The sequence below is a fragment of the Ovoidimarina sediminis genome, assembly GCF_032586175.1.
GTDB lineage: Bacteria > Pseudomonadota > Alphaproteobacteria > Rhodobacterales > Rhodobacteraceae > Ovoidimarina > Ovoidimarina sediminis.
The window spans coordinates 1-51,452 of the sequence record NZ_JAWHTE010000030.1; the positions used below are offsets into that span (position 1 = coordinate 1).

50 protein-coding genes, 1 tRNA gene and 1 pseudogene are annotated in these 51,452 nt (G+C 55.0%); 11 read left to right on the top strand and 41 right to left on the bottom strand.

Annotation, left to right across the window (positions count from 1 at the left end):
* Positions 1-92: 92 nt before the first annotated feature.
* The 4 genes from RXV90_RS22410 to RXV90_RS22425 are packed head-to-tail and all read right to left on the bottom strand — an operon-like array spanning position 93 to position 3,086.
* Positions 93-491, bottom strand: a complete 399-nt coding sequence (locus RXV90_RS22410) for a DUF6538 domain-containing protein (RefSeq protein WP_316652029.1) — start codon at positions 489-491, stop codon at positions 93-95.
* Entirely contained in the window at positions 492-1,955 is a 1,464-nt protein-coding gene (locus RXV90_RS22415) for a glycosyltransferase family 39 protein (protein WP_316652031.1), read from the bottom strand. It lies immediately after the preceding gene.
* Between the two features lie 21 nt (positions 1,956-1,976).
* A complete protein-coding gene (locus tag RXV90_RS22420) occupies positions 1,977-2,792 on the bottom strand; it encodes a YdcF family protein (protein ID WP_316652032.1) in 816 nt (271 codons plus the stop codon).
* Positions 2,793-2,822: 30 nt separating this feature from the next.
* A complete protein-coding gene (locus RXV90_RS22425) occupies positions 2,823-3,086 on the bottom strand; it encodes a helix-turn-helix domain-containing protein (RefSeq protein ID WP_316652034.1) in 264 nt (87 codons plus the stop codon).
* Positions 3,087-3,115: 29 nt separating this feature from the next.
* Between RXV90_RS22425 and RXV90_RS22430 the strand changes: the two genes are divergently transcribed.
* Positions 3,116-4,021: a tyrosine-type recombinase/integrase gene (locus RXV90_RS22430; RefSeq protein ID WP_316652036.1), complete on the top strand. Its 906-nt coding sequence runs from the start codon at positions 3,116-3,118 to the stop codon at positions 4,019-4,021.
* 63 nt (positions 4,022-4,084) lie between these two features.
* A protein-coding gene (locus RXV90_RS22435; protein WP_316652038.1) for an IS5 family transposase occupies positions 4,085-4,842 on the top strand; the annotation gives its coding sequence in 2 pieces (ribosomal slippage) (positions 4,085-4,421 and positions 4,421-4,842; 759 coding nt in all).
* A 109-nt stretch (positions 4,843-4,951) separates the two neighbouring features.
* Here the strand turns inward: RXV90_RS22435 and RXV90_RS22440 are convergent.
* From RXV90_RS22440 to RXV90_RS22465, 6 genes are all read right to left on the bottom strand, one after another.
* Positions 4,952-5,995 (bottom strand): EpsG family protein, encoded by a 1,044-nt coding sequence (locus tag RXV90_RS22440; RefSeq protein ID WP_316652039.1) that lies wholly within the window; start codon positions 5,993-5,995, stop codon positions 4,952-4,954.
* Positions 5,996-6,002: 7 nt separating this feature from the next.
* Positions 6,003-7,994 carry an asparagine synthase (glutamine-hydrolyzing) gene (gene asnB / locus RXV90_RS22445; RefSeq protein WP_316652042.1) on the bottom strand — a complete coding sequence of 664 codons (1,992 nt, stop codon included), beginning with the start codon at positions 7,992-7,994 and terminating at the stop codon, positions 6,003-6,005.
* A gap of 73 nt (positions 7,995-8,067) precedes the next feature.
* Entirely contained in the window at positions 8,068-9,111 is a 1,044-nt protein-coding gene (locus RXV90_RS22450; RefSeq protein WP_316652044.1) for a glycosyltransferase family 4 protein, read from the bottom strand.
* Positions 9,112-9,523: 412 nt separating this feature from the next.
* On the bottom strand, positions 9,524-10,348 hold the full coding sequence (locus tag RXV90_RS22455) for a glycosyltransferase family 2 protein (RefSeq protein WP_316652046.1): 825 nt from the start codon (positions 10,346-10,348) through the stop codon (positions 9,524-9,526).
* Between the two features lie 13 nt (positions 10,349-10,361).
* Complete coding sequence (locus RXV90_RS22460; RefSeq protein WP_316652049.1) at positions 10,362-11,315, bottom strand: glycosyltransferase family 2 protein; 954 nt, start codon at positions 11,313-11,315, stop codon at positions 10,362-10,364.
* On the bottom strand, positions 11,312-11,935 hold the full coding sequence (locus RXV90_RS22465) for a class I SAM-dependent methyltransferase (protein WP_316652051.1): 624 nt from the start codon (positions 11,933-11,935) through the stop codon (positions 11,312-11,314). Before RXV90_RS22465 ends, RXV90_RS22460 begins: the two co-directional genes overlap by 4 nt.
* Positions 11,936-12,346: 411 nt before the next feature.
* On the opposite strand from RXV90_RS22465, the gene RXV90_RS22470 reads away from it, so the two are divergent.
* A protein-coding gene (locus RXV90_RS22470) for an IS630 family transposase (RefSeq protein WP_316652053.1) occupies positions 12,347-13,304 on the top strand; the annotation gives its coding sequence in 2 pieces (ribosomal slippage) (positions 12,347-12,688 and positions 12,690-13,304; 957 coding nt in all).
* A 229-nt stretch (positions 13,305-13,533) separates the two neighbouring features.
* On the opposite strand, the gene RXV90_RS22475 is transcribed toward RXV90_RS22470, so the two are convergent.
* From RXV90_RS22475 to RXV90_RS22580, 23 genes and pseudogenes are all read right to left on the bottom strand, one after another.
* A complete protein-coding gene (locus RXV90_RS22475) occupies positions 13,534-14,610 on the bottom strand; it encodes a glycosyltransferase family protein (protein WP_316652056.1) in 1,077 nt (358 codons plus the stop codon).
* A gap of 174 nt (positions 14,611-14,784) precedes the next feature.
* Positions 14,785-15,861 (bottom strand): glycosyltransferase, encoded by a 1,077-nt coding sequence (locus RXV90_RS22480; protein WP_316652059.1) that lies wholly within the window; start codon positions 15,859-15,861, stop codon positions 14,785-14,787.
* Complete coding sequence (locus RXV90_RS22485) at positions 15,858-16,991, bottom strand: glycosyltransferase (protein WP_316652063.1); 1,134 nt, start codon at positions 16,989-16,991, stop codon at positions 15,858-15,860. The genes RXV90_RS22480 and RXV90_RS22485 overlap by 4 nt, the downstream gene beginning before the upstream one ends.
* Before the next feature lie 48 nt (positions 16,992-17,039).
* A complete protein-coding gene (locus RXV90_RS22490; RefSeq protein ID WP_316652065.1) occupies positions 17,040-17,822 on the bottom strand; it encodes a glycosyltransferase family 25 protein in 783 nt (260 codons plus the stop codon).
* A gap of 18 nt (positions 17,823-17,840) precedes the next feature.
* The gene (locus RXV90_RS22495) at positions 17,841-18,731 is read right to left on the bottom strand and encodes a hypothetical protein (RefSeq protein ID WP_316652067.1); all 891 of its coding nucleotides are present in this window, start codon (positions 18,729-18,731) and stop codon (positions 17,841-17,843) included.
* Between the two features lie 168 nt (positions 18,732-18,899).
* Complete coding sequence (locus RXV90_RS22500) at positions 18,900-19,826, bottom strand: glycosyltransferase family 2 protein (protein WP_316652069.1); 927 nt, start codon at positions 19,824-19,826, stop codon at positions 18,900-18,902.
* A gap of 113 nt (positions 19,827-19,939) precedes the next feature.
* Complete coding sequence (locus RXV90_RS22505; RefSeq protein ID WP_316652071.1) at positions 19,940-20,809, bottom strand: glycosyltransferase family 2 protein; 870 nt, start codon at positions 20,807-20,809, stop codon at positions 19,940-19,942.
* 947 nt (positions 20,810-21,756) lie between these two features.
* Positions 21,757-22,398 (bottom strand): class I SAM-dependent methyltransferase, encoded by a 642-nt coding sequence (locus RXV90_RS22510; RefSeq protein ID WP_316652074.1) that lies wholly within the window; start codon positions 22,396-22,398, stop codon positions 21,757-21,759.
* Positions 22,399-22,928: 530 nt separating this feature from the next.
* Positions 22,929-24,788: an ABC transporter ATP-binding protein gene (locus RXV90_RS22515; RefSeq protein WP_316652077.1), complete on the bottom strand. Its 1,860-nt coding sequence runs from the start codon at positions 24,786-24,788 to the stop codon at positions 22,929-22,931.
* Between the two features lie 443 nt (positions 24,789-25,231).
* A complete protein-coding gene (locus RXV90_RS22520) occupies positions 25,232-26,221 on the bottom strand; it encodes a glycosyltransferase (RefSeq protein WP_316652079.1) in 990 nt (329 codons plus the stop codon).
* 299 nt (positions 26,222-26,520) lie between these two features.
* A pseudogene (locus RXV90_RS25890) lies at positions 26,521-26,847 on the bottom strand (class I SAM-dependent methyltransferase); the annotation flags it as partial.
* Positions 26,848-26,868: 21 nt separating this feature from the next.
* The gene (locus RXV90_RS22525) at positions 26,869-27,237 is read right to left on the bottom strand and encodes a hypothetical protein (RefSeq protein WP_316652081.1); all 369 of its coding nucleotides are present in this window, start codon (positions 27,235-27,237) and stop codon (positions 26,869-26,871) included.
* 1,573 nt (positions 27,238-28,810) lie between these two features.
* Positions 28,811-29,059: a PqqD family protein gene (locus RXV90_RS22530; protein ID WP_316652082.1), complete on the bottom strand. Its 249-nt coding sequence runs from the start codon at positions 29,057-29,059 to the stop codon at positions 28,811-28,813.
* Between the two features lie 19 nt (positions 29,060-29,078).
* Entirely contained in the window at positions 29,079-29,918 is an 840-nt protein-coding gene (locus RXV90_RS22535; protein WP_316652084.1) for a hypothetical protein, read from the bottom strand.
* A gap of 130 nt (positions 29,919-30,048) precedes the next feature.
* Positions 30,049-30,204, bottom strand: a complete 156-nt coding sequence (locus RXV90_RS22540) for a hypothetical protein (protein ID WP_316652087.1) — start codon at positions 30,202-30,204, stop codon at positions 30,049-30,051.
* A 27-nt stretch (positions 30,205-30,231) separates the two neighbouring features.
* Entirely contained in the window at positions 30,232-32,094 is a 1,863-nt protein-coding gene (locus RXV90_RS22545; RefSeq protein WP_316652089.1) for an asparagine synthetase B family protein, read from the bottom strand.
* A complete protein-coding gene (locus RXV90_RS22550; protein ID WP_316652090.1) occupies positions 32,091-33,785 on the bottom strand; it encodes an ABC transporter ATP-binding protein in 1,695 nt (564 codons plus the stop codon). The genes RXV90_RS22545 and RXV90_RS22550 overlap by 4 nt, the downstream gene beginning before the upstream one ends.
* Positions 33,782-34,993 (bottom strand): nucleotidyltransferase family protein, encoded by a 1,212-nt coding sequence (locus RXV90_RS22555; RefSeq protein WP_316652092.1) that lies wholly within the window; start codon positions 34,991-34,993, stop codon positions 33,782-33,784. Before RXV90_RS22555 ends, RXV90_RS22550 begins: the two co-directional genes overlap by 4 nt.
* Before the next feature lie 16 nt (positions 34,994-35,009).
* Positions 35,010-35,348, bottom strand: coding sequence for a hypothetical protein (locus RXV90_RS22560; RefSeq protein WP_316652094.1), 339 nt, complete (start codon positions 35,346-35,348; stop codon positions 35,010-35,012).
* Between the two features lie 129 nt (positions 35,349-35,477).
* Positions 35,478-36,449 (bottom strand): UDP-glucuronic acid decarboxylase family protein, encoded by a 972-nt coding sequence (locus RXV90_RS22565; RefSeq protein ID WP_316652096.1) that lies wholly within the window; start codon positions 36,447-36,449, stop codon positions 35,478-35,480.
* 264 nt (positions 36,450-36,713) lie between these two features.
* Positions 36,714-37,076 carry a MarR family EPS-associated transcriptional regulator gene (locus tag RXV90_RS22570; RefSeq protein WP_316652098.1) on the bottom strand — a complete coding sequence of 121 codons (363 nt, stop codon included), beginning with the start codon at positions 37,074-37,076 and terminating at the stop codon, positions 36,714-36,716.
* A gap of 204 nt (positions 37,077-37,280) precedes the next feature.
* On the bottom strand, positions 37,281-37,829 hold the full coding sequence (gene nusG / locus RXV90_RS22575) for a transcription termination/antitermination protein NusG (RefSeq protein ID WP_316652099.1): 549 nt from the start codon (positions 37,827-37,829) through the stop codon (positions 37,281-37,283).
* A gap of 4 nt (positions 37,830-37,833) precedes the next feature.
* A complete protein-coding gene (locus RXV90_RS22580; protein WP_316652101.1) occupies positions 37,834-38,436 on the bottom strand; it encodes a sugar transferase in 603 nt (200 codons plus the stop codon).
* A 551-nt stretch (positions 38,437-38,987) separates the two neighbouring features.
* Here RXV90_RS22580 and RXV90_RS22585 point away from each other — a divergent pair.
* Complete coding sequence (locus RXV90_RS22585) at positions 38,988-39,686, top strand: metallophosphoesterase (RefSeq protein WP_316652102.1); 699 nt, start codon at positions 38,988-38,990, stop codon at positions 39,684-39,686.
* A gap of 78 nt (positions 39,687-39,764) precedes the next feature.
* On the opposite strand, the gene RXV90_RS22590 is transcribed toward RXV90_RS22585, so the two are convergent.
* Positions 39,765-39,995, bottom strand: coding sequence for a helix-turn-helix domain-containing protein (locus RXV90_RS22590; RefSeq protein WP_316652103.1), 231 nt, complete (start codon positions 39,993-39,995; stop codon positions 39,765-39,767).
* Positions 39,996-40,089: 94 nt separating this feature from the next.
* On the opposite strand from RXV90_RS22590, the gene RXV90_RS22595 reads away from it, so the two are divergent.
* Positions 40,090-40,356 carry a hypothetical protein gene (locus RXV90_RS22595; protein WP_316652104.1) on the top strand — a complete coding sequence of 89 codons (267 nt, stop codon included), beginning with the start codon at positions 40,090-40,092 and terminating at the stop codon, positions 40,354-40,356.
* Between the two features lie 159 nt (positions 40,357-40,515).
* On the opposite strand, the gene speE is transcribed toward RXV90_RS22595, so the two are convergent.
* The 5 genes from speE to RXV90_RS22620 all read right to left on the bottom strand — a co-directional run bounded on the left by speE (position 40,516) and on the right by RXV90_RS22620 (position 46,594).
* Entirely contained in the window at positions 40,516-41,361 is an 846-nt protein-coding gene (gene speE / locus RXV90_RS22600; RefSeq protein ID WP_316652106.1) for a polyamine aminopropyltransferase, read from the bottom strand.
* Positions 41,358-41,876, bottom strand: a complete 519-nt coding sequence (gene speD / locus RXV90_RS22605) for an adenosylmethionine decarboxylase (protein WP_316652108.1) — start codon at positions 41,874-41,876, stop codon at positions 41,358-41,360. The genes speE and speD overlap by 4 nt, the downstream gene beginning before the upstream one ends.
* Before the next feature lie 440 nt (positions 41,877-42,316).
* Positions 42,317-43,927 (bottom strand): MFS transporter, encoded by a 1,611-nt coding sequence (locus RXV90_RS22610; protein ID WP_316652110.1) that lies wholly within the window; start codon positions 43,925-43,927, stop codon positions 42,317-42,319.
* Positions 43,928-44,040: 113 nt separating this feature from the next.
* Positions 44,041-45,429, bottom strand: a complete 1,389-nt coding sequence (locus tag RXV90_RS22615) for an SLC13 family permease (protein ID WP_316652111.1) — start codon at positions 45,427-45,429, stop codon at positions 44,041-44,043.
* Between the two features lie 127 nt (positions 45,430-45,556).
* Entirely contained in the window at positions 45,557-46,594 is a 1,038-nt protein-coding gene (locus RXV90_RS22620; RefSeq protein WP_316652113.1) for a sodium:calcium antiporter, read from the bottom strand.
* A 377-nt stretch (positions 46,595-46,971) separates the two neighbouring features.
* Between RXV90_RS22620 and RXV90_RS22625 the strand changes: the two genes are divergently transcribed.
* Positions 46,972-47,045, top strand: a tRNA-Cys gene (locus RXV90_RS22625).
* Positions 47,046-47,060: 15 nt separating this feature from the next.
* Here the strand turns inward: RXV90_RS22625 and RXV90_RS22630 are convergent.
* Positions 47,061-47,798: a creatininase family protein gene (locus RXV90_RS22630; protein ID WP_316652116.1), complete on the bottom strand. Its 738-nt coding sequence runs from the start codon at positions 47,796-47,798 to the stop codon at positions 47,061-47,063.
* Between the two features lie 61 nt (positions 47,799-47,859).
* A complete protein-coding gene (locus RXV90_RS22635) occupies positions 47,860-48,624 on the bottom strand; it encodes a transporter substrate-binding domain-containing protein (RefSeq protein WP_316652118.1) in 765 nt (254 codons plus the stop codon).
* Positions 48,625-48,746: 122 nt separating this feature from the next.
* Between RXV90_RS22635 and RXV90_RS22640 the strand changes: the two genes are divergently transcribed.
* Genes RXV90_RS22640 through RXV90_RS22655 form a run of 5 tightly spaced genes read left to right on the top strand, consistent with a single transcriptional unit; the run spans position 48,747 to position 51,329 of the window.
* Positions 48,747-49,487, top strand: coding sequence for an amino acid ABC transporter ATP-binding protein (locus RXV90_RS22640; RefSeq protein WP_316652120.1), 741 nt, complete (start codon positions 48,747-48,749; stop codon positions 49,485-49,487).
* On the top strand, positions 49,487-50,248 hold the full coding sequence (locus tag RXV90_RS22645) for an amino acid ABC transporter permease (RefSeq protein WP_316652123.1): 762 nt from the start codon (positions 49,487-49,489) through the stop codon (positions 50,246-50,248). The genes RXV90_RS22640 and RXV90_RS22645 overlap by 1 nt, the downstream gene beginning before the upstream one ends.
* Positions 50,245-50,607: a carboxymuconolactone decarboxylase family protein gene (locus RXV90_RS22650; protein ID WP_316652125.1), complete on the top strand. Its 363-nt coding sequence runs from the start codon at positions 50,245-50,247 to the stop codon at positions 50,605-50,607. The genes RXV90_RS22645 and RXV90_RS22650 overlap by 4 nt, the downstream gene beginning before the upstream one ends.
* The gene (locus RXV90_RS25895; protein ID WP_410482396.1) at positions 50,543-50,866 is read left to right on the top strand and encodes a Rieske 2Fe-2S domain-containing protein; all 324 of its coding nucleotides are present in this window, start codon (positions 50,543-50,545) and stop codon (positions 50,864-50,866) included. The genes RXV90_RS22650 and RXV90_RS25895 overlap by 65 nt, the downstream gene beginning before the upstream one ends.
* 46 nt (positions 50,867-50,912) lie before the next feature.
* Entirely contained in the window at positions 50,913-51,329 is a 417-nt protein-coding gene (locus tag RXV90_RS22655; protein WP_316652128.1) for an SRPBCC family protein, read from the top strand.
* Positions 51,330-51,452: the final 123 nt, after the last annotated feature.

Sequence of the window (51,452 nt, forward strand, 5' to 3'; positions counted from 1 at the left end):
TATACTCACCCGAAGAGTGTTGGAACTACTTCAGGGCTGCCGGATATGTCTCAGGTTAAAGGCCGGATGCTTTAGTTGATCTTTCCCTCGGTCTACCATTGCCGCGCTATGATACCTGCAGCCTCTAGGATTGGTCGAACTTCCTCGAACACCGCATCATGTCGCTCTAGCTGTTGGTCGAACTCGTCGCGGATCTCTTGGGCCAGTTCCTCTTGAAGGCGTTCTGCTTGGCGTCTGTCAGATGTGCCTGTCGAGCGTCGTGCCTGTTTATCTTTCCCGAACTGAAGCTCCTTGGGCTTGGTGACGCTGACGTACCACTTGCCTCTGATCTTCACGAGGGTGGAGCGATGATAGCAGGGTGTGCGAGTTGAGCGCGTCATGCCTCCTATATAGGTGCAAAGAAAATGCAGTAATAAGTGAAAGATGATGGATATCAATGTTTTCGGCGGCTCTGGTTCTTTGTGGGGATAACACCTGATTAGAATCTTCATTCAGGGCTTGGTTGCGAGGAAGACTCTTGATGTGTCGAATAATATGCTTAGTCCCACTTCTCGCGTTAATGATTCGAGTTCCAGGGAACACTCTTTCTCCCCGTAGGAATCTCTAAGAAAGCTAGAAATCTCGCGATCAATAAAAACTATAGGGCGAGAGATCCCCTCAAACTCCTTAGACGCCGGACATACTACAAAACGATCTTCGTCAACATCCTCATACTGGAAATAGATGTTCATTCGACTTGCAGTACGAGGTTCAGAAAGGACTAGAATAAGATTCGGATCTTTTAGCATTTGATCGGAAATAAAATGTCGAGCAGAATTAAGGTTCGATTTAATCCGATAGTAGGCCTCAAGTGCAATCGGTACAGCTGTTTGGTGAACCGCGAAAAACAACAAGCAACCAAGCATAATGTTGCTTCCAGCTCGGTTCATCTGGAGGCCTTGCGCAAGGTGCGGCAGCAGGTTGGCTGACAGTACTGCTAAAGGGGGTATTAGAAATGCAACCATGCGATCAGCGAGGGGTAACGGCTGATAGATCGAAAGTGATACCGAACTAAAGACGAACAGAAAAAGCCCGGTGAGAAAGTAGAGCGCTATTGTTCTGTCCCTGTCGCACACAGAAATAGCCCGGATGGAGCCTATGATCGCAAGCAGGAAGGCGCCGCCAGCGTATCCCCAAAAAAAACCAACTGGCTCAATCAGAAGTCTCCGCACAAGATCCCCCGAGTCAGAAACTGTCCAGAGGTGAGCGTCCGCTACCGCTTCCACTGCATTCAGACGAGCCAAAGGATCACCAGTGAGTGCTTTCATAAAAGCAAAGTAAAGCAAGAGAAGTGTGGCTGATGTGACAATAGTCCAAACATAGAATATAAATGGGAACGCTACACCGCGCCTTATTTTGGCGGCGTCGGCAATCAGTATAATTAAAAATGGGACAGCAACGAAAGCTGCTGTCATTTTAAATAGGAAGGCCACGAATGCTGCAGAAGCGAAGCCGGCGCCCTGGAACCAACGCTCGCGCCGTTCGAGGCCAAGAATCGCAAGAAACATAAACGCGGATGCTCCTAAATCAGGGAATACTGTTACCGCTTGGGGCATAAGAAGGTAGAGCGTTACAATGGCGTAGGCTTTTCCAAAACATGTGGAAACCTTTTGGAGCACACAAATAAGAATCAGACTGAATAGAAGGAATTGTGGGAGAAACGCACTCCATTCATTTACTCCGAAAACTTGAAATGAGATCCAGTGCATTGCCACAAGACCCAAACGATGATGGAAAGGGCTATCGAAATTCCACTGCGAAATACTTGGCAAATCATGCGCCAATGCGAGATACGCACTCGGGTCACTGAAGACGTAAAGTTTCGGGTACGCAACCCAAAGGACAACGGCCGTCGTCAGTGAGATATATATGTCAATTCTCTCATACTTTCTTGTTGATTGTCGTCTTTCAATCATGCAAACAATCTTTCTGGATCTTTATCCATAGCTTGTCGTTGCAATGCACTTCGGACCTGGTTCCTGCGACCGTCCTGTCCAACGGTAGGCCAATATTCCAGCCCACTCCTTGATTGCAGCGTTAAGAATGTCGAGGTTGCCCGGGAAACTCCAGCTAGGCATCCAACGCCTATTCCATCGGTAATCCGTCGGAAAGGGGATGATGTCCGTCCAGCCCGCGGCACAGAAGGTCTCGACGGCGCGGGGCATGTGGTAGGCGCTGGTCACAAGAATCCACGGCCTCTCCTCTCCCTCCCCTAGTATGGCTTTTAAGCGGACCGCGTTTTCGGCAGTGTTGCGGGAGCCGCCTTCCTGGATGAGGCGATCGGGCGCGATGCCGGAGGCCGTGAACACCGATCCGGCAATGCTCGCCTCGGAGATTTCCGGCGCGAAGAGCTCGCCACTGCCACCTGCAAACAGAACAGGGGCCTCGGGGAACTGCTGCGCCAGGGCGATCGCGGCCAGGTATCGGTCCCCTGCCTCGTTCACGAGCGGACTGTTCCAGGCAATGGAAGCACCGACATCCTCAGCGCCGCCAAGAACAACGATCCCGGCGATGTCCGCCGGCAGATCAGGCGGCGGGTACTTGTTCTCAAGAGGTCCGAGCAGCGCCCCCCCAATTGGAAGAAGACCGACCACCAGCACCCAAGCAACGCTGAGGCGGAAGCACCAGGCCGCGAGCCCGGTCCAATATCGCCTCTGAAACCACAGTCCCAGGAGCAAGAGCAGCAGAAGCAGCGCTTCGGCTCGAAGCGCGAAGCCAGCCAGTTTCGAGGCAATGAAGAAGAGGGTGTCCAAAGGTTTGATTCCGAGAGGATAAGAGTCAGATCAGGTTGGCTTCGACGGCTCTGTCCGGATGATGATCCCAGGCGAGCCATCCTCGGCTTGGGTAAACTCGATGCCGGCAGCTTCAAGCGCTTTTTGAATGGTCTTCAGATTTCCCTTTCTGCTTCTCGGGATGCTGTCTGAGAGTTCATATCGGACGATGGTAGCAGTCCCGACGCCGGTTTCATCTGCAAGTCGCTGAACAGACCAATTGAGCGCGCCACGCGCTGCTCGAATTTGGGTGCCGGTGAGATTAACAGCTTGCATTATGATAATATTTTTATCATATTTTTTGTGTGAAAACTTCGACTCATACTTACGACTGGCGCTCCGAATTCAAACGCCTCGACGGTGCCTATGCGCAATCTACAATGAAATCCTACGTTAAGGATGTCGAGATCTTCGTGGACTGGTGTGCCGCCAAAGGGCTCGAGGCGTTGCCGGCAGACGTCGACACCGTCTGTCGTTTTCTGGAGGGACAGGCGCCCGGCCTCGCGCCCTCAACGGTCCGCCGTCGCCTGTACGCAATCCGGAAGATCCACCGCCTGCTGCGCTTGCCGGACCCGACACACGATGAGGACATCAACATAGCGCTACGGCGGGCACGCAGAGCGAAGTTGACACGCCCGAAGCAGGCCAAAGGCCTGACGCGCGAGTATCTCGAGAAGTTCTTGGCGGCCGAACCGGACACGCCGACAGGTTGGCGTAACCGCGCCCTTCTCTCCCTGGGCTACGACTTGCTTACGCGTCGCGCAGAGCTCGTGGCGCTTCGGACCGAAGATCTTGCCTGGCGCGCTGATGGCACGCTCCGCGTTCTCATCCGTCGCAGCAAAGCCGATCCCTTCGGCGAGGGCCGCATTGCCTTTACGTCGACACGCACGCGCGCACTGATTGACGACTGGCTCCAATGGCGCGGCCAAAACATCCCGTGGCTCTTCTGTCCGATCTACCACGGAAAGGCCCTGGCGCGACCGCTCGGAACGACGACGGTTCGCGATATAATAAAGCAAGCCGCGCGCAACGCAGAGCTAGATGACTATGTCGCAAAGGATTTCAGCGGACATTCCCTGCGGGTCGGCGCAGCGCAGGATCTGTTGACAATGGGTCAGGACACGGCCGCAATCATGCGGGCGGGCGGCTGGAAGTCGGTGAATGTGCTTGGTCGATACCTCGAGTCGGCGGAACACAACGTCTGGGTCTAGGTTCAGGACCCATTGATTTCCGCGTAGGGGCGTGATTCACGGCTCGAAAAACGAGCGGTGAACATGTCTGATCTTTTCTGGCTGACGGATGCGCAGATGGCGCGCCTTGAGCCCTTCTTCCCAAAGTCCCACGGCAAACCTCGCGTTGATGATCGACGTGTGTTGAGCGGCATTATCTTCATCAATCGCAATGGATTACGGTGGCGCGATGCCCCTGATGCCTATGGGCCGCATAAGACGCTGTACAATCGTTGGAAACGGTGGAGCGACAAAGGTGTCTTCGCCCGGATGATGGCGGGCCTGGCCGCCGAGCACGGCGAACAGAAGACTGTGATGATCGACGCCACCTACCTGAAGGCCCATCGGACAGCGACCAGCATGGGCGTGAAAAAGGGGGGTGTGGACGCCTGATCGGCCGCACCAAGGGCGGCATGAACACCAAACTGCATGCCATCTGCGACAGCGAAGGCCGGCCCCTGAACCTGTTCGTCACGGCCGGTCAGGTCAGCGACTACATCGGCGCGAGGGCATTGCTGAGCAGCTTGCCGGATGTCGATTGGTTGCTCGGAGACCGAGGCTACGATGCCGACTGGTTCAGAGAAGCGTTGCAGGACAAAGGGATACGTCCCTGCATCCCTGGCCGAAAGCAACGCAAGAAGCTAGTGAAGTACGATAAGCGCCGCTACAAACGCCGCAACCGGATCGAGATCATGTTCGGCAGGCTGAAAGACTGGCGGCGTGTGGCAACCCGATACGACCGCTGTCCGAAGGCATTCCTCTCAGCCATCGCTCTCGCGGCAACCGTCATCTATTGGCTATGAGTCCTGACCCTAGAGATCGAACCTCGGAGCATCCAAACCGTTCCAGGACCATCGCTTTGGAGTGCACGATCTTCTGTCCGAGTGCATGCAGACATAAACCACTAGGCACTCAAAACAGCGATGTGCCATAGGGGATATAGCACTGCTCAAAGAGGGTCGATAACTGCGTCCAAACAACAAACACGAGGGTTAGAAGGGCATAGGGTGCAAGGGCGTATGTCTCACGTTTTTGCCCTCGGAACATGTAAGGCAAGCGCGTGAATATCATCAGCTGGATCGGGATCAGGTAATACCCGAAGCGGTCTCCGATCACGGTCGAGACGAAGAAAATTGGAAAGAAGCACACCATCAGCAGCGAACCGAGGCTTGCAAGCGTGTAGTCCTCGGGAAACATCTGCTTCCAGCGTTTCTGCAAAAACCCGAAGTAGAACAGGCCGGTGAGCGTTAATATTCCGAGCCGAAATGCAGACCCAAATGCCTCCAAGCCCGAGTCAATGTAGCGATCACTTGCGATCTCAGCGGGCTCCGATTGCAGCATGAAATAGGCCCCAGGTGACGCCAGGATGGCCGCCAAGACAATGTTTCGCTTCGAGTACCTCCCATAGACGAACGGGGTCAGTAGAAGGAATGCCATAGCGCTAGAATGAAACAGGGTTCCTGCCCCCAAAAGCGCTACGAAGACCACGGGTCTGCGAGCGCCTAGAGCCACGAAAGCCATCGTTACAAAGCCGATGGCGGCCGCCTGGCGGATGCCTGACATCGGCATGTTGATGACGAGGATTGGAAAGGCGAGGACGATGAAGGCAAGGGGATTGGGTTGTGTCCTGGCCATCACATGGAGCCCCAGAAAGAAGATCGCTGAGGTGACGAGGTTTATATAGGTGTAGGGAAGATTATTTGCCTTGATGTAGTCGAGAATGACCCAATAGGCGGGTTCGTGGAACTCCCAGGGGTTGAGACCGAGTTCCGGCCCCCACACTTCCCAGTGGAAAAGATAACCGGTCCAGTCGCACCCGACCTCATACCGGTAGCCTGAGAATAGGAACATGCCGATGAGGACAATCCAGTAGAGAGCATTGCGCACATCCCGGCCCTGAACGCCCAGTACGACCGCCATGAGTAGACCTGCATATGTCGCGTAGTAGATCGTCATGTCGGCGTCAGGCCGCAGCGCGGCACGCCACCCCCTGCCCCTTTGCGCTGGGCCTCTCTAGCCAAGCCATCAGCATCAGAACGGACCAAAGTGCTGAACCTTCGTTTCGGACACCTCTCAAATGTGTCGCCCAGAGATTGCGGACCGCACGAGGGTCTAGGATCCCTGTTTCAGCGATCCGGTCTTCCGAGAGAAGGCTCTCGGCCCAAGGCCTGAGCTCGCCCCGGAGCCAGCGGTCAAGCGGAATGGCAAAGCCCTGCTTCGGACGTTCGACCAAATCCCGCGGTACATGGCGATCGAGAATGTCGCGCAGGATCCGCTTGCCGCGCCCCTCCGCGATCCGCGCCTCCAAAGGAAGCTCCCACGCCGCTGCAACCACGCGGCGGTCGAGGTAGGGGGCACGCGTTTCCAGGGAGGTGGACATCGCTGCACGATCGACCTTCACGAGAATATCACCTGGCAGGTAGGTCAGGCTGTCCATCGCCATCATCCATTCGGCAGGCTCCAGCTCGCCGAGCGCCTCTGGATCTACACGGACCGATGCGTCGGGGCGCAGATCCTCGCGCAATAGCTCACTTCCAGGACCGGTAAGAGTGAGCGCATAATATAGATCTGTGAGGCTTTCGCATTCGCCGAGATCCGCCCCAAGACGTCCCAGTCTCTCAAGCGTTCCGACAGGCAGCCCCGCACGCGTTATGGCGTGTTTCAAGGCCGGATTCTTTACGCCACCCAGCCGATGGAGAAGCTGTGCAAGAGGCGCCATCCCTCTCCGCACGGTTCTCGGCAAACGCGACGCGGTCTGCCAGGCTCTCGGCGCAAAGATATGCCGGTTATATCCGCCGAAGACCTCATCGCCTCCATCACCCGTCAACGCCACGGTGACATGGCGACGAGCCTCTCGACAAAGGAGTGCTGTCGGGATCTGGGAGCTGTCCGCGAAGGGCTCATCGTAAATCGTTGACAACTCCGGGATGAGTGCCAGAGCATCTGCCTCAGAGAGCCGAAATGCCATGTGGTCGGTCCCGAGGTGCTCAGCCACGGCCGCGGCATGGGCTGCTTCGTCGAAGTCAGCCTCCTTGAAGCCGATTGAGAAGGTCATCACGGGGCGGTCGGAAACAGATTGCATGAGCGCCGTCACGACCGTGGAGTCGATGCCGCCCGAGAGGAAGCTGCCAACCGGCACATCGCTAATCATCTGGGATGCGATAACGTCCTCAAGAAGGCGCTCCATTTCGCGAGAGGCTGCGCTAAATGACGAGGCCGCCTTGCGCTGGGGAGCGGTGGTCTCGATGATGCCCTCGAGGAAACTGGTCCTTTGGAGACGCGTCCCTGTGTCGGCGGGTACTTCAAATTTCAAGATGCCGCCCGGGGAGACCTTGGAAACATCCGCATAGATCGATTGGCCCTCAGGCACGTAACCGACGCTTAGGAATGCGGACAGCGCTGCAGGATCGAGCTCGAGATCCAGTCCCGGGACTGCGTGGATCGCCTTAAGCTCGGATGCGAAAAATAGGCAGTCAGCGCCATGACCAAAGTAAAGAGGCTTTTCGCCTGTCCGATCACGCGCCAGGAAGAGAGAGTGCCCTTCACGATCCCAAAGCGCCAGTGCGTACATACCTGCGGTCGCATCGAGCGCGGCCTCGATCCCCCAGGCTTCGATTGCAGCGAGGAGCACCTCGGTATCAGAATGGCCTCGCCAGAGCGGCGCCTCGCCTGCCTCCACGAGACGCGTCCGTATCTCGATGTGGTTGTAGATCTCCCCATTGTAAACGAGGACGTAGCGTCCTGATGGCGACAGCATCGGCTGCGCCCCTTCGACAGAGAGGTCGAGGATTGAAAGGCGGCGATGGGAAAAGACGACGCCTTGGTCGGGATCACACCAGCAACCGGCCGCGTCGGGCCCGCGATGAGCGAGGGCTTCGGACATTGCTTGGCCGATCCGGTCGAGCTCATCTGCACTCCGCGAAGGGCTTCCCCAGAGACCGCTAATCCCGCACATGTGTCACCTTGTCAGTTCTTGAGGCGGTCAAACGGTTGTTGCTTCGCCATAAGCAAAACGAAAGGCACGCGACTCATGATTTCGATAGCGTTTGTCGGCGAAGCGCTGCTTGGACAGCACTGCGCAGGAGTCGGGCCACCCGCGGCGCCTGAATTTGTAAACTATATTCCGTTTCTACTTTTTTCCGTCCCTCTCGTCCCATCCGGTGGCGGAGATCGGGGTCACTTATCAGTTTGCACAATGCTGCATCCCACTCCGCTTCGCTCTCAGCAAGAAACCCGTTCACCCCATGCTCTACAATCTCCCGGTTGACTCCCACAGGCGAGGCAACGATGGGAAGGCCGCAAGCCATATACTGGATCAGTTTGTAGCCGCACTTGCCCCGCATCCACGGCGTGTCGGGCAGCGGCATGACTCCAATATCCATATCATGGATGTCCAAAACCTCCCGATCTTCTGACCAGTTTCGCCTCTCGAAACGCAATGAAAGTTCGGGACGATTTCCGGCACCGACTAGGACAAAACGTGCGTTTTCTGCGGCTAGCACATTTTCAAACATTGGTACAAATTGCGTAACGCATTCAACCCATGTACCCGGGGTACCAATCCACCCGATCGTTGGCTTGTCACGCCCATCGGAGCGCAGTGTCGGCACGCGATACTTAGTTAGATCGACGACCGTCGGCACAATCTCGACACGAGGTGCTTGGGAACACCTAGCGTATTCTAGAAGATATGCATTTCCCGCGAAGACTACGTCTGATCCTAGCATTAGCTTCGGGATCTTACTTCCAAGAATTCGCCGAACGGTTTTTGACGGGTGCCGATCGTACCGATGAAAAACTGCGTCATCAAAATCGGTCACAAGACATCTATTCTTCCTTAGAAGGCTGCTTTCGACCTGAGCCGGCACCCACGGAAGTGCTTCTTTCTCGAGCCAAATCGCATCAAATTCCTCAAGATGGAGCAGGACTCTAATACGATTCACATAGCTCCACGCTATTGAACGCACAGCCCGTCGACCCGAATACAACGCCGTAAGGTATTCCGTGTCAAAAAAGCTCTGGATCGTGACTTCGAACCCAGCCTCTTCCAAGGCAGGAACATAGTCCAACATCCGTAGGCGACTGGAAGCACCTGCGCGATTGTAGCGACTAAGGATCAAAAGTTTCAAAAGTTAAGCTTCTCAACGGCTGCCCGCGACGTCAGGTGGTACACCGGCTAATTCGCGATGCTTGGCACCATGCCTTCGACGGGCAACCCAATCACTCAGTATGGATTCCACGCGGTCCGGTTCGAGATTATTCTGAACAACTGGGGCGATCCAAGCCTGAAACTAAGGACCGAAATCGCATAGCAAACCTATCACACCCAAAAAACGTCACGGTCGGATCAAGATCATACTCAGCCCTTTCAAAGATCGCAGGACTCAGGCAACGCTCGGAAAGCGGAGGCCAAGACCCCAAGTATCTGGCTTGGTACGTAAGTTACCCAAATCTCAAGGATTTGATAATCAAAAGATTTGGATCTCAGAGATTGCCATTGGCAGCACTCGCAACCAGCGAGCGCGATACAAAAGCGCGCATTGGGCGTCCTCTCCGCAACCAAGAACGGAACAGTATGCGCTCCACTCGACGACGCAAGAAGGAACGGTCGCCTTCAGAGATGCGCTCCATGCCCGCAACTTGACGCAACAAGTAAAGGTAGCCAGCCTCAAGTCCGTCAAGATTTGACATGGCTGAACCAGGGCTCAATCGGTATTCATAGACCACCTTTCCCACAGCGCCGTAGCGAAGATCTGCGTAATGAGCGAGATTCAGGAAAAAGGCCAAATCCTCGCAGTGGGTCAAGCTCTCCGGGAAACGAAATCCGCCAATCTTTTCGCGCCGTAGCATATAGCAAACCCCAACAAACACGCCTTCTTCCAGCCGCGCAAGACGATCAAGGAGAGGTCCTCGCCGAAGGTCCGGAGGTACACAGCGGACTACTCGCTCACCCTCGAATACCCGAACCGCACCGTGCACAATGTCAATAGAAGGTTCTCGCTCAAGCAACTCCGCTCGAAGTTCCAAGGCGTCGCCAGGTATTGTATCATCAGCATCCAGAAACGTAACATAATCACCGCGAGCAATATTAAGCCCAGCGTTGCGAGCAGTGCTTGCCCCGGATTTCGTCTGGTAGAGCACTTTTACTCTTGGGTCATTTACGGCTTTGGCAACCGCCCGCGTATTATCTGTGCTACCATCGTCGACCACAATCAATTCCCAGTCTGTACACGACTGGGCTCGCACCGAAGCAATTGCCCTCCCAATTGACCCTCCAGAATTGTACGCGGGGATAATTATAGAAATCAAAGAATTCAGATTCTTACCTATGACTTCTACCTAGGCGAGCACGCAAACTGCGAAATTTGTATCGCGCGGCTCGCAGCAAAGCGTCCGCCACGCCCGCGAAAAAATCAAAAGCTGAAGGTTCGAACAATCTCAAACTATTAAGCGCCTTCCAAGCCTCACAAAAGTTACCGCGCCGGACCTGAACCAAAGCCGCCTCCGCTGAACTCGAGCAAAAAAGACGAAGCAATGCAGACGGCAGTTCTTTACCATAGTGGTCGTGAAGTAACTCGGTGTAGATCTTTCCGCGCAGCACCGCGTTCTCGTCTGCTCTTCGACCATCATGTTGGCTAGTAATGCGATGGGGAGATGTATGTTCGCGAACATGGGTCCCGATTCCCGGGAGTCTTTGGAAGCGATAGCCCGCCATTGCGAGCCGAAGGTGTAGATTATATTCCTGCGCCTTAGTTAAACGTTCATCAAAGCCACCCATTACCATCAAGCTAGTTCGACGATGGAGCGGTGCCGGTGTATGAATATTACTCTTGAACAACTGAACAACCTGATCGTCGTCTTCCATGAGGTTTGTGACATGAAGGTTAGTTCGCCCAGTTTCGTCGTCAAAAAAGAGGGTATCGCTGTAGACGATTACATTCGAATGAGCATTCGCCATAAATCGAACCTGCTTTTCAAGAATTTCTGGCTCGAGGAAATCGTCGGAGTCAAGGAACTTTACATACTCACCCGTGGCTTTTTCAATCCCATGATTGCGTGCAGAGCAAGCACCCTTGTGCTCCTGTTCAACCAGTTTAACCTGCGAATAAGAAGCCAGAATCCTCTGCGAGCCATCATTTGAACCATCGTCCACAGCGATCAATTCGACGTCGACTCCCGTCTGAGAGAGCACACTTTCAATGGCATCTTGCAAGAACTGCGAAGAATTATATACGGGTATTATCACTGAAACACTTGGTTGAAGAAGAGCAGTCACCCAAGTTTCTCCAAAAGGAAGAAATGATGATAAGGATTATCCCAACTCCTCCAATTCTTCAATATCCGAAACTCTTTTGATATATCCGAAAGAAACCGTTCAACCTCGTACCCCCTTTTGTTTAGCTCCCAGTAATGCTCTCCATCAAATTTATGCTCCACAGGCTTCCAGAAGGGTCGAGCGAACATGCTCTTGCGCTCGCCAAACTTGGGAAGGTAGATGCAATAGCGCCAAACAAGTTGTGCATTCGGCAAGCTAATAAGAATATTCCGACCGGAAACCCTCTTCATCTCACGGAGCGCCAACTGGGCATCTTCATACTTTAAATGCTCGAGAACTTGAAACGCACAGACCAGATCAAACTTATTCTCATTAAAAGGAAGATTAGTTACGTTTCCAACAAAGTCTGGTTTAAGATCAGAGTCTAGATCGAACGTGGTAATATCGATACCGTATAAATTCCCAATCAACTTCAACAATCCCAAGCCTGGGCCGATCTCTAGGGTGCTGTCTGGCGCCAACTCAGATATTGTTTTATACTGGGCCCAGATACTCGTCCATCGACGTTTGGTCATGTAATCGCCGAAGCTGTAGTGGACAGTTTGAACTTGAAGGCTCATTCTAGTTTATTCCGCTTTCTTGGGCCTCACTATACCGTGAATTCAGTCTAGAAACTCTCTCACGCTCTGGCGTGAAAAGCGCCAAGTTTAGGTAGACTTAACTCAAGTAGTAGGGCTACCATGCAAAGACTTAAGAACTACACACCGACGTTTCGAACTGCTCGTCAAAACCTTTCCCGGCACTTACCCAAGCACCGTGGTCCTCGAAGATCAAAATGGCACCATGTTGTCGGCGAGGATACTGGACCTGCAGCTTAACAATGGCGCTCTCATACCAATCTGTGTCCAGCAGCGGCGTGAATCACTGTTTCAGCGGCCTGCACAGCCTGGCTAGAGCGGCGTCCCGAAAATCTGAATCGATGGGATTCCCCCAGCGTTGATTTTGTGATTCACCATATTTGGAGGTGGGTCATGGGCAAATCACTGTCACTGGACATTCGGGAGCGGGTCGCGGCGCTGGTCGATGAAGGTCTTTCATGCCACGAAGCAGCGCGACGCTTGCGTATATCAGCGGCAAGCGCTGTTCGGATTGTGCAGCGCAAGAAGCGAACGGGTGGGGTCAAGGCTGCGCCTCAGGGGCGACCGCGCCGCAGCAAGCTGGATGCGGTCTCGGATTGGCTCAGAGCACGCGTGGAAGCCGAGCCTGACATCACCATGCCCGAGTTGGCCGCGGCCCTGAAGGTCGCGCACGATCTCCCCGCGACCCCGGCTATGCTCTCGCGCCACCTGATCCATCGCCTTGGCTTCACATATAAAAAAATCCCTGATTGCGACGGAGCGGCTGCGCAAACGGGTCCGCGCCGCCAGGTACGAGTGGCGGCACCGCCGGATGCCGAGGATGCGTCTTGAGCCGCACCGGCTGGTCTTTATTGATGAAACAGCAGTCACGACCAAGATGACACGGCTTCGGGGCCGATCCGCCCGAGGGACCCGGCTCGAAGCAGACGCGCCCTTTGGCCATTGGCGCACGCAAACCTTTATCGCGGGCTGGCGGGTCGACGAACTCAGCGCCCCATGGGTGTTGGATGGCCCCATGAACCGCGCAGCGTTCGATGCATATATCGAGACCCAACTGGCCCCGACATTACAGCCGGGCGATGTGGTGATCGCCGACAACCTGTCGTCCCACAAATCCGCTTACGCGCAGAACGTGCTGAAGTCTCAAGGCAACTGGCTGCACTTCCTGCCGCCGTACTCGCCCGATCTGAACCCGATTGAGATGGCATACTCGAAACTCAAAGCGCACCTGCGACGGCTCACGGCCCGTACCTTCGACGCGCTCTTCCAGTCAGTCGCCCAAACCTGCGACCTCTTTCCACCAAACGAGTGCCGAAACCTCTTCAAGGCTGCCGGATATGTTGCATATTAAATGGACGAGGCTCTAAGCTGGTCTCCCTCGCTGATGTCCCCAATTTCGAGACTGAAGCGGCCTGCGTTTTCGACTAGGTCGCGCTCCAAGTCACCCTGCTTGTGCTCATTACGCGAATAGATCGTGATGCGTTCGATACCGGGGGCGCTCGATGAGCGGCCTATCCACTACGGCACGACCAACGGAGCCATTGCCACCTGTGACGAGCACCTAAATCTTCTAGCTTCCTTCATTCCTCAATAAGAGCCTTTATTGCTGATTTGAAAACTGGATTGAGCGACACAAACCCACGATATTCAATGCCAAATTTACGACAGTGCCTACGCCGATCCTCGCAGTCCATGGACAGAAAGCGGCTAACCTCTGGCCATGCCTTACGAATTTCTGGATCGCTGTAGTCCTTCACCACAACACCTACATCCTGCTCCGTAGCATGAACATAGTCCTCCGAAACACCAGCCGGCGTAAGGAAAGGCATGCCTGCGCAGAGATATTCACCAACCTTGATGCTGGAGCGGAACTCTTGTCCTGGCCCCGGAGGGATCGTGATGAGGCCTAGGTCACCGACGAAGTAGTAACGCTCGATGTCGTCATAGCTGCTGTGGCAGATCGAGTAATGGCTCCGATCGATATATGCGTCGTCGAACAGGCCGTGGACGTACGCATCCTCATTCGGCGTCACGATCAGCATGTGAAGGCGAGGCTCATATTCAAGTAGCGCGGCGAAGGCCTGTGCAATCTCGGTTGAGTAATAGAGCCCTCCGAACTTCCCCGTGTAGAAGATCACAGGCTGATCTGGCGCCAGTCCCAATTCTTCGCGCATTTCTAGGGCGATATCCGGATCGAACTTGAACTTATCCTCGTTCACAACAGTGGGAATACGAAAAAACTTCGCCCGGACACGCCACTCATCGTGGAGTCGCTCGCCCATAAATCGCGTACCAGAAGCAATTACATGTGCGTATTGCGCCGACATTCGCTCAAAGAAGCGTGCCAGGCGATACTGGATACTGCGCTCACTCCAAGCGCCGGCCGCGGCTGAAACCTCACTGTGCGGTTCATACTGATAAAGAAAAAGTCGCATCCTCAACAATATTGCGCTTAGATAAGCGAACGAGCCGGCGACTGAACCGAGAGCTACGATGTGACGGAAGCCGTGGAGACGGAGTCGGCCGACGGCTACAATCCCCAAAAGGACATCTTTCAATTTCTGCCAGAGACTCATGCCCGGATGCCACTTCAGCGAGGTCCACCCGAGCCCTAGAGAGTCCCACGTCTCGGCCAGCCGCTTTTGCTCTTCTGTCAAGGGATAGCGAGCGTCCTCGAAAGTTACGACATGGAACCTTACACTTGCACTTGGATCTTGAAGGTAGTCCTGGATGTAAAGCCAGAAATTGCCCTGGATTAGAGGGTCGAAAAGTCGATTGTATAGAAAGATTACGATTGGTGTCGGTGAGGATGTCACGAAAACGTCCCTTAATCAGGCGATGAGATAGCCCTTGGGGCCAAGAGCTTTGGCAATCCTTTCGAGCTGCCGCGGGTAAGTGTTATCGGCCGCGAACGCCTGCCGTCGGCGCATTTGATCTGGTGCATTCCAAGCGTCAATGTCACGTATGACCTGGCTCAGCAATTCGGTGTAGTCGCCATCTGGTGGGCACATAGCAAGCAATTCACTGACCTGCTCGTATTCACTTGTGTAGGTAGCAACAGTCACCTTACCGCTCATCATGTATTCCATCATCTTGTGCGGATTCGACTGGTCCTCGAAATGTGCTTTTTGGTAGGCGACGAGCAGCACGTCTGCATTCGCCAGAATGGGGAGTACCCGGCTGGAAACAACCTTTCCGTGGAGTCTGACGTTGTCATGCACGCCAAGAGCGCCCTCAAAGGGGTCATTCTCTCTGAAGCCCCCAAAAAAGTGAAACAGTACGTGAGGTAAGGCTCGTATGGATCTTATCAACAGATCTCGGTCGAGGTAGGACATCGACAGGTTACCAACATAAGCGCAGTTGATTCGGCCGTCTGGAAAAAGCGATGCCTCGGTTTTTGGATCAAAGGGATCTAAGCGCACACCATGATGGATTATCTTAGCGTCAGCCCGAACTTCTCTAAGCCGCTCCCAGATGCGTTTGCTCGTACAGAAAACATGGTTTGCGGTCGTCGCAGCGGCCTCGACATGGAAGTTCTGATTGAGATCCACCTGGTGGTAAATTTTCAACCGATCGCCGGCAAAGCTCATGTCAAAGAAACGAGAATTCTCAAAAAGCCAAACGAGCTCGACCGGCTTTTTGGAAAGCAGCTCCAAACGCCGCAGCCAATGCGCCTCAAGTGCGCGGCGCACTGAAGCGGGCACAAAACGCAAACCCGGCATTACCTGAGGGGCGTGCAAGACAGTGATTTGCGCATCGGATTGGACTACTTTCTCGAACCGAAAAGGCCCTGCCTGAGGAGGTCCATGAAAAATCACATCGTGCCCCCTCTTCGCTAACTCTATCGCGTAGTGATGCTTACTCACGAAGTGCCCATCCCATGGCTCGGGCGAGATCACCAAGATCATCGATCCGCCACTTCAGCCAGAATCTCAGCAAGTTGCCTCCCAACCACTCGAGCCGAGAACCGTCCCTGCGCTTCCGCGGCAATTTGTTCGCGGTCCCAAGCCATGGACGGGTCGAGCGCGCGCGCTAGCGCATCTCGCCAAGATCCCTCGTCGTTCTCTACAAGAAGACCATTCTTTCCCGAGACCAAAAGTTCTGGCAGAGCTCCCACGTTTGACACCACAGCCGGAACACCACAACACGCCGCCTCCGCTGTAATGACAGAAAACGTTTCGTGCGTCGTTGGATGAGCCAAAACGGTCGCCATGCGCATCTCTTGAGCGACACGATCGCGCCCGACATAGCCAAGAAATTTAACGCGCTCAGCCCATTCCTGAGCAGCGACGTATTCCTTCATAGCGAATAGCTGCGGACCTCCACCCGCAATCACGAGCGTGAGCATAGGAACAAGTCTCAGCAGCTCTGGCATGGCCTTCAATACGAAAAAGGGCCTCCGGAATCCGTTCCAATTTGCAGCCATGAGAATTGACGGAAACTCCGGCAAGCCCACAAATTGAAATTTATCGTCAACGACATTGGGAACTACATGGACATCCAAATCATCGCGCTGTGCAAACGCAACGATGTCCGATGCGAGATCGCGGGATACTGCAATGACAGGGGCATCGCTCGAAAAAATCTGCCGCATTCTAGCGTGTGCCTCGCTGCTTGGATCTAGGAAAAAATCATGAGCGTACGCAGACCAATGCTCTATAAGTACAATCTGATTCCCAAAAAGTGCTCTAACCATTCTCGGAAACCGAAAAGTCGGCCACGCAACGTGCACAAGTACAACGTCCCAGTTTCTCCGACCTAGCCGAAACCTCAGCATGAAAAGCAAACCAAGTGTGAGAAACTCGCGTATCCGTGTCGGGCCACGAAACCCCGAAAGTCGAACTATGGATCGGTCTTCAGACGCAACACTCCAAGTGAAGGCGAATTCGTCATTTTCCGATACCTCGATGTGAACCAATCTTTGCTGTACATAAGGCTCAAGAGCTAAATAGTGTGCCTTGATGAAAGGAACTGAGAAAGGAGAAGCTTTGCGAGGATACCAAGTGGCAAGATGAAGAACCCTTAGCAGCTTAACCATTTAGCCGCCTCGCGAGTACATGAAAAGATCAGCTCCCAAACGAACAATTTAGAAATCCTTGAAATCAATGAACCTACTTTGATACTGCTTCGCAAACTTAAGTATTCGCTTTTTCGCACAATACTTGAATTTACTAGCGAAACGGGAGGGCAATGGCGCGCGATTAACCTTCATAAACCTTGTTAGCCTACTTTCCAACGATCGATCCTGGCGAAAAATACCCGGATCAAAAAGATATATTTTAATCCCTGTTTCGGATATAGAACTCCAATCATCAGCTAAGTTTTCGACCCTCTCTTGAGATCGAAGGATTGTAATTGCGCCCCTCGAAACAAAGTAAGCATGAGCATTCCAAATACTACCTTTTTCCGGTTCATAAATACAAAGATTTCCGTTAAACCTTCGCGCGTTTTGAAATTCCCACCTATTACAACCCAAATGTACCACAAAGGGTTCATGACTCGAAAGCTCATTCAAAACCTCTCCGTAGGCATTCTCCACCGTCCTCCAAGAATACCCAATGTTGAAGTTAACATCGTCCTCAAGAATCAAGCCCAAATCTACACTCAAAGACCCAAGTGAACGGTACGCCTTTTTATGACTTAGCGCGCAACCGACCTCACTGGCCGATAACACACGCCCATAACGATACGGACCAAATTTGATATTTAAGAAGTCCAGCGTCTGACTATATGTACGATCTCGGAAATCAATCGCTGGTAAGTAACTCATTACAATTTCGCCAGGAAAACCGGCCGAAATTAGCCGTTCTCTCCTATCAACATCTTCATCAATAGAAATAACTTTCACCGATGTAAAAGGAATCTCCACCACAATCCTCACATCCGCTTATTCCGAAAGATCTTCCACAAGACCAGAAAGGCTCCTCGCCAATGAAGCTCCTGACGCAACGCGGCCGGCATCCATCGTCGCGTCGAGCGCAAGTCTCCAATCAAGACTACCAAAGTCGCCCTCTAATGATATGACCCCAGAAATAACATCTTCCGCGGAAGCGTCGCTCAAAAAGTAGGGATAATCACTACCTAACAACTCGACTGCATCGTCGGTATCAATTGAAACCAGAGCAACCGATCTACAAGCCGCAGCCACTATTCCCTTCGTAAAAGGCTTTGCCGAATAAGAGCCATTGTCATTTTTTGGTCGTATACAGTAGTGAGCGTTAAAACTCTCGAGCTTCGCCCAACCATTTTCAAATTTCACACTATTGGAACCGTCGATTAAGGTAACTTTGCCCTGCAGATCATCTGCGAATTTACAATTCTCTAGCGCCCCAAAGTAACAAACCTTCAATTTGTCGTACTTCGGTTGAATAACTGATAAGTGTAAGCGAATATCAGCCGCATGATACAAAACGTAGACGTCCTGACTCAATGGAGATCCGCTGCCTTTTCGCGATTCAATCAATAAATTTAATTTTCTTTGTGAGGAATAGGAACTTGCAATATGGACATCTATTCGGTCACTAGCAAGATATTCCGGATCACCATCTACGTAATCGGCACATATGATGCACCCCTTTGACTTCAATATATGATGCACGAGCGCAGTTACCGAAGGAATTGCATGCTTTGTGAAAAAAAGTATTGATTGGGATTTCTGCTGCAAGGCCCAACTCAAAATTGCAACTCGACTTCCAACATTGCTGGGTAAGAATGAAACACTCATCTCAAGATCAGGTAGAAACGGCCTTACCAGACTAATGAGTTGCTCTGATCGCATATATGTGCTTCCCCAATGCGAGTGCAATTTGCTGCAAACAAAAACCACTTCCCTGGTGCGCCTCTTATGTTTTCTTATTATTTTCTCAATCCTTCCAACTTAAAGCATGGTTCCGCTTCATTCAAAGGGTCGTTTGAAAATAGTAAGCAAAGTGACATACACTTCGTTTCATTTCGCAATACGAATAAGGATATTACCAAATCTTCTTCGCCATCCTCCACGTGCGACAAGATTTGATACACCACCCGTCAGCGACCAAACCTCCGACTTTGGCGCGGTTGGTGCGAATAGCCAATCCTCAGCAAACGCGGGTTTTGAAACATCACGCGATTTTAGCCTGTTCGATTCTGCTTCTGTCATAATTGAAATTGGGTGAACTCCTGCACCCGACAGAAAATCGGCCACGTGAGCGACCAAGCCTCTTTTCCTTCGTTTGTAAGATGTTGGGAAGGGTAAGCAGTGCAAAAATGGCCAAGGCGCAAAACCGAGCACTAGGCCCAACTCATTAGAACGCATCTCATTCAAAGGCTCGTTTTCAGCGAGTGAGCCGACCGTTGCTCGCAGGCGAGGTATATTGAAAATACCCGTATCTGAATAAGATATCAACCTGTTGGGCAGCCTCTGCTTTACCATCGCTGGTCTGCGCAGAAAATGACCGAAGGGCTCGAACATCTCCGCATGATGCCCACCTCCTTTCTTCAAGAAACTTACACTAAGAACGAACGAAGCTTCTTTTATTGAGAAAAATCCGAGCATCTCTTCGATCTCTTCATTCGACACCTTTCGTACAATTTGCTGATCATCTTGAAGGAATAAGACCGACGTCGCCGCCGCTTCTTCGGCCAACTTTATGGCTGTATTCATGTTCGCATGCAATCCTCCCGTAGTAGCGGTGTAGTCCCGCCTTGGGGCAATATAAACCCTTACCACCCGACGAAGTTCATCCAAGATACGAAGGGTTGTTGGGTCGTCACTATGATCATCAATAATCGTCAACGAGCTGCTAGGAAAATTTTGCAAAACTGAAAAAACAGCGTTTCTTAGAAACTTACCTCTATTAAAACTAAAAATGAACACTGGAATTTTACTTATCATAGTAATAGCCCCTCACTTCTTGAGCCAACACAATTATTGCCGGCTTCACAGTAAAATAACTACCTTTTCAAAAAATTTCAAAGCCCACCATACAATTTTTTAACGCCGTTCCTTTATAATCCAAAAATCAATCCGTACATGGATCTTCGCAATGGATGCCTTAATACGGTTAGCAGGTTTTCAGGGCGCAGTAAGTCCCTCCGGGTCTTTGTGGATTTTGAAAGGAAATGCATATCCACTGAAAATCGCGCGTCACGCTCTAGATGTTGAAACTCGGGATAGTCCGCAAGAAATTTTGAGATCGCTCTGAGCACATATGGACGTTTTCTTCTATAGTCGAACCCAAGACTACTTTCCGAAATTGTCCGAGAAGAAAGCGCACAATTAATCTTATACATAGGAGTATTAACCGAAACACGTAACCACATTAAAGTATCTTGCGCTCTAAGCAAGTCCTCATCAAATTCGCCAACTCGAGATAATAGATCTCTCCGCATCATTACCGTTGACGGATATATAGCTGGGGAATAACGTAAAAGAAATTCTGTTTGAGCATGCAGTTCATTAGGTAAATCTTTGCACACAAAAACGGCGCTTCCGGTTTCGCGCTCCACAAACGTATCAGTGAATGAGAAATTTGCGCCTTTGCGCTCCATATAGATTACTTGCTTTTCTATCTTTCTCGGCATCCAATAATCGTCACCATCGAGAAATGCGATATACTTTGCAGTTGATTTTCGTATTCCCATGTTTCTTGCCGCTGGCAATCCCGCTTTCGACTGAACGAAGCAATTGAAATTCTTCTCATGCTCACAAAACTCTAAGATCTTTTCCCAAGAATTATCAGAAGAATTATTGTCTATCACAATAACTTTGGAAATAAATTTCGATTTTTGAGATTTAATACTTTCCAAAGCCCTTTTGATTGTCTTTCCCTCATTAAAACATGTCAAAATAACGTCAACTGTATTAGATTCAGTCATAAGCCGAGCACCTGATTCTGATATATCTTCAATTCTATAATATAATGCGCGTCAATATAGTTATGGCCAAATAAAACTCGAAATCTTGCTTGAATCAGGAAACAAGATCCGAGAATGATGTTCCTGGCGAGTCAGATTGTCGCCAGGAACACTTCACCGTATCTGTGAAAAGGGGGGGCGCAATACTATGCTGGTCATTTCGGGATACGATCAGTTTCTAGTAGCGTTGCGGTTTGCGGCAATGTGAGGCGTCGGAGACGGCTGTATTCAGCCGTCCTCGGCAAGCTGTAATGCACCAATTGCTTCCATGACCGCCAGAACCTTACAGAACCAATTTTCGTCACTTCCGTTGTCGCCCAACGGCATTTTGGCACCTGGTGCGCAGCAGAACAATTCCAATCGGCATTTGGAATTCGCTGATTCTCCAGCCAATGGGAATAAAGTCATAGTTCGCCCACGTGCGCTGTAGATCGTGTGTAGTTGGCTATTCAAACCACTTTCGGTTCGAAAGAGCACCCATGTGCGAAGCGTCCTTCTTGTGAGCCTTCCGATGTACACAACGCTTTTAAATGGAACTTTGAAGTTTATATTCTGTTGGTCAATGTCGAATAGGCCACATAAACAAACCTTTCTTCTACATTAACTGTCGTTAGTTTAGCCGATGGAATTGCCACAGTAATGTCGCAGTTCAGAACAGGGGTTTCATCTCGACAAAAATAACCGTTACATTAGGGCGCGATGCCCGAAGCGAACTGCCATTTTCTCCGAGTTTAGCAGCGACAGCTCTCCATTTACTTCCGTGTACCATTAATTCAAAATGGATATTCGCATTTTTCTAAGGATAGTGCTGTTTTGCGTTGGTAGCGACCAGTACCAAGTTAACATTTAGTACAGCACATAAATTTTTAAAATATTTTTACATAGTATTTACTGGATGGGCTGAAGGGTTAATTACGACCACTCGCTTTTCGCGCAATGACAAGCATTGAAGGAGTGGGGCGCCGCGGATAGGCTGTGATGTATTCAACCTTGAATCCGTGCATAGGAAATATCCTCCTCACACGGCTAGGATCAAAGTGGTTCTTATGGAACATGCCCTCATGCTCTTGTGATCCGACGATCATCTTGATTGCATAGTCTGTTTCTTTCGACTGGTCTGACAGGTATCCGCGTACTTTAAGGAGTAAGTAGCGCCGGCAAATTCGTGCAATATCGGGACAAGTGAAGACAAGATGCCCGCCTTCCTTCAGGACACGATGCCATTCCGAGACAGCTCGTCTGAAGTCATCGAATGACAAATGCTCGATCATATGGTGGTGCTCAATGAGGTCAACACTGAGATTCTCGAACCCATCCAGAGAGGTAGCATCCACCTTTCGATCAGCATTCGGGTTATACAAATCGCAGTTTATCATGCCTTCTATTCGACTTGTTCCAGCCCCAAGATGTAAGCCGATTGTAGCACCTTCGCGAAGGGCACGTAGAGCCGACGCGATATCTGCCTCAACTTGCTTCCTTCTTCGAAATAGAGTCCGTGGTTGACTGAACGCCTTCATGATCCGAAAATTCCATTCCAGGCCGGCAACCATTCATGGCCGACTGTTCGCGGAATGATGATGTAGTTGATTCCCCTTATCAAATTTTTGGCATCATCGAGCACAAGTGCTTTCTTCCAAATTTGAGGCGTCGGTTGCTCTACCACAGCTTTGAACACCGCATTCCGATCATAGCCGTAATTTTGTCTAGAGCCTGCTGTTGGACGTCACAGCCGTTAAGTTTTGGTACGCTTACATATCGTCACCCTAACTCACTAATTCATAACGAGGCTTGTCCTTGGCGTAGGTAAGGTAGTTCGAGAGAAGCATTTCATCGAAATACTCTCAATCTACATAATAATTTATTCCGCCCCTCTTGGACAGTTAACTCGCGACAAATTAATGATGGCTTACCAATGAATTCGTTCAAGAATTCCTCCGCTTAAAAACTCCGCAATGATTAAAGTAAGATACCTTCTCAATTGTCGATATCATTCATTCTTCTTCTTCCTAAGGTAAGATCGCTGAAGTAAGTCGGAAAATGAGCTATGATAATGTTTTGATGAGTGAGTATAATTAATATATCAACCCTCTCCATCTGGAATCTGGTCCTTTTGCCGCCTTTCCCGTGTGTATTCGACGCGAGCTATCTTTTGAAATTCAGTATTGTGTTTGATGAGCTCATCCCATTCGTCATATCCAACAATTCTCCCATTCTTAAGTACAACAATTCGATCACAGTGTTTCACCGTACTTAAACGATGTGCAATTATTAAGACTGTTTTGTCCCCTGGCAGGCATTCAATTGCCTCCATCACTTCCTTCTCTGTAAGATTGTCAAGAGCACTCGTAGCCTCATCGAAGACGATTAGATCGGCTTTGTGATACAGTGCTCGGGCAATCCCGATCCGCTGCCTCTGACCGCCGGATAGACGTACCCCTCGTTCACCGATGTGCGTCTGATAACCGTCCCCAAGGTCGTTTTCTATAAACTGATCGATCTGCGCGATCCGAGCTGCTTCACGGACGCGCGCGAGATCGATCTGCTCTGGTGGCACTCCGAGAGCTATATTCTCAGCGACAGCAGAATCCGTGAGGAAGATCTCCTGGGGAACATAGCCAACACATTGCATCCAAGCTCGCACGGTATCGGACGAAATCTCTACGCCATCTGCCACCAAACTACCCTTGCATGGAGAAAGCAACCCAAGGATCACGTCCGCTAGGGTCGTTTTTCCAGCTCCAGACCCCCCCACAATCCCGATCTTTTCACCCGCACAGATACTTAGTGAGATATCTACGATGCCAGCGCGATCAGAGTTTGGATATCGATAGGAGACATCCTTCAATTCAAGAGTTTCTGCTAGACTCATCGGCGAAACGGACGTTTTTTGTCCGTTGTAGTCAATATTTTGCGTTAGATCGCCATAGACCGCGTCAACCGCCGCCTTGCCAAACTGAATAGAGGCAAGAGATTGATAAAGCTTAGCAAACTCGGGCATCAGGCGTTGGCCAGCGAACGCGAATAGACCGATAATGGGCAGCAACCCTTCCAAAGCTTCTCCGGTAGCAACATCCGCAGGGTCGATCAAAACAAGGCACAAGAGGATAGTTCCACCCATTGCAACCGCTTGGAGCGTAAAACGCGGAACTTGCGCTACAATGGTCACACGCAATCCCACGTTGGCCACTTGAAGGGAGGAAACTACAAATCGAGTCAGATATGAGGCCTCTCTCCCTAGTAACTTTATGTCCTTGATTCCAACAAACGACTCATTTGCCGATCGAAACCTCTCCCGATTGGCTTTGACGCGGATCTCGCCATAACGCTTCAAGGTGAGGCGAACACATAGAAAAATGATCCAATATATTCCGCCCAATACAACGAATGCAATTATGGCAACAATTGGTTCCACCCACAGTAGCAGAGCCAAAACAGCGATGATAGTAAGGCAGGCTGCAATAAAGTCAGATGCGGGCTTCAAAAAAGTCCCCACTACTTGACCTGCTTCATCCAACACTCGAGGCCCCATTTCACCAGAGTGTCGGTTCAAGAAAAACTCATACGGCTGATTAAGATAACTGGCGAGCAACCGTGTCCCTATCGAGTGTTGTCGCCTGGTCGTATATCGCGTCACAGCCCATAGGTTTGCGATCTGGACTAAACTTGAGAAAGCGATTATGGAAAAAGAAAGAAAACCTAAACCTACCAGGAACCCATATTCAGAGTTAAAACCAAAAAATTTGTAGGCCCATGCGTACCACGGTGTTGTAACAATGCGTGTCGGATCTGCCAGCACAGACAGAAAGGGCAAAACTGACCCGACCATTATTGCAGACGACAGTGCGCTTAGAATAGTTGTAACCAGCACAAGCCAGGCGTTGCGTCGCTCCCGCGCATTTAGAATACTCCAAGCCTTTCTCCAGGTCGGAATGTCAATCATGGTAGAATAAATGAACCAAGACGATTAGAGAGTTCGGCCACCAAGGATGCCCCAACATATGTATCTAGACTCATCTTATACCTATTTCCTGTATTGATGTCGGGTCTTTCAAAGCAATTCACAAAGTGTCGATAAGGCTACAGTTTGTACTACTCTATTGTAAATATCATTTTCTCGATCACTTAGAGCTTTAATTCCTAGCGAAACCCGCATGTCGTACAAATTAGCCCAAGACTCTCGAGGTCCAGCAGAGTCCCCTATACCTTTTGCACGCGTTCACTTTAATAGGCTCAAGTGACCCAAAACCACCTCTACAGATCAATCATCTCCTAATTAAACAAAAATTTGCGCAATAGTGTCAGATTAACTATTTAATAATTTTTCGCTAACAAAAAGATCGCGCACTCGCGCCGCCACTCATCAGTCAAGATATCTTTTGTTATTTATTTCCAACCTGATTGTACGATAAGTCTGCGAAGCGCCCCTAAAGCCTCTCTATTAAAACGATTTGGCCTTATTTTAATTTGCTGTATAATTTCACTTATTGCACGCGACTCAGGATCTAACAGCTTCAATCTGAGGAACTCCGACCAATACCTCTTTTCCATTTCAATCATTAAGTCTCTTCTTAATTTTCCTTGACTAGAACAAATTATATCATCAAATACTTTAACCCTCTCAATCTGAAATCTTAAGGGCTGCGATATTGTTTTTGAATTTTCATGAAGTCTGAATACAGCAACTTTGTGATCAACGCATTCCACGTGACTTTTCTCTAAGAGATATGAAAGAAGCACCTTAACATCAAAAGTATAATGCAATTCCTCATCTAATGAGGAGATGAGCGTCTTTGTATTCGGCCAAAACACACCAGGCTGATGAAAGATAGAAGGAGAGCCGCGTTTGGTATAATCTTTAAAGTTTAACTTACTATTTTTTTTAATTTCAAGAACTTTATCCTCTCTTTTATTACTTACAGCTCCTGCAATTGCATAGCCATCCCGTGCGAGATCAAGTATCTTAAGAGCATTTTTTTCGTAAGTATCATCAGAATTGATCCAGGTGAAATACTGAGTCGCAGTCCCAGCCAAACCCTTCTTTATAGCATGCACTTGCCCCCTATCGGGTTCACTTATCCACCCGGATAACCAACCTTGATATTTATCAATCACCTCTAAAGTTCCATCGGTAGATCCACCATCTACAATGAAGTACTCTAAATTTGGATACCCCTGCAGTAAGACAGACCGGATAGTTTCCTCAATGTATTCACCCTGATTATAGCTTGGCGTTACAATCCGTATACTTGGCCAGGGTGTGCCATCGCCACGCTTTTGAGGGAATGGCTTGCCAGCCTTCGTCCATGGCCAACCAACTTGACCACCTGGCGGCGAGGGTAAGTCCGCTAGGCTTAATGATGGGACGATCTTCATGAGCTAACGTTGAATAGCATGCAAACTTTTACTTTTCTTCATAAAGAGGGGTCTGAACTCATCTCTTAAGTGGACGCGCATTTTCTTTCAGGATGTAGTCCCAGTTACGGTCCGTCTAGTTGTTCAGATACCGAAATGAAATCTCTCAAACGGCTCCGTACTGTGGTAGGCATTATAAACTTTTACTGTTTCTAAGAAGCTTCGACTCAGGAGCGGTGCATTCTGCTTTTAAGCATCATACTATCTGAAAATGCGCCGTCGACCGGAACTCGTTTAATTCTGAGCCATCGTTCTATCCCTCACTGAACTTTTCGCCATGCCCTATGGGGCATAGGAGTACTGGAAACTGTAAATGATCCCCTAGCTAACGCGAATAACCCACCTTGCAGACTAAATATCCTATAGCCAACCAGTTCCGACAATTCGGAAATCAATTCCCAAGTACGGAACCCAGTATGTTGTCCGGATTCGAACACCCAATACCACCAATCCCGCGGCGGTACTGCGAACTTCTCATATAGGAGTGTGCTTAAAATGATCACCTCCGGATCGTAGATCTCAATTGCATTTTTCCGAAACGAAACAGGATCTGGCAGATGCTCCAAAACCTCAAACAATGTGGCTACGGCGTAATGCCCTGGTGCCGCTTAAAATCCACGCGCGACCAAATTTTCGGCGTATGGATCACTCCAGTAAAAGTTCTTAGAGCGATCTCGCATCGCTCTAACAAACAATCCATATCCGCCGCTAACATCAACACCCTTACCATGTCGAATTGAATCTGATTGATGCTCCAGCACTTCGTAGACAATGTCAGCGGATGACACTGCGCGCTGCAGTGCCCCGGTATCGAGTATGCTTAGTGCGGAGGAGTATGCTTCGTCGAGCCAATGAGGGCTCTCAACGAAAATATAGCCATTGGTTTGATCAACAAAATAGTTTGCACTGTATTTTCCAAGAACAGTTTCATTGAATAGGAACTCACAGCGGGATCCATTGATGGGAGATTCAACCATTATTGATCATGTTCTTTTTTTTTGGTGTTCCTCTACACCAACTAAGCTTGACGGTATTGGCCTTCCGCTACCTTCGACAATATGCTCAACCGGAGAAGCATTTCGTAGAGCTGGCGTAATGAAGAGTCGTTCTCCACGCATACGCATTTGTCTGTGCAGCACCACATGCTCACAAATCGTTGAACCATCTGCGTCTCGACTTCCATACCAAACACCAGTGAGAGCTGACCGACGGTAGACGCCAATCCCCCCAAAAGCACTATCAACTTCAATGGCTGGATGATCGCTGGGAAGTAAGTACTGCCGACTTCCGACAATCCGGCGCCGAGCCCATCGATAGACTCTTGGTGTAAGGTTACCAGCGCATAGTTTATTCAAAGCTCGTACAGCGCCTGCGCTAGTCCAGCGAACCGCGTCGTCGAGCTCATGCCACACATCCCCGGACACCCACCCTTCTCGTCGCAGTGCATATAAGTCGTAATACGGACCGTCCTGACTTGGAAAAAGCGCGGACCACGCTGCGGGTCCAGTCGTGATTGCTCGCTTAACCATCTCCACATCAATACTTGAGCTCACGCCGTCTAGATCGAGTATAATAACGATCTCCGGCCCGGGCTTCATACGATTCAATTCAACCAAATAAAGGTTACGAGCAAATGCAAGACGATCGACGCGATGCGGTATCGCAGCTACCAATCCGTCGAGGATGATTACCTTTCTTGATGCATCCTCCGCGGACCACGCTGCGAGATGCGGCGCAGTTGCATCTTTATTGTCATTGGTAATAATAATACTACTACCACTACTTGAAGCTGCACAAATCTGATTCACAATCGAAAGACTTTCCGTAATCCGGCCTCCGATGCTTCTTGCCAACCCACAGACTAAAAGCGAAGGGAGCATCTAGACTTCTTTTTGTGCAGTGTGAAAGATACTCTCGTATGGCAATCTCTCAACATGTATACAAAATTCCATCAACTCTTAAATAAACTTTTGCGATTAGAAGCAATACGTCGGCGTAAAATTAACGCACAATAGATAGACTTCATTTTTTAAAGAATTAAATTTAACGCACATGGAAATTAAGAAAATCTGCATAATTAAGAGCAAGAAAATATCGCGCCTCCTACTGGCTTAATTTGATCCTCACTACTTTTGGCAACGCACGTCCAACTTCATAAAAATCTATTTGGAAACTGCTTGGGCCTTAATACCGTGGGAAGACGCTTAGACGCAAACAGATCATTCTTCTTCAAATTATCCTACCCTGGCCCGCCCCAAATGCTCGATAACGCAAGGCTTACACATCTTATCATCGGCGCGCCTGGTTTTCGTATGCATGTTACTCACCCGGCTCGGCTCAGCCCTAGGTGCTTCCTAATTGCCGTGACAAAAACCCTGGTCCTCCAAGGCCATTTGGAGAATGGGACGTTTCGCAGTCCACCCTTTTGTGGCCGCTTCTTCAACGGCATGAGATCGTCGGCCACGCCTCAAACCGAACACAAAGAACCGATCTTGGTACGAAACCCCGACACGCACTGCCGACAATGCCGGACACAATCTCACACGCCCATCACTCAGCCTGGACAAGACCGGCCTCGACCAGATCCGAGGTCAAATTGAGGAGATCTTTCATCAGTGTCATGGCATCGACCTCGAATTTACTCTTCAGTGTTTCCACGGTCTCTGCTGGGGACTTACCCTCTTCCAGAAGCTTCCAGATTTCCACGCCGACTTCGTTCAGCCCGTAATACATGCCCTGTTCCATATCGAGCAGCACCGCCTCGCCGGCGATTTCCCGCATGATGACGTGATCTCTCACACGAAATCGCGTATTAAGCTCAATGGACAAGGCGTTCGTCTTCGACGGCAGACAGGATTGCATGTCTCAATCTTGGCAGCGCCGCGTAGTCCCGCGGGTACTCCAGCTGAAACGTCGGAACGTTCGCCGCAATTTCAGCCGTGCCCTCGAAGAGTTTCATGAAAGCTTCTTTCCGCTCGAGATCCAGAACGAACAGGTGTCTGATCCACGCCTTGTGCGACGCAATTCCTCCGAGATCCCGAATGGAGACATCCTCGCACTCCCGATCCCCCAAAATGAATGCCGCGCGGATAGGTGTGGGACGCTTAGCTTGACGAAAACCCGCGCCGGCCCGAAGCCGCCGCTTGCGCGTATAGCTCGCGTAAGTCTCGATATGTGCCCCCTGAGCACCCACACCCTCGATGCTGTCACTCCAAAGGCGCACAGTTGCGTCATGCGGATGTGCCGTCGGCTTCCCGTCCTGGGTCACGACCAGAACGTCGTCCGTGAGAAAGCGTCCCCCATGCATCGCGAAATCTGTCACCAGGGTGGATTTGCCGCGCCCGCTTTCCCCCATGAACACGACCGCCCCATCGCCCACTTGTACGCAGCCCGCATGGAAGACGCAGGTCCCGTGCAGGCTCTCGATCAATGGCTGGATTGTTGCAGAGAAGACGTGATCCGCATCGCCTCTGGCCCGGCCTTCGAGCAGATTGCAGGTTAAACTCTCCCCGAGCGAACCGAACCGGAAATCGCACAATCCACTGACCTCGATGCAGTAGCCATGCTCGGCCCGCAGCGATCTACCCCAGGGCGACCCGTCCGGGTTCTTCCAAGAACTCACAATCTCCCCATCGTAGGGTGGCAGACTGGCGACCATACTGACATCCGCAAGGTGACTGCGCATCGAATGTGGACGTCGAATGATCAGGGATTCCGGGCCTGCATCAGCAGATAGATAGGGGCAGATCGAGCCAGATCGGATGCTGCTTCCAAGAAACGGGCTTCTTTTATTTGCCCATGCCGCGGTTTCCGATGGTCTCGTTTGTACCGTCGGTTCGAGTTCCGGGTTTGTTCTGTGTGGTCAGCTTCGAAATCGGCCCGTATGTCTCGAGCCGCGGCGCCATATAGGCACGCTTTTCGGACTTTCCTTCATTCCGGGTCATAGTGCACATCCTAAAATACAGGCTTTATTATCGCTCAACCGCGACCCTAACGCAAGAGAAGGCGTTCCAGGCCGTGATCTGGGCTTGATGGGCGCCGGCATCATTTGCCGCCGACGCCACGATCCTTTCGAATTGGGGCGCATCGAGCCATCCCAGGCTGATGCCCGTCCTGCGCCAGTCGGAGTGACAGACAAGATCGGGGAAGTATCCATCGAAGACATCCTCGAAGGTTGTCTTGGCAAAGCGCTTCAAAACCGTGTCCGTCAGAACGCCCTGCAGCGCGCGCCGGTGTATTGAGCGATCAAGACCGTCCCAACGACGCCGCGCGGCTGGCACCGCAAACGAAAACTCGATCAGTCTCCGTGCTGACAGAGGCGAGCGCAGCTCCAGGCCTGCCAAGGCGGCCATGAGTTCCATTGTCTCCTTGGCATGCACCAATGCCGCGTTGTCCAGCATGCCGAGTCCGGCCCATCGGCTCTGACCCGAGGCAGGGCTCTGTATCCGACCGGCGTCTTCGAGCCGGTCTCTCAGCCGCCGAGATAGGCACGCCGGCCCGAGGAAGGAATGAACGGGACGGCCCATGGCTTTCCTTAACCCCAATCGCATCCTCTTCGGAAGGTACGGATAAAGTCCGAAACGAACCTCTTCGTACACCGCGCGGCCCGGTCCTTTCGCACGCGACAATCCGAACAGGAATTGCCACAACAGGGCCCACTCTTTCCGCGCGACGAGCTCTTCGGTTGCGGACATGGATCCGGCAAGCCATTGATCCCCTCCGACACCGTTCAGAAGGACACGGCATCCATCGGATTGCACCGCCTGGTACTCGTCGCGGTGCATCGCCCCGTTCGGCCACGGTGGCAGGGCGCATCGCTCGCGGGCATACGCCTCATACCAGTCGAGTTCCGGAAGCTTGGCATCAATCTCGCGCACGGGGCGCCCCAGGTGCTCGGACACGGCATGTACGTAGGCCAGTTCATCGGTTGGCGCCCCTTTCGAAAACCTCAGCGTGTATCCCTTGAGGTCCTGCGTCAGCAGGCATCCGTCCTTTTCGAGCGCGTGCGCTACGGAGAAGACCGCCGAGGAGTCGAGCCCTCCACTCACTTCGCATCCTAGTGGTCCGACCGTGCGCGACACGCGGCGGACCTCGTCGAAGAGAAGCTCGCGGTAATGATCGACATACGCGTCCTGGCTGTCGTAACGGACATCAGGGACGTCTCGCGGATCCCAGTAAGTCGATGACGTGAGACCCGACCCATCGACCAATCCGGCCTGTCGTGGCGGAAGTCTCGAGATCCCCGTCCAGATCGAGTGGGTATTGGACACGTAATCATTCGCAATGACCTGGGCGACCGTGAACTCGTCAATTTCGGTCGGGATCTCGGGATGCCGGGCCAGCGCCGCGATATCGGAGGCAAAGTAAAAGCGCGATCCGCTCCAGTGGTAGAAGAACGGCTTGAAGCCCAGCCGGTCCCTCGCAACGAAGAGCTTGCGCTCTCTGCCGTCCCAGATCGCAAGCGCGAAGTCACCATCGATGCGCTTGACGCACTCCGCGCCCCAAAGCCTGTAGGCGGCGAGAACGAGCGCCTCGTCCGCTTGGGTCCTGAGGAGTGCCCCGGCCGCGAGGAGATCCTTGCGGAGATCCGACCTGTTGTCGACGCGCCCGTCCATGACGAGAACATGGTCCCCATCGGCGCTGACGAGCGGCATCTCGGCCTCCCGGGCCTCCGGCGTGGTGCGGAGCATCCCCTGCCCCAGCGCCACCGTCTCCGAGAGCCAGACGCCGCGCCCATCGGGCCCACGGTAGTCCATGATCCCGAGCATGCCTTGAAGCTCGTCCGGATCTACCGGACGGCCGGCAAAATCCACGATCCCCGCAATCCCGCTCACGACGAACCTCCCGCCGCGGCCACGACCGCGCGCGGCCTCGCGTTGGTTCGGGTATCGGAGATCACGGCGCCCTGTCCGAGCTCGATCACGCGGTCGACAAGGGCAAGGCTTGCAGGGCGATGCGTGATCAGGACAACAGTGCGCCCCGCGAGTGTGTCACGCACTGAGGCCACGAATGCCGCCTCGCCGTCCGGATCGAACATTGCCGTCGGCTCGTCGAGAACGAGGATCGGCGGATCCTTCAGTAGTGCCCGCGCCAGCGCGATCCTCTGGCGCTCGCCCCCGGAAAGCTTCACGCCCTTGTCGCCGATGCGCGTGTCATAGCCTTGCGGAAGCCTCTCGATGAACCCCGCTGCCTGCGCCTGCTCGGCCGCGCGGGCAAGCTCGGCATTGCTGGCATCGGGCTTCCCGAAGAGAATGTTCTCGCGCACCGTCCCGTCGAAGAGATAGGCGCGCTGCGGAACAAGGCCGATCGCGCCACGGATCGCGTGGAGCCGTACCCCCGCAATGTTCTGGCCATCGAGCAGGATACGCCCCTCATCGGGCGCATGGAACCGCATCAGGAGTTCGACGAGGGTTGTTTTCCCGGCGCCGTTTTCGCCCGTCAGGGCGACGGTCTCTCCGGCAGGGATGTGGAGATCGATGCCCTTCAGAACCGGATCGCGGGATAGATGGGCAAACGAGAGCCCCTCGAAGGTGATGTCTCCCCTAACCTCGCCCAGGCCCCTACCCTCGTCATGCACCTCGGGCTCAAGGCCCAGCAGCGCGTCAAGGCGTTCGAGAGACCCGCGCGCCGCCTGGTACTGCCCCCAGAGGGTCGCGAGATCAGAGACAGGGCGCGTGAGGAGCGCCGCGTAAAGCAGGAAGGAGATGAACGCGCCCGTGTCGAGCCCGCCGGCGCCAACCCTGGACTGGCTCGCCCAGAGAAGCGCGACGACGGCCGTCGCGGCCACGAAGAGCATGATGGGCGCAAGCAATGCCTGTCGGCGCGCCATCCGGACCGAGAGCCGGCGCAGGTCCTCGACCTCGCGCCCGTAGGTCGCCCCGCTTTCGGGCTCGCGCGCGAAGGACTTGATCGCGGGCAGCATCGCGAGATGGCTTTCGACGGTGCTCACGGTCCGGACATAGGCCTCCCGCCACTCACGCGCGACCGACCGGAACTGGCGCCCGAAGAGCTTTGCAAGGAGCACCGCCAGGGGAACGCCGAGGATGATCGGAATGGCCAGGACGGGATCGAGCGCGACCATGAGAGCGATCGCACCAAGGAGCGTGATCACCTGTGGCCCGAGAGACAGCACGGGCCCTGTCAGGAAGGATCCCAGCCGCTCGGTTTCGTAGGTCACGATGGAAATGAGGTCGCCCCTCGTGCGCTCCAGGTGAACCGCCATGGGCAGGTCCTGGACATGGGCGTAGACCTGTTTCCGGAGGTCGGCGATGATCCCCTGCGCCACACCCGTCAGAACGAAGCTTCGGCCGACCTGGAACACCGCCTGCAGGGCGAAAAGGCCGATCAGGCTGAGGGCGATCCAGCCGATCGCGATCTCCGTCTCGACAAGCACCGCCTCCGAGAGAATTCCAAGAAGCCAGGGCATCGTCAGGAGAGCGAGGGACTGGCCGACCATCAGGATGACGCAGAGGGTGAGCTGCGCGCGGTAGGGCCTCGCATAGCGCAGGATCGAGGCAAACGTCACGGCGATCCCTCCGCGTAGCGGCGGACAAGCACCCCCATGCCCCGTCCCGCCCTGTAAAGGTAAAGCCAGGGCAGCCAGGATGGCCGGACGTCTGCGAAGGCCTCCCGCATGCGGTCGGCCGGCGGCAGAACCAGGTCCTTCAGGAAACGGAGTTTCCGATTAAAGCCCGGTGTCGCCATGAGGTTCATCCAGACCTGCCCCAGGACACCGCTCGTGAGAAACGTCGATGCCCGCCCCGGCTCTCTCCCGTCAAGGATCTGCAATATGTCTTTGGGAACAGGCGTCCCGAACGTGTTTTCCGCGGCCTTTAGGCCAGACAATACCGCGCCCGAAAGCCCGGTCTCGCGCGCGCGATCGAGGAGCCCCCCCCAACCGGCCCAGGAGAGGTTCCTCGCGAGAAGATCGATATCCTTCGCCCAGATCATCCGATCGATGCTGAGATACTTCACGCCGTTCACGTAATAGACCGACTGGCGATGCTTCAGGCGATGCATCGCGGTGATGAGCAGCATCTCGACATCCGAGACGACCCGGGCCTCCGGCGAGAGCTCTGGAAGGGGGACGGCGGTATTCGCGAGTGCTTCGTAGGGAAAGAGCCCCCGCAAGACCGCATTCCCTGAGAGCCCGAAATGAAGATCGATCTCCTCCACCATCCCCAATTGCGAATGGAAGAGGACGTGCCGCGCCGTCGCCTCTTTGAGCCCCGCCGGCATCGGGTAGGCTTCGCCGCCGATCTCCTTCAGAACGCGCACGGCACGATCAAACTCTGCACGGGCCACCAGGAGATCGGTGTCGCCGCGGATCCGCTGCGCGGGGTGCTCGTAATGCCGATAGGCAAGCCCGGTTCCCTTGAGAATGAGCGGCTCAATGCCTGCCACCGAGAGAGCGGTGAGTGCTCTCTTAAGGGTCTCGGCATGCTCGGCCTCCCGCATCTCGGCCTCGACGAGACGGGACCTGAGCCCCCGCACGAGACGATCGGGGAGAGGGGCACTGCCGGGAAGCCCGGCGCTGACAAGCCCCGCGACCCCCTGGAAATCGATCCGCTCGAGGAGGGCCGCGACGTTTTCATCCGTCATGGCAGCGACCGCGGCCGGCGCAGCCGTCTCCGCCCCGGGCCCACCGAGCCAGCCGCGGATCACCTCGTCCAACTGGTCAGGTGTCATGGGCGATGTGCCGTCGTTGGCAACCGATGCGCGCCCGGTACTCACGTCTCCGCCCCCACCATCACGCGCCCCGCCCGCGCAATGCGCGTAAGTGCCAGAGCAGCAGAAGCACGGTCGGCCAGAAGAGCGTCTGTGCGAAATCCGCGAGCGTCTCGCGCCAGTTCACGTCGCCCGTCCACATGATCCAGTCGCGCGCATCGAGCGCTTCGTTCAGGGCCTGGAGACACAGAAGGATCAGCCAGGCGAGGGCGACCCCGAAGCGACGGCGCCGGAGAAGCAGCGCCAGGCCGAGAAACACCGCGAGACCCAGATGGACATGGAGCACCTCCTCCGAGACCCCGAGCGCTTCCTTGACCCACGCCTTGCTTTCGAACCAGGCCGTGCGCCACGTCAGTTCCATCCGCGGGGAGACTGGCGTGCCGCCATGTCATGTCGACCGAGCGCCCGCTCGCTCTCGCGCACGGGCAGCACGTCTCGGATATGTCCGGTTGAGCGCGTCATCTGCGTTTTCGGCAGGCTTTCCGGGCCATCAGGCCGGCGCAAGCTCTCGCAATCTTTCCTTGAAGAAGTCGATCGTCCGCTCAAGCCCCTCGCGCAAGGGCACCTCGGGCGCCCATCCAAGCGTTTTCTCCGCCAGAGAGATGTCGGGCCGCCGCTGTTTCGGGTCGTCCTGCGGCAAGGGCCGGGTCACGATCTCCGACCGCGCGCCGGTCATCTCGACGACCGTTTCCGCCAGCTCCCGGATCGTGAACTCGCCGGGATTGCCGAGGTTCATGGGCCCGGTGACGCTCGCATCGGTGTCCATCAGCCGCAGAAACCCCTCGATCAGGTCGTCGACATAGCAGAACGCCCGCGTCTGGCTCCCGTCGCCATAGATCGTGATCGGCTCGCCGCGCAGCGCCTGCACGATGAAGTTCGACACCACCCGCCCGTCCGCATGGTGCATCCGGGGGCCGTAGGTGTTGAAGATCCGCGCCACCTTGATTTCAAGCCCGCTCTGCCGGTGATAGTCGAAGAACAGCGTCTCGGCACAGCGCTTGCCCTCGTCATAGCAGGAGCGGGTGCCAATGGGGTTCACGTTGCCCCAGTACGCCTCGGTCTGCGGGTGCACGTTCGGGTCGCCGTAAACCTCGCTGGTCGAGGCCTGGAAGATCTTGCATTTGAGCCGCTTCGCCAGCCCCAGCATGTTGATCGCGCCATGGACGGAGGTCTTCGTCGTCTGGATCGGATCGTGCTGGTAATGGATCGGCGAGGCCGGGCAGGCGAGGTTGTAGATCTCGTCGACCTCGACGTAGAGCGGGAAGGTCACGTCGTGGCGCATGAACTCGAACCGGGGCTCTCCGTGCAGGTGATCGAGATTGCGCTTCGTGCCGGTGAAAAGATTGTCGGCGCAGATCACCTCGTGCCCCTGGCCGAGAAGCCGGTCGATCAGGTGCGAGCCGAGGAACCCCGCGCCCCCGGTGACAAGAATACGTTTCCGGCTGTCGTAAAGACGGGTCACGACGCGATGCGCCCCCTCGCTAAAAGGACCGCGGCAGAGCAATTAATCATCAAGAGTGACAAATCTATGGCCTGTTCTTTGCCTGTATTTTACAGGCTCGCCGAAGGCGCGCCTCGAGACCTGGGCCCCTTTTATGGACGGTAAATTCCGCGCCCCTTTTATTGACGGGAAATTCACCGCCCCCGACATTTTCCTCGCATTTTTTGCCCGAGTTTTCGTAGTTATAAAAACTCGCCCTGCGACTCGAATTGCCGATAACGCCGCTCACCGCGCCCAGTCCTCGCCCGCTTCGCCCATCTGCTCCTCGACCGCCGCGATCTCCGCCTTGAGCGCCTCGTACTCGCGCATGCGCCGCGCGAGAAAGGCTCCCGTCAGCGCAGATTTCTCCGCGACCCCGCGCGGGGTCAGGAGGTAGGCGTAGCCCATCTTGTTCCGGCTTGAGCGGAAGTTGCGGATCTTGACGAGCCCCCGGTCCACGAGCCCCTTCAGGCAGTAATTGACGCTGCCGAGGCTGATGCCGAGCTCTTCCGCGATCTGGCGCTGGCTGAGATCTGGCTGGTCCTCGAGAAGCCGCAGCACCCGGAAGCGGGCGTCTTCGCGCATCTCGGCGAGGCTCGGGCTGCTCACGCCCTGCTCACCGGGCAAAAGCTACCGCACCGGCGCTCGCGCGGGATGCGCCGTGGGATCGTCACCAGAACTGTCGCAAACTCCCCAAGCATGGTGTTCACGTGTGAACACGTTCGCAGAAATTCCAATCGGGTCAAGGGGTTTTCGGAAGCAGGCCACTTTGTTCTCTCAGTGGGAACAATGCCGCGCGAACGCAGGGCTCTTTCAGAGCAGTTCGAGGTTTCTCGGCTGCACCATCGCCCGCACTTGGCGGCCCATCATCTCGAGAAGGACGAAAATCCGGTCCTTCTCAGGAAGCGCGTCGATCCGAGCAATCGCGTTCGCGAAGGGGCCCGCGACCACGCGCACGCCGTCTCCCACCGCAAACTCCCGCGCCGGGAGAAAGGCGCCATCCGTCCCGATCCGCGCGCGCAGATCCGAGATGATGCCGCGGGGCACCTCGGTCGGACGATCGCCCTCAAGGGCCACGAGCTTCGCAACACCGTAGGTGCTGTTGATCGACCGCCAGCCGGAGGCATCGGGCAGAATGCGCACGAAGAGGTAGCCCGGGAAGATCGGGCGCGTGTCTGCGTGGAGCCGGCCTGCGCGACGCCGCGTGATGTCCTGGAACGGCATGAAGGTCTCAAACCCCTGGCGGGCGAGATTGCGGGTTGCCAGCTTGAAGCCGCCAGGCTTCAGCTGCGCAAGAAACCAGTGAAGATCCGCCTCCCGGTCGGCCGCGCAGCTCTCGGATGGATTAGTGCCACCATCCATCGGTTTACTTTGCGCCGTGGCCGGTGAAGACGATCAGCGCGGTCACGAGCAGGATATGAAGATCGAGCCGTCCGCAGGATTTGCGCACATAATAGCGGTCGAAGCGTGCCTTCCGCTCGATCGCACGGTTCGTATCGGCATAGCCGCCGCGCACCTGGGCAAGACCGGTAATCCCGGGCCGCACGCGGAAGCGGTCACTGTAGTAGGGGATCGTATAAAGATACTCGACCGCGTGCTCCCAGGCATCGGGACGCGGACCAACGAGACACATGTCACCGGCCAGAATGTTGAAGATATTTGGCAATTCATCGATGCGCGACCGCCGCATAAGCCGCCCAAGTTTCGTCACCCTGTCGTGCTCCAGCGGCGCGTCATGGGCGCGCACGCCATCGGGCGAACACAGCATGGTGCGGAACTTCCATACCCGGAAGCGCTCTCCGCCAAGCCCCATGCGTTCCTGCCGAAAGAACAGTGGGCCTGGATTGAAGAATGGGTTCAAAATGAGAAGGATGAGGGAAATCACCCCGACGGTCGGCAGCATGCCGAGCGCAAAGGTGACGTCACAGAAGCGCTTGAAAATACGGAATTGCCACGACCACCGCGCCATCGGCGCGGTCGAGTTTGAAAGAAGTTTATCAAGTCGACGCTCTACCTGAGCTGCGCCTATGGTCTCAAATTTCATAACTCTATAGTCCCCCGACCCGCCCACAACGGCTCACTCGGTATGGCGCCAACATGACAGGAAGTTGACGTGGCGGTAAACAGTGCAGCGGCGAACGGCTAGAAAATGCCGTCCTATACGAAAGTTTATACGCCGAATGGCGACAATTCGCCAGTTCTTTGCTGAATTCTTGAGCAGCCTTCTGACGAATCCTTTGTCAAACAGCCTGTGGCAAAGACGCAGCCTTCCGCCAGGAGTAGCAGCGCAAGTGTTCTTCGTTCTAGGCCGTTGCCTCGCTGACGTCTCCAGAGAATGGGCCCACCGGCGCCTTGGATCGTTCGCGCCAAGAGCCTCACCTCTCGGTTCGAAGATCACTCCCAGTTGCAGGGTAGTCGTCTCGGATTCCCTGTGCTACCCGCCTGAACTGGCGCGGAACGGATGGTTCTTACCCGTGCCGGAGAAGATGGAGCCCTGCCCTGCCCCGTGTGCCCGAGAACATGCGCGTCTACGCCATTGGCGATATCCACGGTCGCCATGATCTCCTGATCGCCCTTCTCGATACGATCGCGAAGGATGCGCTGCGCCAGAATGACGCGCGCCAGACACAGCTTGTTTTCCTGGGGGATTATATCGACCGCGGGGACCGTTCGGCAGAGGTGATGGAGGTGATCCGCTCGCTTGTTGAAGACACCGGCGGCGGTGCAGTCGCAATACTCGGAAACCACGAGGCCGCCCTTCTCGACTTCATCGATGAGCCGATCGCAGGGCAAAGCTGGTTGAGCTATGGTGCGCTTCAGACCATTGCGAGCTACGGCGAGCCGCTTCCGCCAAGGACCCCAGGCGAGGCTGATCTGATCGGTCTGCGCAACCGGATATCGGAGAAAATGGCCCCTGATATCGCCTTCCTGAAGACTCTTCCGACGCATTACCGCTCCGGGTCGGTCCTCTTTACGCACGCCGGATGCAACCCCGGCATCGGCGATGGCACGAAAGACGAACGCGGAATGATCTGGGGACATCCCGACGGCCTCGGCGATCAGCCGCTCCGGGACACGCTCCTGGTTCACGGACACTTCGACGCTCCCGACCCGGTGCAACGCCCGGGCCGGATCTGCGTTGATACGGGCGCTTATTACTCCGGTCGTCTGACGGCGGTTCGGCTGGATGACGGCATCCAGTTCATCGTGGCAGGCTGAGACGCGCTATCTGGCAAACGTGATGGCACGCATCGCCTGTGAATGGAGGCGATAGGAACCCAAGCTTACAGTCTTGGCTCAGGCTTTGAGCCTCGCCCCGGGCCCACCACCATTCCGATCAATGAAGACCACGCCCTCAGCCTCGAGACGCGTGCGGATCGCTCCGAGGGTCTCGGGTGGCGCCGCAGGCTTTCCGCTGCCCTCAGCCCTCTTGATTGTCATTGTCGAGACACCCAGGGCCTCGGCCAGGTCTTTTTGGGACCATCCGATCAGGGCTCTTGCCGCGCGAATTTGAGCCGCTTCGGTCATTTCTCTTGCATGGGGGCAAATGCACAGCCATGTTCCATATGGAACATTTCCCACACCTCTTTCGAGCGAAAGCCTCTACAAAATTGACGTCATCATGATTTCACGCATGACGCCAAAAGATGTCCAGCGCGATTCTCCCGGCAAGGCGACCGAGCCGCACTACTTTCAGTTGGATGGGAAAGCCTTCCGCATCGTCGAAGCCGAAGACCCGGAATTCTTCGGCTTGGAACAAGACAGAACCTCACCGAGCACTTTATCTGCGGTCCCTCATTCAATGAACGCCCTCATCGAAAGCTATCGGTCAAACGGGCCTCTTTGTAGGACCAAGATGGAATCACGGTTCTCAGATCGTCAGCCCTGAAGGAGCCGACGCGCACGAGCCGTTTGGTCCGGACCTCTTGAACACAAACTGCAAATGCTCAAACGGCGTAAGTAGGCGTGAACGAAAATAGTTTGAAACAAGTTTCATCATCTCTGGACGGCCAAGAACTTGATCGAACAGAAGCCGAGTGTGCCTTGTTCAGGGCATCAGTTTCTGCACATATCCTGGCAAGGCAAACGCACCTTTGTGAACGGCGGGTGTGTAGTACCCGGTCTGAATCCCGGCAGCGTCAAACCGTCCCTGCAGAACGTCCGACGGCGTTTTACGAGCCTCCCCGTCAGTCCCCCAGCCGAAAGCCATGGGCCCACCGGCATAAGTCGGTATCGTCGCCAGGTAGCAGGCCGGATCAGCGAACAGCGCTGCGAAAGCGCGCATGGTGTTGGTGAGTTCCTGACCTTGTAGGAACGGAACACCGTTCTGGGTAACCAGGATCCCTTCTGGCGCAAGCGCCCGTTTCGCATGTGCATAGAAGGTATCGGTAAACAACACCTCGCCCGGCCCGATCGGATCGGTCGAATCCACGATGATCACGTCGTAACCCCCGCTGGTGGAGCGGATGAAATCCGCCCCATCCGCGATAACCAGATCGAGCCTGGAATCGTCGAAGGCGCCCTGGCTCAACATCGGCAGATATGCCTTGGAGAACTCCACCACGCCAGCGTCGATTTCAACCATGGTGACATGTGAAACGTTCTGGTGCCGCAGAACCTCTCGCGCCATGCCGCCATCACCGCCGCCAACGATTAGAACGCGAGAGGCCGAACCATGGGCGAAGATTGGCACATGGGCCATCATCTCGTGGTAGATGAAGTTGTCGCCTTCGGTCGTTTGCACCACGTCATCCAACGTCAGCACACGGCCGAATGTGCCATTTTCGAACACTCTCAATCGCTGGTGCTCGGTTTCGCTGTCATAAAGCACCTCGCCCACGCGCAGAGATTGCGCGTAGTCCGGATGCAGGCTCTCACGCACCCACTCCGTCATGCTGCCAATCCTGTCTCCGTGACCAGCCCGCTGCCGCGCCGCAATTCTCTAACCCGCACATCGTCGGTACCAAAGGCGGCCTTAAGCACGTCCACGGCACGCCAGGGCTCGGCATCACCACACATGAAGACGTCAAATGCGCCGTAACCGATCTCGGGCCAAGTATGGACCGAGATATGGCTTTCGGCCAGCACCGCGACGCCACTTACACCCTGCGGCGAGAACTTGTGGGTGTGAATATGCAGTAGCGTGGCCCCGCACTCCGTTACGCAGTCGCGAAACGCTTGTTGAATCCGAGCCTCATCATCAAGGCCATGCCCATTCACCACCTCGATGATGAGATGGGTGCCCGCAAAAACATCGCCGTCACGGCGGATGAAGTGATCGTCACGGCTGTCGTCCAAAATTCCGGCAGCAGCATTTACGTTGGCGGGCATTACCCCGCTTACGGTGTCTTCCTCTTGGGCGCCTGTCTCCAGACCGAGCCCCAGTTGGAAGAGGTCCATGTCTTTCATGACACTCCCCTTCTTTCCAGCAGTTCGTATCCAGTCGGTCCCTTAGCGCCCCCCTGGAGGTGAGCTTGCCTGGCAAGCTCAGGGTTGGGATCAGCACCGAAAGTCCGGCGCATCTAGGGTGGAGCGCGGATTCGATCAAGCCCTTTTTTCGCGGATGCAGAATAACGCGTAGCCGCGTTGCGCAGGCAGCAATAGGCGACGCACACTCAGCCAGTTTAATGTAATTCCGTTGCCTTGTCGCAGGATCGTTGAGTCCAGAACGCTGGAGCGCGGGCAAAACCATTCAAGAGCCTGCTACGGAGCAGGCCATGTCCGTAAGAAGCCGTGTTTCCTCGTCCACCCAAATCCAATTGCCGCTGCATAACTGCAACCTCTTGCAAATGCCTGGATGACTTGGTTGAGCCACAAGCAAAAGTCAAACGACAGATCCGAAAAATTGTTCAATCCACGCTTCTGTAGCTCGTTCGCTGTATCACGAGGACTGCGAGTATGGGCGCGGCAAGACCGATACCGACCACTGTCAGAAGAAGTACTCCGAGCTCCGTGTAGTCTGAAGGGACATTGTCGGTTTCCCGTGTCACCGAAAAGACCTGGTTCAGGTATTTCGTGCCAAGGTTGCTTGCCGACAGTGCCAGGTTGGTGAACGAGGCCATGACCGCAAAGAAGGTCGCCTTGAGGCTATCCGGCGCGTTGCGGGCAATCCACGCAAGCATCGGGATCATGGCTACCTGACCAAGGGGTGACTCGATGGCCGTATCGAGGATCGCAATGAAGCGCGCATCAACGACACCACCTGTATGCGCCGAAGTCCATTCATGAATTCCGTAGTAGAGCCCGATGTTGGGCAAGGCGAGGAGACCACCTGCGAGGGTCAGGACGACGATGACCTTCGTGATCGGCCACTTCGCCATCATCGGGCGCAGGACCAGAAGACCGACAAGCGTCAGCCCAGACGTGATGAGCGAAAGAACCGCGAGGAACTGCTCATCGAAGCGCAGGACGTCGATCTCGAACCATGTCATGCCGGGGCCCACGCCCGGAACCGCGCGAAAAACGAAGATGATTGCTGCAGTTCCAACGAGGGAACGGGCCGTGCCCGGCGGCAATGCCTTGGTAAGCCGCGCTATGAGGAAAAGGACGACCGCCATCGTGCCGGCAAAAACGAACTCGGCAGAATAGGAGAAGTCCGAAAGACCGAGACCAAGCGTCAGAACCACGAAAGCCGCTGCTCCGATGAAGATGTACCAATCGGGCTCAACGGTCTCTTCCGGTGTGAAGAGGGCCTTCTCGATCGTTTCCTTAGATGCCCCTGCCTGCCTCATATTCACGGCCTGCCGACGCCGGAAAACTATACCGAGCAGCACACCGCTGACGGAGATGATCGGAATGATCAGGGCATACCGGTAGACCTGTGCGTAGGTGTCGACACGCTCCGCCGGCGACATGCGATCGACGTCCGCGAACAGGAAGAGGTTGACGAGACCGACAGAAACGAGACCCGAGATGATCGCGAAGCGGCCGAGGGTCTGCATGGTTGTGTGGAGCGCCTTGCTCTCCGCTTCGCTGATGGGTGTCCCGTCTGCATGGCTTCTTGGAACGGCTTCTACCGTCATCGCATCGGCCACGACGTCCTGCACGACGTACCCGGCAGGCGCGAGCAGCACGCTGATCACAAACCATGTCGACGCTGGTAGGATGGCCACCATCATCTCGCGTTCGGTGATCAGCAGGATCATCGTGCCGAGGCTCAAGGCGATCAGACCAGCGCCGAGAAACACCATGACGGCCTTCCACCGCCAGAAAAGATCGACAAGGTGCCCGAGCGGAAGCTTCAATACCCACGGGAGCCCTGCCCAGAACCCAAGGCCCGCAAGGAAGGCGGCGGAGAGTTCCAGGTAATCCTTGACGAAGAAAGTGCCGACAATCGACGTCAGCCCCGACACCCCGGCCGCAAAATAGACCATGAGTGGAGGCAGGAAGGACCATCGGATCTGCCGCGCGAGATCGAAGATCGTTTCGTCGACCCAGTGTCTGATCGCGTGGAAGGCCATCGACGCACCCGGCTAGATGAAAGTCCGTTCAGGGTGCTCGCCTGCAAGAAGCTCTGTCAAGCAGGGCACAAGCCGCGGCTTTGAGATGATCCGAAGTTCCATCGACAGACCACCTAGCCCAGCAGCGACGACCCCAGCATCCAGCTTCCCACCACGGTGACGATCAGTCCGATAAGATCCAATGGCGCGCCGGCAAGAAGCATGTCGCGCCGCGTTACGGCCGGATTCGCGAACACGATCGCGTTTGGGGGCGTCGCCACGGGAAGCATGAAGCCGATGGACGCAGCCAAAGCGATCGGAAGCAGGAAGGTGACCGGGTCAGCGCCAAGCTCACTGGCCACGACACCTGCGATTGGCAGGAAAATCGCGGCCATCGCCGTGTTGCTCGCGAGTTCGCCAAGATAGACGATCAGTCCCGCTATCGCGAGCAGGACAGCGATCTGAGGCCAGTGCGAAACGGCATGAACGCTCCGGCCGACAAACTCCGCCAGTCCCGATCCCTGAAGAATGTGGGCAAGGGCCAATCCGCCACCGAACAGGATCAGCACATCCCAGCGCACTGTGGCGGCCGTGTTCCAGTCGAGCAGACGCCCATCCCGGCCATCCGGAAGCATGAAGAGTGCCAACGCGGCGATCACAGCGATGCCCGTGTCTGAGAGTGGTGTCCCGGGCATAAGCCCTTCGATCAAGGGACGCGACAGCCAGGCCACAGCAGTCACGCCGGCAATCACGGCAACCCGTCGTTCGGCCGTACCGGCGGGTGCATCCCGCGCGTCCTGGGAGAGCGACAAGTCCCTCGTGCCGAGACCCGGGAAGACCCACGCGAGAAACATCCAGGTGACGAGCAGGAGAACAATGGCGACCGGAACACCAATCGCGGCCCATTGGGCAAAGCCGATACGCACGTCGTATGTCGCGCTGACATAGGCCGCAAAGATCGCATTCGGCGGCGTGCCGATCAGGGATCCCATCCCTCCGATGGTTGCCGAGAAGGCTACGCCAAGCATCAATGCCGTACCGAAGCGTGACTGTCCGCTCTGCGTCCCGGCAATAGCGGCCGCGACAGGCGCGACGACCATCGCGGACGCCGTATTGCTGATCCAGAGGCTCAGGAACGCCGTGCATAGCATGATGGCTCCCAGAACGCGATGCGGCCGCGTCCCAGCCCGCCTCAGAAGCATTCCGGCAAGACGCATGTGCAATCCCGATGTCTCGATCGCTTTGGCAATAAGAAATCCACAGAGAAACAGAATTATTAGCGGATCACTGTAGGCCCGAGCGGTATCATCGAGCTTTGCGAGGCCCAGGAGCGGAGCAACCGCCAGAGGCAAGAGCGCAGTTGCCGCCAAAGGCAAGGCTTCGGTCACCCACCAGAGAGCCATGGTTAGGGCCAGCCCTGATGCAAGCCACGCTGTCTCGGACATGCCATCAGGTGCCGGAAGGGCGAAAGGGGCGACCAGCAGAAGGAGCCCTGCGATCGTTGCCAGTGCTTTTGCTGTCATGGCACCAGCCTAGCAGCAAGCATGCCTGAGACTAGTCTGGTGTGAGCGGGACGGCCCATTGGAGCTTCAGGATTACCTCAGATCTGTTCCCCATGATCGACCCGCCACTGCCCTCTGGTGCGCGGTGTCATGTCCTTCCAGAAAACGCTTGTATCGCAATGGCGAGGCCATAGATGAGAAGAAGTACGAGGCTTTCGCGTCCGATGCGACCAGGACCCTTCTTTTCGCGAAAGATAAGCCCCAGCAGAAGCACTGCCGTCATCAATATTCCCGTTGCGAGCCAGAAGAGATCCTGAGATCCTACCGCGTGATAGATTGAGCCACTGCGGTAACCGGCATCGGAAATCGTAAGAAATAGCGTGTCGAAAGTGTTGCCACCGATGATCCCGCCGACGGCGAGTTGCAATGCCCCCCGGCGCACCGCAGCGATGGTTGTGACGAGCTCGGGCAGCGAGGTGATCACGGCAGTGACGAGTGCGCCTATGAGCGATGCTGACAGCCCCAGGCGGTCGACGAGCTGCGCGCCAACTTGGCTAATAAACCAGCCCGCTGATCCGAGAAGCAACATAAGCAGGATAAAGCGCAAGATGAGCCAGCGGGCCGGATTATCCGACGTGTCGCCATCTTCGGGTTCATCGGCGCGGGTCTCTTCGGTCTCCACGGGCCGCCACATCGGCTTGGCACGAAGGCGTGCTGTAGCACCGACACCGTAGGCATAGATGGCGACGAGCAGAAAGGACGCTGGGTGAATACCCCAGATCGCAATCTCTGGCGCGGTGAATGCCGCCACTGGGATTGCTAGGAGTACCAAAAGCACACCGCACTGAAATACGTTGGCAAGCTCTGCCGCCGCATGTTCGAGATTTGCACGGCGATAAACAATATCGGCTACGGCAAGGAAAGCCGTTTGCGCCGCGATGCCGCCGATACCGTTAGAGAAGGCGAGTGAAGCTCGACCATCAAGCGCCGCGGTGAGCGACACCACGGTGCCCGAGAATGAAGTTGCGGCGCCGAGAAGTACGCCTCCAACCACAGCTTCGCCGAGACCCGTACGGTCAGCAATCCGATCGGCGAGGCCGGTCATGCGGAGGCCGACAAGCAGAATGACCAGCGCCGCGCTACTCCCGATCAGCAGCAGGACGGGAAGAGAAAAGCCGTCGAACATGATTCCAGAACGCCAGCTTCAAGCTTCGGTTTCAAACACATTCTGGCCCTTAGTTTGGAGCACCGATCAGATTGCACAGTGAACAGATCGGAGGTTCTCCTTGAAACGCCATTTGAAGGCAGAAATGGCCGACATGGGTCGGCGGCCATGGATAGCTGCGTTCGCTCTGTCAGGAATGTGGAGGCGACGGTTGATCTACCCATCAGAACCAATTGAAATAAATTAAGTTTCTGCCCGCGTGCAGGAGTGGGTGAATAACCGCTGTCAGTGGATATATTGGGCCCGCCCTAAATTCAATTTTCTACGAGGTTGTGCGCTGTGAACACCGATAATGCCTTGCGTCCAAGGGGGCGGCGGACTAATCACGTCTTTGCTTCGGCGAGTTGGCGGAGTGGTTACGCAGCGGATTGCAAATCCGTGTACACCGGTTCGATTCCGGTACTCGCCTCCACATCTATTCAATGGATTACGGTTCCCCGAGGATCTCTCGATAATCCTCGGCCACCAGCATTGCAGCGAGGTTCAGGAGTCTTTCGCCGTCTTCGGGCCTCGCCAATGCAGAGTGGGCCCCGACGCGGCCGTCCGGGAACTCGCGCCGGTGATCTTCGGCGCTTCCATGTCTGTCGCCCGCGCGCTCGGCAATTTCATCGGGGTTTAGCTGCCGCGGAGGTACGGCAGCCGCGCCCGGCTCGACCACCCGGAAGCGTGCCTGGGTGATGGCAACCTCGGACGGGGTGGCGTGAAGCCCTTCCCAAGACCCGTAGAGGGACCGTCGTAGGGTGTTCACCGGTTCGAAATCCCACCAGCTCCGGATGTGTATCCCGCATGGATGGAAACGTTCTGACAGGTCACGCAAGGGCGCAAGATTCGCGCCGTGGGCGTTCAGAACATAGACTGTCTCGAACCCCTGCGCAGATAGGCCGTCGCAAATGTCGGCTACGAGCGCCAAGAACGTTTGCTCCGAGATAGAGACGGTGCCCGGAAAGCCAGTGTTGAAGGGAGCGGGTGCATAGGCAATCGTGGGGGCAACGATCGCCCCCGCCATATCCGCAGCCGCTTCGGCGATTTCGGAGGCACAAAGCGCATCGGTGCCGATGAGCCCCATCGGCCCGTGCTGTTCGGTGGAGCCGACCGGCAGGATGATGCCCTTCGAGCATTCGAGGTAAGCTTCGACCTCGGGCCATGTCATGAGTGCGAGTTTCATCGAGGGATAAGCGCGACGGCCGCGTCATGCGAGCGGCCGCCGGCTGATCTGTCGAGCGCTGTCAGAGGCCCCACTTGGCCCTGGTTTCGTCAAAGAAGCCCTGAGCCTGCTTTACCTTTACCCAGTTGTTGACGTAGTTGATCCAGACCTGATCATCCTGCGGCAGAAGCATCGCGATGGGCGACGGTGCACGGGGCTCGGTGTTCTTGACCCTGGTGACCGGGAATTTCTCCACAAGCGTAGACCCCTCGATATTTGATGTGATGAATACATCGGCGCGGCCGGCGATCACTTCCTGGAAGCCTCGGGCGGGAGCTTCGACAACTTTGATTTCAGCATTCGGGAACCATTCGCGAGCGAGCGCCTCAAATGTCGTTCCGAGCGTCGTGGCCACGGTCACACCAGCTTGATTGATCGAGTCGTAACCGTCGAACTGGTCTGCCTTGTCGGTATGCGTGAAGGGAAAGATCTCGACCGCGATGTAGCTTTCGGAGAAGCCTGCAACCTTCATGCGGGGCGGCGAGATCGAGGCCGAGCCCGTCATGTGATACTTACCGGCGACCACGCCATTCACCAGAGTCTTCCAGTCCGTGGGCACGAATTCGACTTCAACGCCGAGGTCGGTTGCAAGCTCTGTCATCACGTCGATGTCAAAGCCCTTGTAGCTGTTCGTTGCAGGATCACGGACCGTCATCGGGTTCCAGTCTCCGGTCGTCCCAACCTTCAGCACACCGCCATCCAGGATTTCGTTCAGCGCGGATTGCGCGGTCGCCGCACCGGACAGTGCGAGGGTCAGCGCGAATAGCGCCGCTAGGAATTTGGTCATTTCGGTCTCCCCGTAAGTCTTTGGCCCGTGATGCAAGGCCTTACGTCTTGAACTTGGGGGAAGCTGACCGGTAACCTCAAGGGAAATCGTCTCTCCCGACGGAGAGTACCGGGGGTGACGGAATGCCGAACGCGGCCATCGAAATGATCGGTGTGAACAAGTGGTTCGGCGACTTTCACGTTCTGAAGGACATCGACTTGACCGTCGGCGAAGGCGAGCGGGTGGTGATCTGCGGCCCATCCGGGTCGGGAAAGTCAACGGTTGTAAGATGCATCAACCGCCTGGAATCGCACCAGAAAGGCACGATCCGCGTGGATGACACGGAATTGACGGACGCACGCGGATCCATTGATGCGATCCGCTCCGAAGTCGGTATGGTGTTTCAGCAATTCAACCTTTTCCCGCACCTTACGGTAATGCAGAATCTGACACTCGGCCCAATGAAGGCGCGCGGCCTCAGCCGGGCTGAAGCAGAAGAGCGTGCGCGTAAATATCTGGCACGGGTGCGCATTCCCGAGCAGGCGGAGAAGCGGCCCGGACAGTTATCGGGCGGCCAGCAACAGCGAGTCGCGATCGCCCGATCTCTGTGCATGGAGCCAAAGGTTTTGCTGTTCGACGAACCAACTTCGGCACTTGATCCCGAGATGATCTCCGAAGTCCTCGATGTGATGGTGGAACTTGCCGAGGAAGGCATGACGATGATCGTAGTCACACACGAGATGGGATTTGCCAGGAAGGTTGCCGACCAGATGGTCTTTATGGACGCGGGCGAGATTGTCGAAACCGGGCCGCCATCTGAATTCTTCGCCGCGCCACGCTCGGCTCGCTGCCGCGAATTTCTCAGCAAGATCCTGCAACACTGATGCGCCGGGTTCCGCTTCTTATTCTCTGCCTTCTTGCGCTCAGCGGCTGTGCATCTTCAAGCACCTGGGGCTGGTATGTGATCGACCCCACGACATCCCAGGGAATGACAAACATCCGGTTCCTGATCGGGGGGATGGGGCAAACGATCCTTATCTCGGTGATTGCCGCCGCGATATCGATTTTCCTCGGCCTGGTTATCGCACTCCCTGCACTGTCCGAGCGCCGCGGCGTGCGGTTGATCAACCGGATATACGTTGAATTCATCCGCTCGATCCCGCTTCTGCCGATGCTTTTCTGGGTGTTTTACGGCTTGCCCATCGTCTTCAAATCGATGGGCCTCAACGTGCCCATCGATCCGTTCTGGGGCGCCATCATCACGCTCGCACTTTCCGATAGCGCTTTCACTGCAGAGATCTACCGCGCCGGCATACAGTCGATCGCACGCGGTCAGACCGAGGCGGCGCAGACAATAGGCCTCAACTACGTGCAGACAATGCGCTACGTGATCCTTCCGCAGGCGATCCGGCGCATCTTGCCGCCTCTTGCGAACCAGTTCATTTACATCGTGAAGATGTCGGCCTTCGCCTCGGTCATCGGGATGCAGGAACTGACGCGGCGAGCGAATGAACTTGTGGTAACGGAATACCGACCGCTTGAGATCTACACGCTTCTGATCCTCGAGTATCTGGTGCTGGTTCTCATTATCAGTGCAGGCGTAAGGTGGCTGGAACGGCGAATGGGATCGGACGAACGGACATGACAACAGCACTCGACTGGGAAACGTTCATGGACGGGATCGTGGCGGATATCGACGGTCTCGCACGGGAGATTCCCGATACAGCGCGCGGTTTCGCAGCAATGGGAAAGGCCGCGAAAACTCCTGGGGCGCTTGACGAAAAGACAAAGGAGATCATGGCGCTTGGGATCGCGATTGCAACGCGTTGCGACAGCTGCATCGGGTTTCACATCCGCGCGCTGATCCGGCTCGGGATAACGCGGGCGGAGCTGTGCGAGGCGCTGGCGATGGCCGTCTACATGGGCGGCGGACCGTCCTATGCCTATAGCGCGAAAGCACTGCGGGCGTTCGACGTCTTTGGCGCGGCCGCACGCGATCCATAGTTCGGGCTTTCTAAAGAACACCTGGTACGTGGCGGCGAGAAGCTCGGACATTGGGCCGAGCCGTGCCGCGCGGCGCATTCTGGACGAGGCGATCGTGTTCTGCCGTGATCCGGACGCTGCGCCGCACGCTCTGGAAAATGCCTGCCCGCATCGGAAATTACCGCTTTTGAAGGGCACCCTCAGGGGCGAGACGTTTGAATGCGGCTATCATGGGTTGATATTCGATGGCACGGGGCGTCGCGTGGCCGCGCCGACGTAGGGCGATCCCATACCGAAACGGGCGAGGGTGAGATCTTATCCGGTGCTTGATCGCTACGGGTTCCTCTGGATCTGGAGGGGGCGATGGACACGCAGACGAAAGCGCGCTCCTGGAGATTCCCCATTACGACGGTCCGGCATGGGGCAAGACCGCCGAGGGCGCTCTCGAGATTTCCTGTCACTACCTCTGGGGTATCGACAATCTGCTTGATCCCTCACACTTGGCCTGGGTTCATGTGACGTCCTTCGCCGGCGCGGGCACCGACACCCGTCCGCTGGACCTAGAGGAAACGCTGGAAGGCCTGATCGTTTCGCGCTGGATCACGGCGGAACCTACCCCGCCCTACTACCGTCCGATGTTGGCCTTCGGAGACAATTGCGACCGAAAGCAACATTACGAGGGCCGCCTGCCCTCCATCGCCATTAACGGGTCAGTTTACACGCGTGCCGGCGCGGGGAGATAATCACGTATGGAGACAGCCGTGGCCTCGTAACCCACTCGCCCGCCTTTTAAAGCATCCGACTGAAAACCTGAATCGCGGGGATTCCTGTTGGAGCTGATTTGTGATTCATCCTGTCTGGGAGGA

Excerpts from the sequence above, each read along its gene's own strand:
- RXV90_RS22620 (WP_316652113.1), bottom strand. The coding sequence starts at position 46,594 with ATGTTCGACGGCTTTTCTCTTCCCGTCCTGCTGCTGATCGGGAGTAGC.
- RXV90_RS22585 (WP_316652102.1), top strand. The coding sequence starts at position 38,988 with ATGCGCGTCTACGCCATTGGCGATATCCACGGTCGCCATGATCTCCTG.
- speE (WP_316652106.1), bottom strand. The coding sequence starts at position 41,361 with ATGACGGAGTGGGTGCGTGAGAGCCTGCATCCGGACTACGCGCAATCT.
- RXV90_RS22630 (WP_316652116.1), bottom strand. The coding sequence starts at position 47,798 with ATGAAACTCGCACTCATGACATGGCCCGAGGTCGAAGCTTACCTCGAA.
- RXV90_RS22515 (WP_316652077.1), bottom strand. The coding sequence starts at position 24,788 with ATGATTGACATTCCGACCTGGAGAAAGGCTTGGAGTATTCTAAATGCG.
- RXV90_RS22450 (WP_316652044.1), bottom strand. The coding sequence starts at position 9,111 with ATGTTGGACTATGTTCCTGCCTTGGAAGAGGCTGGGTTCGAAGTCACG.
- RXV90_RS22510 (WP_316652074.1), bottom strand. The coding sequence starts at position 22,398 with ATGGTTGCCGGCCTGGAATGGAATTTTCGGATCATGAAGGCGTTCAGT.
- asnB (WP_316652042.1), bottom strand. The coding sequence starts at position 7,994 with ATGTGCGGGATTAGCGGTCTCTGGGGAAGCCCTTCGCGGAGTGCAGAT.
- RXV90_RS22635 (WP_316652118.1), bottom strand. The coding sequence starts at position 48,624 with ATGACCAAATTCCTAGCGGCGCTATTCGCGCTGACCCTCGCACTGTCC.
- RXV90_RS22525 (WP_316652081.1), bottom strand. The coding sequence starts at position 27,237 with ATGGTTGAATCTCCCATCAATGGATCCCGCTGTGAGTTCCTATTCAAT.
- RXV90_RS22480 (WP_316652059.1), bottom strand. The coding sequence starts at position 15,861 with ATGATCTTGGTGATCTCGCCCGAGCCATGGGATGGGCACTTCGTGAGT.
- RXV90_RS22500 (WP_316652069.1), bottom strand. The coding sequence starts at position 19,826 with ATGATAAGTAAAATTCCAGTGTTCATTTTTAGTTTTAATAGAGGTAAG.
- nusG (WP_316652099.1), bottom strand. The coding sequence starts at position 37,829 with ATGGATGGTGGCACTAATCCATCCGAGAGCTGCGCGGCCGACCGGGAG.
- RXV90_RS22410 (WP_316652029.1), bottom strand. The coding sequence starts at position 491 with ATGAAGATTCTAATCAGGTGTTATCCCCACAAAGAACCAGAGCCGCCG.
- RXV90_RS22440 (WP_316652039.1), bottom strand. The coding sequence starts at position 5,995 with ATGACGATCTACTACGCGACATATGCAGGTCTACTCATGGCGGTCGTA.
- RXV90_RS22650 (WP_316652125.1), top strand. The coding sequence starts at position 50,245 with ATGACAACAGCACTCGACTGGGAAACGTTCATGGACGGGATCGTGGCG.
- RXV90_RS22505 (WP_316652071.1), bottom strand. The coding sequence starts at position 20,809 with ATGACTGAATCTAATACAGTTGACGTTATTTTGACATGTTTTAATGAG.
- RXV90_RS22610 (WP_316652110.1), bottom strand. The coding sequence starts at position 43,927 with ATGGCCTTCCACGCGATCAGACACTGGGTCGACGAAACGATCTTCGAT.
- RXV90_RS22645 (WP_316652123.1), top strand. The coding sequence starts at position 49,487 with ATGCGCCGGGTTCCGCTTCTTATTCTCTGCCTTCTTGCGCTCAGCGGC.
- RXV90_RS22415 (WP_316652031.1), bottom strand. The coding sequence starts at position 1,955 with ATGATTGAAAGACGACAATCAACAAGAAAGTATGAGAGAATTGACATA.
- RXV90_RS22615 (WP_316652111.1), bottom strand. The coding sequence starts at position 45,429 with ATGACAGCAAAAGCACTGGCAACGATCGCAGGGCTCCTTCTGCTGGTC.
- RXV90_RS22485 (WP_316652063.1), bottom strand. The coding sequence starts at position 16,991 with ATGGTTAAGCTGCTAAGGGTTCTTCATCTTGCCACTTGGTATCCTCGC.
- RXV90_RS22595 (WP_316652104.1), top strand. The coding sequence starts at position 40,090 with ATGATTTCACGCATGACGCCAAAAGATGTCCAGCGCGATTCTCCCGGC.
- RXV90_RS22640 (WP_316652120.1), top strand. The coding sequence starts at position 48,747 with ATGCCGAACGCGGCCATCGAAATGATCGGTGTGAACAAGTGGTTCGGC.
- RXV90_RS22580 (WP_316652101.1), bottom strand. The coding sequence starts at position 38,436 with ATGGCGCGGTGGTCGTGGCAATTCCGTATTTTCAAGCGCTTCTGTGAC.
- speD (WP_316652108.1), bottom strand. The coding sequence starts at position 41,876 with ATGAAAGACATGGACCTCTTCCAACTGGGGCTCGGTCTGGAGACAGGC.
- RXV90_RS22535 (WP_316652084.1), bottom strand. The coding sequence starts at position 29,918 with ATGGTCGCCAGTCTGCCACCCTACGATGGGGAGATTGTGAGTTCTTGG.
- RXV90_RS22495 (WP_316652067.1), bottom strand. The coding sequence starts at position 18,731 with ATGCGATCAGAGCAACTCATTAGTCTGGTAAGGCCGTTTCTACCTGAT.
- RXV90_RS22465 (WP_316652051.1), bottom strand. The coding sequence starts at position 11,935 with ATGAGCCTTCAAGTTCAAACTGTCCACTACAGCTTCGGCGATTACATG.
- RXV90_RS22520 (WP_316652079.1), bottom strand. The coding sequence starts at position 26,221 with ATGAAGATCGTCCCATCATTAAGCCTAGCGGACTTACCCTCGCCGCCA.
- RXV90_RS25895 (WP_410482396.1), top strand. The coding sequence starts at position 50,543 with ATGCCTATAGCGCGAAAGCACTGCGGGCGTTCGACGTCTTTGGCGCGG.
- RXV90_RS22540 (WP_316652087.1), bottom strand. The coding sequence starts at position 30,204 with ATGACCCGGAATGAAGGAAAGTCCGAAAAGCGTGCCTATATGGCGCCG.
- RXV90_RS22590 (WP_316652103.1), bottom strand. The coding sequence starts at position 39,995 with ATGACCGAAGCGGCTCAAATTCGCGCGGCAAGAGCCCTGATCGGATGG.
- RXV90_RS22425 (WP_316652034.1), bottom strand. The coding sequence starts at position 3,086 with ATGCAAGCTGTTAATCTCACCGGCACCCAAATTCGAGCAGCGCGTGGC.
- RXV90_RS22560 (WP_316652094.1), bottom strand. The coding sequence starts at position 35,348 with ATGGAACTGACGTGGCGCACGGCCTGGTTCGAAAGCAAGGCGTGGGTC.